General features: G+C 70.1%; 49 protein-coding genes and 2 pseudogenes (2 of these 51 only partly in view). 31 read left to right on the top strand and 20 right to left on the bottom strand.

Annotated elements, in window-relative coordinates:
• Both ABD357_RS43840 and rhaI read right to left on the bottom strand, forming a co-directional pair.
• Window positions 1–1,920 carry the 5' portion of a bifunctional aldolase/short-chain dehydrogenase gene (locus ABD357_RS43840; protein WP_344397390.1) on the bottom strand. The gene continues 120 nt to the left of window position 1, outside the view, so 1,920 of the gene's 2,040 nt are visible here — the first part of the coding sequence; it begins with the start codon at window positions 1,918–1,920; its stop codon lies off the left edge, out of view.
• A gap of 158 nt (window positions 1,921–2,078) precedes the next feature.
• A complete protein-coding gene (gene rhaI, locus ABD357_RS43835) occupies window positions 2,079–3,239 on the bottom strand; it encodes an L-rhamnose isomerase (RefSeq protein WP_344397388.1) in 1,161 nt (386 codons plus the stop codon).
• Between the two features lie 273 nt (window positions 3,240–3,512).
• Between rhaI and ABD357_RS43830 the strand changes: the two genes are divergently transcribed.
• From ABD357_RS43830 to ABD357_RS43790, 9 genes are all read left to right on the top strand, one after another.
• The gene (locus ABD357_RS43830; RefSeq protein ID WP_344397386.1) at window positions 3,513–5,030 is read left to right on the top strand and encodes a sugar ABC transporter ATP-binding protein; all 1,518 of its coding nucleotides are present in this window, start codon (window positions 3,513–3,515) and stop codon (window positions 5,028–5,030) included.
• Window positions 5,027–6,064 (top strand): ABC transporter permease, encoded by a 1,038-nt coding sequence (locus ABD357_RS43825; protein ID WP_344397384.1) that lies wholly within the window; start codon window positions 5,027–5,029, stop codon window positions 6,062–6,064. Before ABD357_RS43830 ends, ABD357_RS43825 begins: the two co-directional genes overlap by 4 nt.
• Complete coding sequence (locus ABD357_RS43820) at window positions 6,057–7,088, top strand: ABC transporter permease (RefSeq protein WP_344397382.1); 1,032 nt, start codon at window positions 6,057–6,059, stop codon at window positions 7,086–7,088. Before ABD357_RS43825 ends, ABD357_RS43820 begins: the two co-directional genes overlap by 8 nt.
• A 37-nt stretch (window positions 7,089–7,125) precedes the next feature.
• On the top strand, window positions 7,126–8,211 hold the full coding sequence (rhaS, locus tag ABD357_RS43815; RefSeq protein ID WP_344397380.1) for a rhamnose ABC transporter substrate-binding protein: 1,086 nt from the start codon (window positions 7,126–7,128) through the stop codon (window positions 8,209–8,211).
• Window positions 8,212–8,228: 17 nt separating this feature from the next.
• The gene (locus tag ABD357_RS43810) at window positions 8,229–8,549 is read left to right on the top strand and encodes an L-rhamnose mutarotase (protein ID WP_344397378.1); all 321 of its coding nucleotides are present in this window, start codon (window positions 8,229–8,231) and stop codon (window positions 8,547–8,549) included.
• A gap of 54 nt (window positions 8,550–8,603) precedes the next feature.
• A complete protein-coding gene (locus ABD357_RS43805; protein ID WP_344397376.1) occupies window positions 8,604–10,028 on the top strand; it encodes a BNR repeat-containing protein in 1,425 nt (474 codons plus the stop codon).
• A gap of 79 nt (window positions 10,029–10,107) precedes the next feature.
• A complete protein-coding gene (locus ABD357_RS43800) occupies window positions 10,108–11,133 on the top strand; it encodes a LacI family DNA-binding transcriptional regulator (RefSeq protein ID WP_344397374.1) in 1,026 nt (341 codons plus the stop codon).
• Window positions 11,134–11,186: 53 nt separating this feature from the next.
• Complete coding sequence (locus ABD357_RS43795; RefSeq protein ID WP_344397372.1) at window positions 11,187–12,488, top strand: alpha/beta fold hydrolase; 1,302 nt, start codon at window positions 11,187–11,189, stop codon at window positions 12,486–12,488.
• Between the two features lie 78 nt (window positions 12,489–12,566).
• Window positions 12,567–13,310: a PIG-L deacetylase family protein gene (locus ABD357_RS43790; protein WP_344397370.1), complete on the top strand. Its 744-nt coding sequence runs from the start codon at window positions 12,567–12,569 to the stop codon at window positions 13,308–13,310.
• A gap of 17 nt (window positions 13,311–13,327) precedes the next feature.
• Here the strand turns inward: ABD357_RS43790 and ABD357_RS43785 are convergent, their stop codons facing one another.
• A complete protein-coding gene (locus tag ABD357_RS43785; RefSeq protein WP_344397368.1) occupies window positions 13,328–13,528 on the bottom strand; it encodes a DUF5999 family protein in 201 nt (66 codons plus the stop codon).
• A 195-nt stretch (window positions 13,529–13,723) separates the two neighbouring features.
• On the opposite strand from ABD357_RS43785, the gene ABD357_RS43780 reads away from it, so the two are divergent.
• Both ABD357_RS43780 and ABD357_RS43775 read left to right on the top strand, forming a co-directional pair.
• The gene (locus ABD357_RS43780; protein ID WP_344397365.1) at window positions 13,724–14,563 is read left to right on the top strand and encodes a pentapeptide repeat-containing protein; all 840 of its coding nucleotides are present in this window, start codon (window positions 13,724–13,726) and stop codon (window positions 14,561–14,563) included.
• Between the two features lie 105 nt (window positions 14,564–14,668).
• On the top strand, window positions 14,669–15,394 hold the full coding sequence (locus ABD357_RS43775) for a DUF2470 domain-containing protein (RefSeq protein ID WP_344397363.1): 726 nt from the start codon (window positions 14,669–14,671) through the stop codon (window positions 15,392–15,394).
• On the opposite strand, the gene ABD357_RS43770 is transcribed toward ABD357_RS43775, so the two are convergent.
• The 3 genes from ABD357_RS43770 to ABD357_RS43760 form a co-directional block, all read right to left on the bottom strand.
• A complete protein-coding gene (locus tag ABD357_RS43770; RefSeq protein WP_344397361.1) occupies window positions 15,362–16,591 on the bottom strand; it encodes a lactonase family protein in 1,230 nt (409 codons plus the stop codon). The two genes, ABD357_RS43775 and ABD357_RS43770, sit on opposite strands and share 33 nt — an antisense overlap.
• Window positions 16,592–16,681: 90 nt before the next feature.
• The gene (locus ABD357_RS43765) at window positions 16,682–17,929 is read right to left on the bottom strand and encodes an aromatic acid exporter family protein (RefSeq protein ID WP_344397359.1); all 1,248 of its coding nucleotides are present in this window, start codon (window positions 17,927–17,929) and stop codon (window positions 16,682–16,684) included.
• Window positions 17,930–18,062: 133 nt separating this feature from the next.
• Window positions 18,063–18,557 carry an FBP domain-containing protein gene (locus ABD357_RS43760; RefSeq protein ID WP_344397357.1) on the bottom strand — a complete coding sequence of 165 codons (495 nt, stop codon included), beginning with the start codon at window positions 18,555–18,557 and terminating at the stop codon, window positions 18,063–18,065.
• Between the two features lie 177 nt (window positions 18,558–18,734).
• Here ABD357_RS43760 and ABD357_RS43755 point away from each other — a divergent pair, with 177 nt between their 5' ends.
• Window positions 18,735–19,712: a phosphotransferase family protein gene (locus tag ABD357_RS43755; RefSeq protein ID WP_344397355.1), complete on the top strand. Its 978-nt coding sequence runs from the start codon at window positions 18,735–18,737 to the stop codon at window positions 19,710–19,712.
• A gap of 133 nt (window positions 19,713–19,845) precedes the next feature.
• Here the strand turns inward: ABD357_RS43755 and ABD357_RS43750 are convergent, their stop codons facing one another.
• Together ABD357_RS43750 and ABD357_RS43745 are read right to left on the bottom strand one after the other, a co-directional pair.
• On the bottom strand, window positions 19,846–21,030 hold the full coding sequence (locus tag ABD357_RS43750; protein WP_425585247.1) for an FUSC family protein: 1,185 nt from the start codon (window positions 21,028–21,030) through the stop codon (window positions 19,846–19,848).
• 52 nt (window positions 21,031–21,082) lie between these two features.
• Window positions 21,083–22,117 (bottom strand): PHP domain-containing protein, encoded by a 1,035-nt coding sequence (locus ABD357_RS43745; RefSeq protein ID WP_344397353.1) that lies wholly within the window; start codon window positions 22,115–22,117, stop codon window positions 21,083–21,085.
• Window positions 22,118–22,295: 178 nt separating this feature from the next.
• Between ABD357_RS43745 and ABD357_RS43740 the strand changes: the two genes are divergently transcribed.
• Together ABD357_RS43740 and bla are read left to right on the top strand one after the other, a co-directional pair.
• Complete coding sequence (locus ABD357_RS43740; protein ID WP_344397351.1) at window positions 22,296–22,532, top strand: hypothetical protein; 237 nt, start codon at window positions 22,296–22,298, stop codon at window positions 22,530–22,532.
• A gap of 105 nt (window positions 22,533–22,637) precedes the next feature.
• The gene (bla, locus tag ABD357_RS43735; protein WP_344397349.1) at window positions 22,638–23,567 is read left to right on the top strand and encodes a class A beta-lactamase; all 930 of its coding nucleotides are present in this window, start codon (window positions 22,638–22,640) and stop codon (window positions 23,565–23,567) included.
• Between the two features lie 30 nt (window positions 23,568–23,597).
• Here the strand turns inward: bla and ABD357_RS43730 are convergent, their stop codons facing one another.
• On the bottom strand, window positions 23,598–24,221 hold the full coding sequence (locus ABD357_RS43730; RefSeq protein WP_344397347.1) for a VanZ family protein: 624 nt from the start codon (window positions 24,219–24,221) through the stop codon (window positions 23,598–23,600).
• A 192-nt stretch (window positions 24,222–24,413) separates the two neighbouring features.
• Between ABD357_RS43730 and ABD357_RS43725 the strand changes: the two are divergent.
• Window positions 24,414–25,309, top strand: a pseudogene (locus tag ABD357_RS43725) (proton-conducting transporter transmembrane domain-containing protein); the annotation flags it as partial.
• A gap of 69 nt (window positions 25,310–25,378) precedes the next feature.
• Here the strand turns inward: ABD357_RS43725 and ABD357_RS43720 are convergent.
• Window positions 25,379–26,029 carry a DUF4230 domain-containing protein gene (locus tag ABD357_RS43720; protein ID WP_344397640.1) on the bottom strand — a complete coding sequence of 217 codons (651 nt, stop codon included), beginning with the start codon at window positions 26,027–26,029 and terminating at the stop codon, window positions 25,379–25,381.
• A 295-nt stretch (window positions 26,030–26,324) separates the two neighbouring features.
• On the opposite strand from ABD357_RS43720, the gene ABD357_RS43715 reads away from it, so the two are divergent.
• A complete protein-coding gene (locus ABD357_RS43715) occupies window positions 26,325–27,518 on the top strand; it encodes a cytochrome P450 (protein WP_344397345.1) in 1,194 nt (397 codons plus the stop codon).
• A gap of 169 nt (window positions 27,519–27,687) precedes the next feature.
• A complete protein-coding gene (gene tuf, locus ABD357_RS43710; protein ID WP_328773376.1) occupies window positions 27,688–28,881 on the top strand; it encodes an elongation factor Tu in 1,194 nt (397 codons plus the stop codon).
• Between the two features lie 52 nt (window positions 28,882–28,933).
• Here tuf and ABD357_RS43705 read toward each other — a convergent pair whose 3' ends face one another.
• Both ABD357_RS43705 and ABD357_RS43700 read right to left on the bottom strand, forming a co-directional pair.
• Window positions 28,934–29,314, bottom strand: coding sequence for an anti-sigma factor antagonist (locus ABD357_RS43705; protein WP_344397342.1), 381 nt, complete (start codon window positions 29,312–29,314; stop codon window positions 28,934–28,936).
• A 181-nt stretch (window positions 29,315–29,495) separates the two neighbouring features.
• Window positions 29,496–29,936 (bottom strand): MarR family winged helix-turn-helix transcriptional regulator, encoded by a 441-nt coding sequence (locus tag ABD357_RS43700; RefSeq protein WP_344397340.1) that lies wholly within the window; start codon window positions 29,934–29,936, stop codon window positions 29,496–29,498.
• A 104-nt stretch (window positions 29,937–30,040) separates the two neighbouring features.
• Here ABD357_RS43700 and ABD357_RS43695 point away from each other — a divergent pair, with 104 nt between their 5' ends.
• Together ABD357_RS43695 and ABD357_RS43690 are read left to right on the top strand one after the other, a co-directional pair.
• Complete coding sequence (locus tag ABD357_RS43695) at window positions 30,041–31,495, top strand: aldehyde dehydrogenase family protein (protein WP_344397338.1); 1,455 nt, start codon at window positions 30,041–30,043, stop codon at window positions 31,493–31,495.
• Between the two features lie 35 nt (window positions 31,496–31,530).
• Window positions 31,531–32,637: an NAD(P)-dependent alcohol dehydrogenase gene (locus tag ABD357_RS43690; protein ID WP_344397336.1), complete on the top strand. Its 1,107-nt coding sequence runs from the start codon at window positions 31,531–31,533 to the stop codon at window positions 32,635–32,637.
• Between the two features lie 84 nt (window positions 32,638–32,721).
• On the opposite strand, the gene ABD357_RS43685 is transcribed toward ABD357_RS43690, so the two are convergent.
• The 3 genes from ABD357_RS43685 to ABD357_RS43675 all read right to left on the bottom strand — a co-directional run bounded on the left by ABD357_RS43685 (window position 32,722) and on the right by ABD357_RS43675 (window position 35,241).
• A complete protein-coding gene (locus ABD357_RS43685; protein WP_344397334.1) occupies window positions 32,722–33,279 on the bottom strand; it encodes a TetR/AcrR family transcriptional regulator in 558 nt (185 codons plus the stop codon).
• The gene (locus tag ABD357_RS43680; protein WP_344397333.1) at window positions 33,276–33,638 is read right to left on the bottom strand and encodes a DUF1304 domain-containing protein; all 363 of its coding nucleotides are present in this window, start codon (window positions 33,636–33,638) and stop codon (window positions 33,276–33,278) included. The genes ABD357_RS43685 and ABD357_RS43680 overlap by 4 nt, the downstream gene beginning before the upstream one ends.
• Window positions 33,639–33,744: 106 nt before the next feature.
• Complete coding sequence (locus tag ABD357_RS43675; RefSeq protein WP_344397332.1) at window positions 33,745–35,241, bottom strand: MFS transporter; 1,497 nt, start codon at window positions 35,239–35,241, stop codon at window positions 33,745–33,747.
• Between the two features lie 238 nt (window positions 35,242–35,479).
• Here ABD357_RS43675 and ABD357_RS43670 point away from each other — a divergent pair, with 238 nt between their 5' ends.
• From ABD357_RS43670 to ccrA, 4 genes are read left to right on the top strand one after another with little or no spacing between them, the layout of a single operon-like run.
• A complete protein-coding gene (locus ABD357_RS43670; RefSeq protein WP_344397638.1) occupies window positions 35,480–37,216 on the top strand; it encodes a fatty acyl-AMP ligase in 1,737 nt (578 codons plus the stop codon).
• Window positions 37,213–41,616, top strand: coding sequence for a beta-ketoacyl synthase N-terminal-like domain-containing protein (locus tag ABD357_RS43665; RefSeq protein ID WP_344397331.1), 4,404 nt, complete (start codon window positions 37,213–37,215; stop codon window positions 41,614–41,616). The genes ABD357_RS43670 and ABD357_RS43665 overlap by 4 nt, the downstream gene beginning before the upstream one ends.
• A 24-nt stretch (window positions 41,617–41,640) precedes the next feature.
• Window positions 41,641–42,645, top strand: a complete 1,005-nt coding sequence (locus ABD357_RS43660) for an alpha/beta hydrolase (protein WP_344397329.1) — start codon at window positions 41,641–41,643, stop codon at window positions 42,643–42,645.
• 28 nt (window positions 42,646–42,673) lie between these two features.
• On the top strand, window positions 42,674–43,978 hold the full coding sequence (gene ccrA, locus ABD357_RS43655; protein WP_344397327.1) for a crotonyl-CoA carboxylase/reductase: 1,305 nt from the start codon (window positions 42,674–42,676) through the stop codon (window positions 43,976–43,978).
• 28 nt (window positions 43,979–44,006) lie between these two features.
• Here ccrA and ABD357_RS43650 read toward each other — a convergent pair whose 3' ends face one another.
• Window positions 44,007–45,500 carry a cytochrome P450 gene (locus ABD357_RS43650; protein WP_344397325.1) on the bottom strand — a complete coding sequence of 498 codons (1,494 nt, stop codon included), beginning with the start codon at window positions 45,498–45,500 and terminating at the stop codon, window positions 44,007–44,009.
• A gap of 371 nt (window positions 45,501–45,871) precedes the next feature.
• Here ABD357_RS43650 and ABD357_RS43645 point away from each other — a divergent pair, with 371 nt between their 5' ends.
• The 5 genes from ABD357_RS43645 to ABD357_RS43625 are packed head-to-tail and all read left to right on the top strand — an operon-like array spanning window position 45,872 to window position 50,171.
• The gene (locus ABD357_RS43645; RefSeq protein WP_344397323.1) at window positions 45,872–47,530 is read left to right on the top strand and encodes a sensor histidine kinase; all 1,659 of its coding nucleotides are present in this window, start codon (window positions 45,872–45,874) and stop codon (window positions 47,528–47,530) included.
• Between the two features lie 5 nt (window positions 47,531–47,535).
• The gene (locus ABD357_RS43640; protein ID WP_344397321.1) at window positions 47,536–47,946 is read left to right on the top strand and encodes a roadblock/LC7 domain-containing protein; all 411 of its coding nucleotides are present in this window, start codon (window positions 47,536–47,538) and stop codon (window positions 47,944–47,946) included.
• The gene (locus ABD357_RS43635; protein ID WP_344397319.1) at window positions 47,943–48,314 is read left to right on the top strand and encodes a DUF742 domain-containing protein; all 372 of its coding nucleotides are present in this window, start codon (window positions 47,943–47,945) and stop codon (window positions 48,312–48,314) included. The genes ABD357_RS43640 and ABD357_RS43635 overlap by 4 nt, the downstream gene beginning before the upstream one ends.
• Complete coding sequence (locus tag ABD357_RS43630; RefSeq protein WP_344397317.1) at window positions 48,295–48,921, top strand: GTP-binding protein; 627 nt, start codon at window positions 48,295–48,297, stop codon at window positions 48,919–48,921. The genes ABD357_RS43635 and ABD357_RS43630 overlap by 20 nt, the downstream gene beginning before the upstream one ends.
• Window positions 48,918–50,171, top strand: a complete 1,254-nt coding sequence (locus ABD357_RS43625) for a cytochrome P450 (protein ID WP_344397316.1) — start codon at window positions 48,918–48,920, stop codon at window positions 50,169–50,171. The genes ABD357_RS43630 and ABD357_RS43625 overlap by 4 nt, the downstream gene beginning before the upstream one ends.
• Window positions 50,172–50,223: 52 nt before the next feature.
• Here the strand turns inward: ABD357_RS43625 and ABD357_RS43620 are convergent, their stop codons facing one another.
• The gene (locus ABD357_RS43620; RefSeq protein WP_344397315.1) at window positions 50,224–51,255 is read right to left on the bottom strand and encodes a 7-epi-alpha-eudesmol synthase; all 1,032 of its coding nucleotides are present in this window, start codon (window positions 51,253–51,255) and stop codon (window positions 50,224–50,226) included.
• A 428-nt stretch (window positions 51,256–51,683) separates the two neighbouring features.
• Between ABD357_RS43620 and ABD357_RS43615 the strand changes: the two are divergent.
• Window positions 51,684–51,939 (top strand): annotated as a pseudogene (locus ABD357_RS43615) (hypothetical protein); the annotation flags it as partial.
• A gap of 2 nt (window positions 51,940–51,941) precedes the next feature.
• Here ABD357_RS43615 and ABD357_RS43610 read toward each other — a convergent pair.
• The 3 genes from ABD357_RS43610 to ABD357_RS43600 all read right to left on the bottom strand — a co-directional run bounded on the left by ABD357_RS43610 (window position 51,942) and on the right by ABD357_RS43600 (window position 53,857).
• On the bottom strand, window positions 51,942–52,406 hold the full coding sequence (locus ABD357_RS43610; protein WP_344397314.1) for a peroxiredoxin: 465 nt from the start codon (window positions 52,404–52,406) through the stop codon (window positions 51,942–51,944).
• 63 nt (window positions 52,407–52,469) lie between these two features.
• Window positions 52,470–52,775, bottom strand: a complete 306-nt coding sequence (locus tag ABD357_RS43605; RefSeq protein ID WP_344397312.1) for a DUF4235 domain-containing protein — start codon at window positions 52,773–52,775, stop codon at window positions 52,470–52,472.
• Window positions 52,776–52,840: 65 nt separating this feature from the next.
• Window positions 52,841–53,857 carry a glutathione S-transferase family protein gene (locus ABD357_RS43600; RefSeq protein WP_344397310.1) on the bottom strand — a complete coding sequence of 339 codons (1,017 nt, stop codon included), beginning with the start codon at window positions 53,855–53,857 and terminating at the stop codon, window positions 52,841–52,843.
• Window positions 53,858–54,088: 231 nt separating this feature from the next.
• On the opposite strand from ABD357_RS43600, the gene ABD357_RS43595 reads away from it, so the two are divergent.
• Together ABD357_RS43595 and ABD357_RS43590 are read left to right on the top strand one after the other, a co-directional pair.
• Window positions 54,089–54,967 (top strand): cation diffusion facilitator family transporter, encoded by an 879-nt coding sequence (locus ABD357_RS43595; RefSeq protein ID WP_344397636.1) that lies wholly within the window; start codon window positions 54,089–54,091, stop codon window positions 54,965–54,967.
• Window positions 54,968–55,352: 385 nt separating this feature from the next.
• Window positions 55,353–56,215 carry the 5' portion of an IS110 family RNA-guided transposase gene (locus ABD357_RS43590; RefSeq protein WP_344397308.1) on the top strand. It continues 328 nt past the right edge of the window, so only the first 863 of its 1,191 coding nucleotides appear in the window; its start codon is at window positions 55,353–55,355; its stop codon lies off the right edge, out of view.

Here is a 56,215-nt window from a genome sequence, read left to right as displayed (position 1 = left end):
GCGCTTGAGGATGGTCCGCTGGGCGTAGAACTCGCCGAGCTTCTCCTCCTCGATCCCGTAGGTGGCGGCGCGCTGTGCACCCCAGCCGCCCGCGAAGATGCCCGATCCGCGCACCACACCGTCCGGGTTGACGCCGTTGACGCGGATCCCGTGCTCGCCCAACTCGGCTGCCAGCAGCCGGACTTGATGCGCCTGGTCGGCCTTGGTCGCCGAGTACGCGATGTTGTTCGGGCCCGCGAAGACGGCGTTCTTGGAGGCGATGTAGACGATGTCGCCGCCCAGGCCCTGCTGGGTCATCACCCGGGCCGCCTCGCGCGAGACGAGGAACGAACCGCGGGCCATGATGTCGTGCTGGAGATCCCAGTCCTTCGCCGTCGTCTCCAGCAGAGGCTTGGAGATGGAGATACCGGCGTTGTTGACGACGAGGTCGACCCCGCCGAAGGCGAGCACCGCCGCCTTGAAGGCCCGGGCGATCTGCTCCTCGGAGGTCACGTCGACCGTGACGGACACGGCCTTGTCGGGGCCGCCCAGCTCCTCGGCGACCTGCGCGGCCCCCTCGGCGTTCAGGTCCGCGACCACGACACACGCGCCCTCCGCCGCGAGCCGCTGCGCGATCGCCCTGCCGATTCCGCTGCCCGCACCCGTCACCAGCGCGACCCGCGTCGCGAGCGGCTTGGGCTTCGGCATCCGCTGGAGCTTGGCCTCTTCAAGGGCCCAGTACTCGATACGGAACTTCTCCGACTCCTCGATCGGCGCGTACGTGGAGACCGCCTCGGCCCCGCGCATCACGTTGATCGCGTTGACGTAGAACTCGCCGGCCACCCGCGCGGTCTGCTTGTCCTTGCCGAAGCTGAACATGCCGACACCGGGCACGAGCACGATCGCCGGGTCGGCGCCGCGCATCGCGGGGGAGTCGGGCTGGGCGTGCCGCTCGTAGTACGCGGCGTACTCCTCGCGGTACTCGGCGTGCAGCTCCTTGAGACGGGCGATCGACTCGTCGACGGAAGCGGTCGGCGGCAGGTCGAGGACGAGCGGCCTGACCTTGGTACGGAGGAAGTGGTCGGGGCAGGAGGTGCCGAGGGCCGCGAGACGCGGATGCTCGGCGCTCGCGAGGAAGTCGAGGACCACCTCGGAGTCGGTGAAGTGACCGACCTGCGGACGGTCCTGCGAGGCGATGCCACGGATGACCGGCGCCAGCGCAGCCGCCCGCTCCTTCCGCTCGGCGGCACCGAGAGCCGCGTAACCCTCGATCACCGGCCCGAACGGCTCATCCTTGCCGCGCTCGGCCAGGAACGCCTCGGCGGTTCGGATGATGTGCAGCGAGTTGCGCTCGCACTCCTCGGAGGTCGCGCCCCACGCCGTGATCCCGTGTCCACCGAGGACGCACCCGATGGCCTGGGGATTGGCCTCCTTGACGGCCGCGATGTCGAGCCCGAGCTGGAACCCGGGCCGCCGCCACGGCACCCACACCACCGTGTCCCCGAAGCACTCTGCGGTCAGTTTCTCCCCGTCGGCGGCACACGCGAGCGCGATACCGGAGTCCGGATGGAGATGATCGACATGCGCCGCGTCCACAAGCCCGTGCATGGCGGTGTCGATGGAGGGAGCCGCGCCGCCCTTCCCATGCAGGCAGTAGTCGAACGCGGCCACCATCTCGTCCTCGCGCTCCACACCGGGGTACACCACGGTGAGCGCCCGCAGCCGGTCGAGCCGGAGAACGGCCAGCCCCGACTCCTTCAGAGTCCCGAGATCGCCACCGGATCCCTTGACCCACATGAGCTCGACGTCACCGCCGGTCACGGGGTCGGTGCCGGTGCCCTTGGCGGAGGCGTTGCCGCCGGCGTAGTTGGTGTTACGGGGATCAGCGCCGAGCCGGTGCGAACGGGAGAGGAGGGCATCGGCTTCGGGGTGGGGCGCCATGGAGTGATCAGTCCTTCATGATGTGTGTGTACGTGTACTCGGGTCCCTGTGGAGCGTGGGGTGCCAGCGCCCCCTTTGGGGGCGCGGGGAACTGCGCGACCAGCCACATCCGGCCCGCAGCCTGCAACGGGCCGTACTCGGCAGACGAAACGCAGCGATCAGGCACCCCAGCCGGCCTGCTCCCCACCAACCCGCTCCTCGGCGATCTTCTGCGCCCAGCCGGAGCGGCGGTATGCCGCAACGGGGTCGGGGTTCAACCCCATCTCCTCGCGCACCTCACGAAGCAGCGGCCGCACGTCAGTGTTATACGCATCCATGAGCACGGCGTTCGCTTCAAGAACGTCACCGCCCCGCTGGGCGGAGCCCAACGCCTCGCCATCCACCAGCAGCGCCTTCGCCGTAGCTTCCTGCACATTCATCACCGACCGAATGATCGCCGGAATCTTCGCCTCGATGTTGTGACACTGATCGAGCATGAACGCGACGTCGGGCGTGAACCCACCACCCCGAATCACCTCGTACATGATCCGGAACAGCTGGAACGGATCCGCCGCCCCCACCATCAGGTCATCGTCGGCATAGAAGCGCGAGTTGAAGTCGAACCCACCGAGCTTCCCCTCGCGCAGCAGCGTCGCGACGATGAACTCGATGTTGGTGCCGGGCGCATGGTGCCCGGTGTCCACCACGACCTGCGCCTTCGGCCCGAGCTTGAGGCAGTGCGCGTACGCCGTACCCCAGTCCGGAACATCCGTCGTGTAGAAGGCGGGCTCGAAGAACTTGTACTCGAGGAGCATCCGCTGGTCGTCACCCAGCCGCTCGTACACGGCGGCCAGCGCCTGAGCGAGCCGGTCCTGGCGCTCGCGAATGTCGTCCTGGCCGGGATAGTTCGTGCCGTCCGCGAACCACAGCTTCAGGTCCTTGGACCCTGTGGCGTCCATGATGTCGACGCACTCGAGCAGATGATCAAGGGCCTTGCGCCGCACCGCCGCGTCGGCGTGGCAGACGCTGCCGAGCTTGTAGTCGTCGTCCTGGAAGGTGTTGGAGTTGATGGTGCCGAGCTTCACGCCACGGTCCTGCGCGTACTTGGCCAGCGCGGCGTAGTCGTCGACCTTGTCCCACGGGATGTGCAGCGCCACCGTCGGCGCGACCCCCGTATAAGCGTGCACCTGCGCCGCGTCGTCCAGCTTTTCGAAAGGATCGCGCGGCACTCCGGCCTGCGCGAACACCTTGAAGCGGGTCCCCGAATTCCCGTACGCCCATGACGGCGTCTCTACGGCCTGGGTCTTGAGAGCGGCCTTCACCGCGGCGAGCTCGGTCACTTCGGGACTCCTGTGACTTCGGGTCTGGAAGACGTCTTCTGAAGGGCATCGATCTGAAACGATTCAGAACGCGAAGCTATGAGGCGCCCGAAGGACTGTCAAGCCCTCCTGCAGGGACTTCGTACCGTGACTTGGTTGTGACCTCTGGCTATCGAAATTTTCGCCCGGTACCCATTGACGTGACCTGCGTGACCTGTCTAACGTCCCGGCAATCCAGTTGAAACCTTTCACGACGTCGTGAGGCCCCCGCCCCGCGTCGCTGAGGAGCCCCTCATGACCCACCCGTCCGACACGGGTCCGGCCCCCGTGCTGGCGCTGAAGGACATCTCGAAGTCCTTCGGCGCAGTACGCGCCCTGCGGGACGTGTCCCTGGAGCTGTTCCCCGGCGAGGTGCACGCCCTCGCCGGAGAGAACGGCGCGGGCAAGTCGACCCTCATCAAGGCGCTCGCCGGGGTGCACCGACCGGACGCCGGCCAGGTGCTGCTGGACGGCGAGCCCACCGTCTTCCACGGTCCGGCCGACGCCCGGGACGCGGGCATCGCCGTGATCTACCAGGAGCCCACGCTCTTCCCCGATCTGTCGATCGCCGAGAACATCTTCATGGGCCGCCAGCCCCGCCGCGCCCTCGGCCGTATCGACCACAAGGCCACGCACACCGCGACGCTGGCCCTGATGCAGCGCCTCGGTGTCGAACTCGACCCCGACCGCCCGGCACGCGGACTGTCCATCGCCGACCAGCAGATCGTAGAGATCGCCAAGGCGCTCTCCTTCGACGCCCGCGTCCTGATCATGGACGAACCGACCGCCGCCCTCACCGGCAGCGAGGTGGCCCGTCTCTTCGGAGTCGTCCGCACCCTGCGCGAGCAGGGCGCCGCGGTGCTGTTCATCTCGCACCGCCTGGAGGAGATCTTCCAGATCTGCCGGCGGGTCACGACCCTGCGCGACGGCGCCCTGATCTCCAGCGAGCTGCTGGACGGCATGACCGAGGACGATCTCGTACGCCGCATGGTCGGCCGCGATCTCGAAGAGCTGTACCCCAAGCAGGAGGTGCGGGCGGGCGAAGTTGCGCTCAGCGTCCGCCGGTTGACCCGTGAGGGAGTCTTCGCCGACGTCTCCTTCGACGTCCGGCGTGGCGAGATCGTCGGACTCGCCGGGCTCGTCGGAGCCGGTCGTACGGAGGTGGCGCGTGCCGTCTTCGGTGTCGACCGGTGGGACGCCGGCGAGGTCGAGATCGACGGCAAGGCGCTGACCAACGGCGCGCCGTCCACCGCCATGGCCGCCGGGCTCGCCCTCGTCCCCGAGGACCGGCGGGCCCAGGGCCTCGTGATGGACATGTCGATCGAGCGCAACATCGGGCTCACCGGGCTTCGTACGACCGTGAAGGCGGGCCTCATGGACCGCGGCGCCGAGCGCAGCCGGTCCCTCGACTGGGCCGTCAAGCTCCAGGTCAAGTACGCCCGCATCGCCGACACCGTCAACACGCTGTCCGGCGGCAACCAGCAGAAGGTCGTCCTCGCCAAGTGGCTCGCCACCGGCCCGAAGGTACTGATCGTCGACGAGCCGACGCGCGGCATCGACGTCGGTACGAAGGCCGAAGTGCACCGGCTGCTCAGCGAGTTGGCCGCCGACGGGGTCGCCGTCCTGATGATCTCCTCCGACCTGCCCGAGATCCTCGGCATGGCCGACCGCGTGCTGGTGATGCACGAGGGCCGGATCACCGCCGAGATCCCCCGAACCGAAGCCACCGAGGAAACCGTGATGGCCGCAGCAACGGGGAGGGCCGCCGCATGACGGTGACCGCACCCCCCGCGCCCCCCGCCGAAGTGGAGAAGTCGAGCGGTACGCGACTTGTCGACCGGGTCTTCAAGATGCGCGAACTCGCCATCCTGGTCGTCTTCCTGGTGATGATCGCCGTCACCCAGGCGGGCAACAGCGAGTTCCTGTCCGAACAGGGCATCAAGGACCTGCTGCTGAACGCGACCATCCTGATGCTGGTCGCCACCGGCCAGTCGCTGGTCGTGATCACCCGGAACGTCGACCTGTCGGTCGGTTCGACCCTCGGCATCAGCGCCTTCGCCGCCGGTACGTATCTCCAGGGCGGCGGCAACTCCGTCGTGGCGATAGTCCTCGCGGTCCTGCTGGGAGTCGGCATCGGGCTGCTGAACGGACTGCTCGTCAGCCTCGGCCAGGTGCCCGCCCTCGTCGTCACCCTCGGCACGCTCTACATCATCCGCGGCGTCGACTCGATCTGGGTCGGCTCACGGCAGATCACGGCGGCCGATCTCCCCGACGGATTCGCGGACTTCGGCTCCGGCGGAATCTGGGCGGTGCCCTATCTCGCTCTGATCGCGCTGGCCGTACTGATCGCCACCGCCTACTACCTCAAGCACTTCGGCAGCGGACGCGAGCTGTACGCGCTCGGCTCCAACCCCGAGGCCGCCCGGCTCGCCGGCATCCAGGTACGCAAGCGGATCCTGGTCGCGTACACCTTCTGCGGAGCCCTCACGGGTCTCGCCGGCGCGCTGTACCTGGCCCGGTTCGGCAACGTCGACTCCGGCACCGGCAACGGCTACGAACTCACCGTCGTCAGCGCGGTGGTGGTCGGCGGCGTCGTCTTCACCGGCGGCTCCGGCAGCGTCTACGGCGCCGCGCTCGGCGCCCTGCTGCTGACCTCCATCAACAGCGTGCTGCCTGCCCTCGGCGTCAGCTCGGTCTGGGTGCTCGCCATCAACGGCATCCTGCTCATCCTCGCCATCGCGGTCGACCGCATCGTCGCCCTGCGCGTGGCGTCCGCCCTGAAGAAGAGGAACGCCCGCCATGGCTGACTCGCCCCTCGCGCGCGCTGTCCGCTGGTCCTCCTTCAAAAGGTGGGATTCCGCCGTCGGCGCCCTCCTCATCGTCGTACTGCTGCTGTCCTTCACCACCGTCGACGGCTTCGGCAACGCCCTCAACCTGTCGTTCCTGATCGGCAACACCCTGCCGATCGCGCTGATCGCCCTGCCGATGACACTGCTCGTGGTGGCCGGCGAGATCGACCTCTCGGTCGCCTCCACGGCCGGACTGTCCGGTGCCGTGATGGGCGCGCTGTGGAACCAGGGCATGACCATCGAGACGATCATCCCGATCTGCCTGCTGCTCGGCGTGGTCTGCGGGCTGATCAACGGCCTGCTGGTGACCCGGCTCGGGCTGCCCTCCCTCGCCGTCACCATCGGCACCCTCGCCGCCTACCGGGGCATCGCACAGATCGTGCTCGGCTCGGACGCGGTGACCGACTTCCCCACCCAGTACCTGGACTTCGCGTCCGGACGCATCGGGGACACCTTCATCCCGTACGCCTTCTTCCCCTTCCTCGTGCTGCTCGCGATCGCCGTGGTCGCGCTGCACGCCACCCCGTTCGGGCGCTCGCTCTTCGCGATCGGCGCGAGCGAGGAGGCCGCACGCTTCGCCGGCCTCCGGGTGAAACGGCAGAAGCTGATCCTGTTCACCCTGACCGGCCTGATGGCCTCGCTCACCGGCATCTTCTGGGCGCTGCACTACGCCAGCGCCCGCTTCGACAACGCCACGGGCCTCGAACTCTCCGTCGTGGCCGCCGTGTTGCTCGGCGGGATCGACTTCGACGGAGGCAAGGGCACGCTCGGCGGCGCGATCGCGGGAGTCTTCCTGCTCGGCGCGCTGCAGAACGTGATGAGCATCCAGGACGTCTCCGCCCAGTCGCAGATCGTCGTCACCGGCGTACTGCTCGTCGTCTCCGTGCTCGGCCCCCGGGTCGCACGGCAGATCTCCACAGCGAGGGCGGGCCGCAGAGCCGCCTCGGCGCCAGTTTCCAAGGCCCCCACCCCGACCTCGTAACCCTTTCTCCGTTCACCCTCGTAAAAGGACCACCGACATGCGCAAGTCATCTCTCCGCCGCAGCGCCGTCGCGCTCGCCGCCGTCACCTCGCTTGCTCTCGCCGCCACCGCCTGCGGCGGCGGCACTACCAAGGAAGACGTCAGCAAGGAGGGCGGCGCCGCCGCCACCGCCGGCAAGGCCGACCCGAACGCCGAACTGAAGAAGGGCCTGACCGTCGGGTTCCTGCCCAAGCAGGTCAACAACCCGTACTTCACCACCGCCGACAAGGGCGGCGAGGCGGCCCTCAAGGAGCTGGGCTCCAAGTACAAGGAGGTCGGCCCGTCCAGCGCCACCGACACCGCCGGCCAGGTGAGTTACGTGAACACGCTCACCCAGCAGCAGGTCGACGCGATGGCCGTGTCCGCGCAGGACCCGGGTGCCCTGTGCACCGCGCTCAAGCAGGCCATGAGCAACGACATCAAGGTCGTCACCTACGACTCCGACACCAAGCCCGACTGCCGCAACGCCTTCGTCTCGCAGGCCAGCGCCGAGGACCTGGGCCGTACCGAGGTGCAGCTGCTCGCCGAACAGATCGGCTACAAGGGCGAGATCGCGGTCCTGTCCGCCGCGCAGACGGCGACGAACCAGAACGTCTGGATCGACTTCATGGAGGACGAGCTCAAGGATCCCAAGTACAAGGACATGAAGCTCGTCAAGGTCGCCTACGGTGACGACGACGCCCAGAAGTCCTTCCAGCAGACCCAGGGCCTGCTCCAGGAGTACCCGAACCTGAAGGGGATCATCTCCCCGACCACCGTCGGCATCAAGGCTGCCGCCCAGTACCTGTCCGGTTCCAAGTACAAGGGCAAGGTCAAGCTGACGGGCCTCGGCACCCCGAACGACATGCGCAAGTACGTCAAGAACGGCACCGTCGAGGCGTTCGAGCTGTGGAACCCGGCGGAGCTCGGCGAGCTGGCCGCGCGTACGGCCGTGGCGCTGGCCTCGGGCCAGATCACCGGCAAGCAGGGCGAGAAGTTCACCGCCGGCGACATGGGCGAGTACACCATCGGCAAGGACGGCGTGATCAACCTCGGCAAGCCGACCGTGTTCGACGCGAAGAACATCGACGACTTCAACTTCTAGGCCCCGGAGGGTCCTTGATGCAGCGCGTGTGCTTTCTGCTGAAGGTCCGCAAGGACCGGATCGCCGAGTACCGCGAGCGGCACGCCGCCGTGTGGCCGGAGATGCTCGAAGCTCTCTCGGCCACCGGCTGGCACAACTACTCGCTCTTCCTGCGCGAGGACGGCCTGCTCGTCGGCTATCTGGAGACCGAGGACTTCGAGGCTGCCGTGGCCGGCATGGAGGCCAGCGAGGTCAACGCCCGCTGGCAGGCGGAGATGGCGCCGTTCTTCGAGTCGCTGGACGGCGCCCGCCCCGACGAGGCCATGAAACCGCTCACCGAGGTGTTCCACCTCGCCTGACACAACCCGCCCCACGGAAGTGCTCGATCTCGCCCGACAAAGGAGTCCCCCGAGATGAGAAGACGTACGCTGCTGGCCGGCACCATCCTCAGTGCCGTGGCCGGCCCGGTCATCGGCGCCGGTGCCGCACGGGCCGCCGACCCCGGCCCTTCCGTCACCCGCATCGGAAGCAGCCGTCTCGACGCGCAGGCCATCTTCTTCGTGTCGTACGACGGCCTGGTCAACAACAACTCGTTCCAGAAGAACGGCCTGTTCACGTACAAGGGGTACCAGTACGCCGCCTGGTACACCGCTGACCGCAACGCCGTCGTCGGCCGCCGCGCCCTCGGCGCGAGCACCTGGTCCACCGTCAAGGTCGGCCACACCCTGCGCTACAACGACTCCCACAACGTGATCTCCATGGGCGTCTCGAAGACCGACGGCCGGCTGCACCTCAACATGGACTCGCACAGCGACGGCTTCACCTACGTCAAGTCGGTGGCCGGGCTCCTCGACAACCCCGCCGGGCTCAGCTGGACCACGAGCCGCTTCGGCGCACCGCAGTCCACCCTCGACGGGCTGGCACTCACCTCGCAGTTCACATACCCGCAGTTCATCTCCACTCCCGAGGGCCGACTGCAGCTCAGCTACCGCGTGGGGATCTCCGGCAACGGACGCAACGCGCTCGCCGAGTACGACGGCACCAGGTGGACCAACCTCGGCGAGTGGACGAGCTCCACCGGCACCTACACCAGTGAGCACGGCTCCAGCACGGCCCGCAACATGTACCTGCACGGCATCGACTACGACCGCAACGGGCGCCTGCACTCCATGTTCACCTGGCGGGAGCAGAACGGCGCCGTGATGTGCAACGGCGGCGGCATCACCAACCACGACACCGGCTACGTCTACTCGGACGACCGCGGACGCACCTGGCGCAACAACGCGGGCACCGTGGTCGGCACCACCGGAAGCGCCGACAGGGTTTCCGTCAACGACGCGGGCCTCGTCGTGGACCCGCTCAACCCCGACCACTCGCTGATGAACCAGGAAAGCCAGTTCACCGACTCGGCCGGCCGCCCGCACGCCATCATCAGCTACGTACCCGGCCGCTTCGGCCAGTGCACGACGAACTACGTCGCCGACCGCACCGCCAACGGACGTGCCTTCCTCGTCCGCAAGAGCTCCTCCGGCCCCTGGCAGAAAACCGAGATACCGGTCCCGCTGAACTCCAGTCAGCGCACCAAGCTGGTCATGGACAAGTACAACAACGCGTACGCGATCTTCCCCTTCGGCCGGATCGCCGGAGCCTCCGCGGCCTCCGGACACACCGACTGGAGGATCCTGTTCGACGGCGCCGGGCTCAATGCCTTCGGCGAGGTAGTGATCGACGAGATGCGCATCGCGCAGGACGGGGTCCTGTCGGTCATGTACCAGGAGAAGTCCAGCGGTACGACACCCTCGGCACTCCATGTCGTCGACTTCCGGCTGCCCGCGTGAGTGCTGCTCGTGGCGGTGGGCGCGCCGGTAATGTGAGGGTCTGCCTGCCGCCCCCCGTCACCTTGGAGGTCCCTGCCTGATGGCTCATTCGGTGGGTATAAAGGACGTCGCCCGCGTCGCCGGAGTCTCGGTGGGCACCGTGTCGAACGTGATCAACCGGCCGGACACGGTCGCCTCCGAGACCCGTGCCCGCGTGCTGTCCGCCATAGACCGGCTCGGCTATGTCCGCAGCGAGTCGGCGCGGCAGCTGCGGGCCGGACGCAGCCGGATCATGGGCCTGCTCGTCCTGGACATGGGCAACCCGTTCTTCGTGGACGTGGCACGCGGTGCCGAGCGCGCCGCTCGTGACGCCGGGCTCGGCGTGATGGTCTGCAACAGCGCGCAGAGCCCGGGCGAGGAGGCCGAGTACCTGTCGCTGTTCGCCGAACAGCGCGTACGGGGCGTGCTGTTGACGCCCGCCGACGCGACCGGGCGGAACATCGAGGCGTTCCGCCGTCACGGCATCCCGTTCGTGCTCGTCGACCGGGTCGCCGAGGGCGCCACCGAGTGCTCGGTCTCGGTCGACGACGTGGCGGGCGGCGCGCTGGCCGTACGGCATCTGATCGACGCCGGGCACCGCTCCATCGCGTATGTGAGCGGGCCGCCCGGACTGAACCAGGTCAGGGACCGGCGCACGGGCGCGCTGAACGCGCTGGCCGAGGCGGGGCTCGGCGCCGACCGCCTTCGTGAACTGCCCACCGAGCGGCTCGACGTGGCCGCGGGCCGCGACGCCGGCGCCCGGCTCCTCGGTCTCGCCGAGCGCCCGACCGCCGTCTTCTGCGCCAACGACCTGCTCGCGCTCGGCGTCCTGCAGGCCATGTTCGCGGCCGGCGTGTCCGTCCCCGACGACCTCGCGATCGTCGGCTACGACGACATCGAGTTCGCGGCCGCCGCCGCCGTCCCCCTCACCTCCGTACGGCAGCCCGCCGTGACCATGGGAGCGCTCGCCGCGGAACTCCTCCTGGAGGAGACCGAGTCCGAGACGGCACCGGTCCCGCACGAGCACCGAAGGGTCGTCCTCCAGCCGGAACTCGTCGTACGCCGCTCCAGCCTGCCCCCGCGCTGAGGACCATGTGCTGAACTGGCCCCGGAAGCGTCCGTACGTCCTCGGGAGCCGCAGTGAGCGTCAGTTACCGTCAGCCCGGCGTCGTCCTCACCGACCGCCGCTTCACGGTGCCCCTCGACCACGACGACCCGGACGGGGAGACGATCGAGCTGTACGCCCGTGAAGTCGTCGCCACCGACAAAGCTGAGCGTGACCTGCCCTGGATGGTCTACCTGCAAGGCGGCCCCGGCTTCGGTGCCAACCGCTTCATCGGCAAGCAGGCCTGGCTGGGCCGCGCCCTCAAGGAGTACCGGGTCCTGCTGCTCGACCAGCGCGGCACCGGCAACTCCACACCCGCCAACCGCCAGACGCTCCCGCTGCGCGGCGGCCCGCGTGAACAGGCCGGCTATCTCGCACACTTCCGCGCCGACTCCATCGTCCGCGACTGCGAGGCCATCCGGCCCACGGTCACCGGGGGCGAGCCGTGGACGGTTCTCGGCCAGAGCTTCGGCGGCTTCTGCACGGTGACCTATCTGTCGTACGCGCCCGAAGGCCTGCGCGCCGCCCTGATCACCGGCGGCCTGCCCTCCCTGGACGCGGGAGCGGACGACATCTACCGGGCCGCGTACCCGCGCATCGAGCGCAAGGTCGCCGCGCACTACGCCCGCTACCCGCAGGATGTCGAGCGGGCCCGGCGCATCGCCGAGCACCTGCTGGCCCATGAGGTCGTCCTGCCGAACGGCTACTGGCTCACCGTCGAGGCCTTCCAGTCCCTCGGCATCGTCCTCGGCAAGAGCGACGGCAGCCACCGCCTCCACTACCTCCTGGAGGACGCCTTCGTCCGCACCCCGCAGGGCCCGGCCCTCTCCGACGCCTTCCAGGAGGAGGCACAGGGGCTGCTGTCGTTCGCGGGCCACCCGCTGTACGCGCTGGTCCACGAGGCCTGCTACGGGCAGGACGCCGGGCCCACCGACTGGGCCGCGGAGCGGGTGCGTGCCGAGTTCCCGCAGTTCGACGCGGCCAAGACGCTCGCGGGCGACGGACCGCTGTTGTTCACGGGCGAGTCCGTGCACCCGTGGACCTTCGACTGCGACCCGGCGCTGCGCCCGCTGCGCGAGACCGCGAAGGACCTGGCCGAGCACAGGGGCTGGTTGCCGCTGTACGACCCCGCCCGCCTCGCCGCCAACGAGGCCCCCGTCGCCGCGGCCGTGTACCACGACGACATGTACGTCGACACCGAGCACTCGCTGGAGACGGCGCGGAGCATCCGGGGGCTGCGTGCGTGGGTGACGAACGAGTTCGAGCACGACGGGGTACGGGCGGGCGGCCCGCGCGTACTGGACCGGCTGATCGCCATGTCGCGGGACGAGCTCTGAACGGCTGTCGCGGGCCCGGTTATTGCTCGGCGCGTACGACCGGGCCCCACTAATCTGCCAACCATGACGGAGCCGAGCATGACGGAATCGACTGTCGACCAGCTCAAGCCCATGCCCGACGACTGGCAGCGCGCCCTTGCGGTGGTGGCCCACCCGGACGACCTCGAGTACGGCTGCTCGGCGGCGATCGCCGCGTGGACGGACGCGGGCCGGGAGGTCGCGTATGTGCTGGCGACCCGTGGTGAGGCGGGCATCGACACGCTGGACCCCGCCGAGTGCGGGCGGCTGCGGGAGCGGGAGCAGCGGGCCAGTGCGGCCGTCGTCGGGGTGAGCGAGGTGGAGTTCCTGGACCACCGGGACGGGGTCGTCGAGTACGGGATCGCGCTTCGGCGGGACATCGCGGCAGCGATCCGCAAGTACCGGCCCGAACTGGTCATCACCCTCAACCACCGCGACACCTGGGGCGGGGTCGGCTGGAACACCCCGGACCATGTCGCCGTGGGACGGGCCACGCTCGACGCCGCCGCCGACGCGGGGAACCGGTGGATCTTCCCCGAACTGGCCGACCAGGGACTCGAACCCTGGAACGGGGTCCGCTGGGTCGCCGTCGCCGGTTCGGCGCGCCCCACGCACGCGGTGGACGCGACGCCAGGGCTTGAGCGGGCTGTACGGTCTCTGCTCGAACACCGCACGTACATCGAGGTGTTGACGGAGGAGGACCCTGAGACGTACGTACGTGGCTTCCTGATCGGCTTCGCGGAGTCGATGGGCGAGCGCTTCGGCGGGAAGCCGGCCGTGGCCTTCGAGCTCTTCGGCCGGTAGCTGCTCGGCCGGAGGTCTCAGGCGGCCACGGTCAGGGTGCCGAGGGCACGGAGCGGGTTGACGACGCTGCCGTCCGGGAGGAGTTCGCCGGTGTCGTCGAAGACGATGGTTCCGTTGCACAGCCGGTACCAGCCCTGCTCGGGATGCGCGGACACGATCGCGGCGGCGTGGTGGTCGGGGCTCTCGGCGGTCGGGCACGGGGGCTGGTGGGTGCACATGACGCTCTCCTCGGTTTGTGTGGCTCGTACCTATGGGCTCGTATCTCTGTAGTAGCGGAGCTTGTTTTCTTCTGTATGTGGAGACCCCCACAGCGCCGGAAATTCATCGGTGAGGATTCGTTCGGTGGAGGGGAGTTGGATGGTCGAGATGGCGAGTTGGCCGGGCCGGACCGGGCCCGACGTAGGCTGACCGGCATGCACGACGAGCCCGTCAACCTCCCGGCCCTTCACGATCTGCGCGCGGACTGCACCCGCTGCTTCGGCCTTTGCTGTGTCGCGCTGCCCTTCTCGGCCTCGGCGGACTTCGCGGTCGACAAGGAGGCGGGAAAGCCCTGCTCCCACCTCGGCACCGACTCCCGTTGCGGCATCCACACCGAGCTGCGGCAGCGCGGTTTCACCGGCTGCACGGTCTACGACTGCTTCGGCGCCGGCCAGCAGGTCTCCCGGATCACCTTCGGAGGGGAGGACTGGCGGACGGGGACGCGGGAGCACGCCCGGCGGATGTTCGACATCTTTCCGGTCGTACGGCAACTCCATGAACTGCTCTGGTACCTGGCGGAGGCGCTGGCCCTGCCCGCCGCCCGCCCGGTCCATGCCGACCTCCGTGGACTGCTCCGCGAGACCGAGCGGCTCACCCGCCAAACCCCTGAGGAACTGGGCGAGTTGGACGTGGGTGCGCACCGGCAGAAGGTCGACGTGCTCCTGCTGCGGACGAGCGAGCTGGTGCGGTCGGGCACTCGTGGCCGCAAGAAGGACCGCCGGGGCGCCGACCTGATGGGCGCCCGCCTCAAGGGAGCCGACCTCAGGGGCGCCAACCTGCGCGGCGCCTACCTGATTGCCGCCGACCTCACCGGCGCCGATCTGCGGGGCGCGGACCTCATCGGCGCGGATCTCCGCGACGCCGACCTCACGGACGCGGACCTGACCGACGCCTTCTTCCTGACCCAGCCACAGCTCAACTCGGCCCGGGGCAACGGGAGTACGAAGTTGCCGAGGGCGGTCACCCGCCCCGTGCACTGGACCGCGCAGCTCTGAGGGCGAACGGCCGTCTGCTGAGGGCGACGGGCCTCCTTCCTGTGAAAAGGGCCTGACGTGGTTGGCGTCAGCCTCGATCTTCGGTAGGTTAGGCAAGGCTTTGGGATGGGTGACCGTCACACCTGGACCGCCGTGCCGGCAACGGCACAGCGGGCCCGCTCCGTGCTCGCCACGGCATGGTCCTGCGCGGTGACCGCCGAGGGCGGCCGCGAGGAGTTCATCGGCGTCCACACCGTCGCCGAGGACGGCCGCGTGCTGCTGCATCTGCCGGACGACAGCATGCTCACCACGGCCGCGATCTGCGCGCCACGCGGAGAGCCGTCCGCCGTCATCGAGTTCGCCGACGTGGCGCCCGTCCCCGTACGCAACCGCATCCGCGCCCGGCTCTGGATGGCCGGCTGGTTCGCGCCCGAGGAGGGACACCTGACGTTCAGCCCGACCCGCATCGTGCTGCGCGACTCCGGCGGAGCGGTCGTGGTCGACCGCGACGAGTACGCCCGCGCCGAACCCGACCCGCTGGCCACCGCCGAGGCCCGGCTGCTGACCCACCTCGCCGACGCCCACCCGGACGCCGTCGAGCGGCTCACCCGCCTCGTCGATCCCGACAGCCTGCACGGCGCGGTACGCGTCCAGCCGCTCGCCGTCGACCGGCACGCGCTGACCCTGCGCATCGAGCGCTCCCGCGGCCACGGCGACGTACGACTGCCCTTCCACCGGCCCGCCGACGACCTCGGCCAGCTGACGGAACGCATGCACATCCTCCTCGCTCAGGCCAGCGCCGGAACCTGCCCGCGCTCCCTACAGCGGCAGCGCACAGACGGCGACGGGTGACGCGAACGGCTCGCCCGCGGGCCGGAGTTCGCCGGACTTCCCGTCGACGTGGAAGACGCTGACCGTGCTCGACTTCTGGTTCGCGGCGAACAGCAGGTTCCCGTCCGGCGAGAAGGCGATGTGACGCGGGAAGTCGCCGCGCACCGGCACGGTGTCCAGCAGGCGCAGCCGGGCCCCGTCCGCCTCGACGGCGTACCGGGACAGGCTGTTGTGGCCACGGTTGGCGAGATACGCGTACGAGCCCTTCGGCGTCACGAGCAGCTGCGCCGGGTAACTCGTGCCCTCGCCCGTGCCCGTGGACTGCGGATCACCCGGCGTCAGCCGTCCCGTCGCCGGGTCGTAGGCACACACGGTGACCGTGTTGTCGAGCTCGTTCGCCAGATAGGCGTAGCGGCCCCCGGGGTGGAAGGTGAGATGGCGCGGACCCGCACCCGGGTGCGTGTGGGCCTGGGAGACCGGGCGGAGCGTGCCCGCGGATTCGTCCAGGCGGTATGTGTAGACCGTGTCCGTGCCCAGATCGACCGCGAGCACATGGCCGCCGTCCGGGCTGGTGATGAACTGGTGCGCGTGCGGCCCCTCCTGGCCGGGACCCGGCGGCGGGCTGGAGTGCGTCACCAGATCCGTCCGCCCGCCGAGCGCGCCCGAGGCCTCGATGGGGTGCACCGCCACGCTGCCGGACCCGTAGTTGGCGCTCAGCAGCCAGCGCCCGCCGGGGTGCACGGACAGATGAGCGGGAGCGGCACCCCCCGTAGGGCGCGTGCCAAGTACCTTGTGCCGCCCGCTCGTTGACAGCCGGACCGCCGTCACACCGCCGGCCTCACGCTCGTTGACGGCGTAGAGCGTACGGCCGTCCGGGTGCACCGCGAGATAGGACGGGTCGCCGATGCCGGTGAGGGTTCCCCTGCCGGTGATACGGCCCGTCGTGATGTCGTACGTCGCGAGTCCGATGCCGGTGCCGCCGCCCTCGGCCGAGGTGTACGTGCCGAGGAACAGGGGGCGGGGGCCGGTGGGGCGGGGCTTCGCGGAGGGCGAGGGGGACGCGGCGCGCGCCGGGGTGGAGGTGGTGCCGGCCCCGGGGCGGTCCTGCGTGTCCTGGGTGCCGCAGCCGGCCGGGGCGGTCACCGCGGCTGCCGCGAGCGCCCCGACGAAACGGCGCCTGCCCAGCGCGCCTCGCGCCGGTTCCGCACCCTTGCTCATGCCCGCACCTCTGGTCTCGATCGCCACGGCCGTGACAGCCACCTTGGCCGCTCGCGGCGGCGCGGGGCAAATGTGGCTCCGAGCGGCGGGTCAGGCAGCTCGGTCCGAGGCGGTACGAGGCTTCCGGCGGAGCCCCTGCATACGGCGGCGCAGGCGGGTCAGGCTGGGCATGCGTTCGCTCTGCTCGCGCGTGCAGCGGTCCAGTTCCTCCAGGAGCCGATCGGAGCGGCGCTCCATGTCGAGCTCGTCGAGGATCCGGGTGACCTCGGTGAGCACCGCGCCGTGCAGTTGCCACTGGCGCGCGTCCCGCTGGACCTCGTCGAGCATGAGCTGGGCCAGTTTGTCGCGGGTGGCGGTCGCCGAGGCGAGTTCGGTGGCGAGCCGGGCCTCCGCGGACTCCGCGCTGCGGCTGACATCGGTGGTCACCAGGACGGCGAAGCTGACCACGGCGTCACCGACCTCGGCCAGCAACTGCTCCACCGTCGCGCCGGTCTCGCGCTCGAACAGCGGCTCGGGCTCACGCAGCCTGGCCAGGTCGGTGAGGCTGCGGGCGAGTACCCGAAGGACCACCGTGCAGATCTCCAGCGTGTCGAGGCCGGTCCGCAGGACGACCCGGTGCAGCAGCCCTTCGCGTACCCGGGGATTGAGCTTCAGGCTGTCCTCGGCCTGCTTGAGGGCCGCGTCCACCTCGACGATGTCGTGGTCGAGGCGGCGGGCCTCGTACAGGCGTTCCGCCGCGTACGCCACGGGGGTGCGCCCGCCCGCCTCCTCGCCGACCAGCAGCATCAACTGCCGCATACGGCGCGCCAGATCCTCGATGGAGTCCCCGGCCGCGCCCACCCACACCGGGGGAGAGAAGAGCAGATTGCAGCCGAGTCCGACCACGGCGCCGATGACGGTCTCCAGCACCCGCGCCCAGGCAGTGTCGCCGACTCTGGTGACGCCGAGGACCAGCATCGCGCTGATCGCCACCTCGGGGACGAACTCGCTGACCCGCACCAGGTGGCCGACGGTCAGCGAGGCGAGGATCAGCAGGCCGAGGCTCCACCAGGTGAGTCCGACGATGGCACTGAAGGCGATGGCGAGGACAACGCCTGCCACCACGGAGTTCACCCGTCGTACGCCCGTGGTGAGCGTGGAGTAGAGGGTCACCTGGACGACGAGGAGTGCGGTCAGCGGAGCGGTGAGCGGTGCCACCTCCGGGCTGAACTGAAGCGCGACCACGTACGCGACCGTTGCGGCCGCGGCCGACCGCACCGTCTGGACGAAAACGGGCTCCTGGCGCCACTTCACGACCCGGGCCGCGGCGGCGGCCCATGCCTCACGTACATCCCGCATCTCTGGCAACTTCCCGTTTCCGTAGCCCCACCGAACGTGTCCGACGGCGCGGCCGACCCGGAATGACGGCGGGGACACTCGGGCCGAGCGGCCAGTCTGACACGGGGCCGTTCGGCGGGCCGGGCCAGCCCTTCTAGGCGTACAGCTTGTCCAGGAAGGCGGCGAGATTGCCGGTCGCCCGGGCGATCTGCTCCTCCACCGTGAGGCTCTCCTCGACACGGAGTACGGACTCCGGGACCTTCTTGCCGCGTACGTACAAGGAGCAGGCCAGATCGGCGCACATGTACAGGCCGACGGAGTTGCCCTCACGGCCCGCCGCGCCCGCTTTGCGCGCCGTCATCAGACGGACGCCGTCGCCCGGGTGGGTCGTCATGCACAGGGAGCACATGCTGCGGTGCAGGAAGCCACGCTGCGAGGACGGGAAGCGCAGGGTGACACCGACGAGCCGGTCCCCGCGTTCGGTGACGAGATAGCTGCGATCGGGCGCACCCGGATCTCGCCAGCCGAGGAAGTCGAGGTCGTTCCACGGGCGTTCGGCGAGGTCACGCGGTATCGCCAGGCGTTTGGCCTCTCCCTTGGAGCAGTTGATGAAGGAGTTGCGTATGTCCTGCTCGGTGAGTGGTCTCATCGTGCGGGTCCTCGTGGGGAGTCGGGGCTGCGGGCAAGCCGGTCGGACCGGTGGGGAAACCTAGGCTGCCTAGGTTTTGGCCTACGCTACATAGCCACATTGACGAGAGCCAATGAATTTCGGGGACCATACGCTGTACCGGAGCCGTACGTCGGATCATGAACGGGGAGGGGCAGTATGTCGAAGGAGCGGGCCCGGCAGGTTCTTGAGGCGGCCGGGTTGCCGGGAGAACGGCTTGCCCGGTGCCGGTCGTTGGACGGGGGGACGTACAACGCCGTCGAGGAGCTTCTGCTCGACGACGGCAGTCGTTACGTGCTGAAGGTTCCGCCCCCGCCCACCGACCCAGGTATGAGTCATGAGCGTGAACTGCTTGCCTCCGAGGCGGAGTTCTACCGTGCCGCCGCCACAGTCGACGTGACGGCACCACGCGTGGTGGGCGTCTGTCTCGACGGGGCAGCGTCCACCGGGCGTTATCTGCTGATGACGGCGTGCCCGGGCGAACCGTGGGGCGACTCCGTCACGGACGGCGAACAGGCCCTTCTTCGCGGGGAGTTGGGTCGCCAGGTGGCCCGACTCCACCGGGTGACCGGGCCCGGCTACGGATACCCGTCCGGTGCCCTCGGGCCCTTGGCCGACGACTGGCGTACGGCCTTCACCACGATGTACGACGCCGTTCTGGACGACGCCCGCCGCTATCGTGCGTGGCTGCCCCGGCCGGTGGACGAGATCGCCCGGACGGCCAAGGCCGCGTACGACGCGCTCGACGAGGTCTCGGAGCCGCGCCTCGTGCACTTCGACCTGTGGCGGGGGAACATTCTGGTCGAGCGTCCGGAGGGCGGCGCGGCACCCGTGATCGGCGGGCTGATCGACGGCGAGCGCATGTTCTGGGGAGATCCACTGGCGGACTTCGTCTCGCTGGCGCTGCTCGGCGACATCGAGCAGGACGAGGCTTTCCTGACGGGCTATCAAGAGGCGGGTGGCCACGCCGTGTTCACCCCGGCCGCCCGTCGACGCCTCGCCCTCTACCGAAGCTACCTCTACCTGATCATGCTCATCGAGACCGTTCCCCGAGGCTCGGACAACGAGCGCGGGTCCTGGGTCCGCGAGACCGTTGCCCCGGAACTGACCGCTGCCCTGGACGCACTCGATTCCTGAGTCTCCGGCCGGTGCCCGGAATGGAAAGGGGCCCCGACCGGACGGGGGAATCACGGTCGGGGCCCCACAACTCATTTAACGGCAAACTACCGGCGGGCGTTCCCAGGTACGTGCAGGTCAACCGTGATATGTGTCACGGGCGAGGCGCCGGGCTCGGCCGCTCCGTCTCAGCCCAGATGTTCTCGGCCTGGAGCAGCAGGGTGCCCAGGACGGCGGTGCGGGGCGCGCCCAGACCGGCGTGGTCCCGCAGGCTCGTCTGCAGCGCCTCGTGCAGTTCCCGCATCGTCGCCTCCGCCCGGCGGTCCGTACCGTAGTAGGCATCGGAACCGTCCCGGGGTCCGCCCGGCTCCAGCAACCTCCTGCCCTCGCAGTGGCAGGCCTCCCCGAGCAGGGCGAGCAGCCGGGCGTAACTGTGCAGGGCCGCTCCGTCCGGTGGGCCGGCGGTCCGTCCGCCGTTGACGGAGACCGCCAAGGCCCGGACCAGCGCCGCCGCATGCCCGGTGATCCTGCTCCACCGCTCGTCCTCGTCCGCCGCCGGAACATCCAGCGGCACGCGGTGGAACGCCTTCAGCCAGTCCCTTGTGAGCCGCAGGCTCTCCTGGCTCCAGCCCCTGGCCGCCCGCAGATCGTCGAGCCTGCGCGACAGACGGGCGGAGGCGCGCGACCAGTGCGCGGTGGTCGACGCGTCCCAGTCGCCCTGCCGCAGGTCCTCGGCGATATCGGTCAGTACGTCGCCCGTCTCCTGCGCGAGAGCTGCCAGGTTCTCGCGTACGTCGCGCAGGTGGACCGGTGGCAGGACCAGGGCGTTGACGGCGACCCCGATGACCGCCCCGAGCGCGGCCTGAGCGAGCCGATGGCTGATCGCGGAGGTCGTCACGGTGTCCGAGGCGAGGGTGAACAGGGCGGTGGTCGTGGCGTAGATGCCCTGGTCGCCGAAGCGAGGCCAGTTGGCGAGCAGCATCAGCACCGGGACGGACAGCGCGAGCGCGGCCAGGCTGTTGCCGGTGAGGACCTGTGCAGCCGAAGCCAGCAGCGTGCCGACGCAGATCGCCGCGAACTGCTGGGCCGCCTGCCGCAGCGAGCTGTAGACCGTGGCCTGCACCAGGACCACCGCCACCCACGGCGCCATCAGCGCCATCGGGTCGCCGAGCCATTCGTCCGCCACGGTCCACGCGAGCAGCGCCGCCGCGGCGGCCTTGAGCGACTGCACGACGAGATCGCGTTCCCTGCCCGGCCCGCGCGCCGCCCGCCGCGCGGCCGCGGCCACGGTCCGCATCTCGTTCCGCACCCGGTCCTTGGCCTCAGTCCCACGGATCATCCGGGCCGGGTAACCGGAGAAACGGGACGCGCACACATCCCGGCTCCCTCGGCTACCAGGTCACGCCACTCGGCACTTCCCGATGCCGCGCCCACGCCAGCAGCTCGTCCGCCGACCAGGTCGTGACCACGCGCTCGGCGGGCACCCCGCACTCCTCGGCCCGCGCGCACCCGTACCCCTGCCAGTCCAGCTGGCCGGGTGCGTGCGCGTCGGTGTCCACGGAGAACAGCACACCCGCGTCGACAGCCCGTCTCAGCAGCCGGCGCGGAGGGTCGAGCCGTTCGGGACGGCAATTGATCTCGAGAGCCGTTCCCGACTCGGCGCAGGCCGCGAAGACCGCGTCCGCGTCGAACTCCGACTCCGGCCGCCCGCGCCCGCCGACGAGCCGGCCGGTGCAGTGCCCGAGCACGTCGGAGCGCGGATCGCGTACGGCTGCGACCATACGGCGGGTCATCGCCGCCGCGTTCATCCGCAGCTTCGAGTGTACCGAGACCACCACGACGTCCAGCCGGTCCAGCAACTCCGGTTCCTGGTCCAGAGAACCGTCCTCGAGGATGTCGCACTCGATGCCGGTCAGCAGCCGGAACGGAGCCCAGCGCGCGTTGAGTTCCGCCACAACGCCGAGCTGCTCCCGCAGCCGCTGCGGGGACAGCCCGCGCGCGATCGTGAGGGTCGGCGAGTGGTCGGTGAGCACCGCCCACTCGTGCCCGAGCCCGGCCGCCGCCCGCCCCATCTCCTCGATCGGACTCCCTCCGTCCGACCAGTCCGAATGCATATGGCAGTCGCCTCGCAGCAACGCCCGCAACCGCTCGCCGCCCTGTGCCCGCGGATCCGGAGCCTCCTGCTCCAGCCGTTCCAGATACCCCGGCACCTGACCCGCCAGCGCCTCCCGCACCACCTGCGCGGTCTTTGGCCCGACGCCCTTCAGTGACTCCAGCGATCCGGTGGCCGCCCTCCGGACCACTTCTTCGGCGGGCAGCGCCGCGACCGCGTTCGCCGCCGTGCGGAACGCCCGTACGCGATAGGTGGGGGCCTGGGACCGTTCCAGCAGGAACGCGATGCGGTCCAGGGCCTCGGCAGGGTCCATGTCACCAGCGTCGCGCCACCCGGACGGCTCCGCACAGCGGCCACCGGAGCCTTGCTGTGCCACGATGAAGTGCGACCCTCTTTCGGCCGCCTGGCCATATCGGCGTAGCCGAGTGCCACGACTGACATCGCCGCCACGGCAGGCTTACCGGCGGCACGCGTGTGGAACCGGTGGGATCATGACTGAAATCTCAAGCCCCTACATTTCGCACCCGCGGATCATGGTGCTGGGCGTCCAGCCCGGGAACCCACCCTTCCGCATCGTGGAGATCGACGGCGCCGTCATCGGTGAGGCCAAGTCCTTCACCGACGTCCTGGTCGCCGCCGCGGCGTACGGCATCCCGGTGCACGACGCCGACGACCCGGAGGTTGTCCGCTGGGTGGGTGGCGACAAGCACACGTGGACGCGCCGCTGAGGGCTCGGTCGTAGGTGCGGTTGGACGCTGCGGTGGGAACCGCCGGGAGCCCACGGGGAGTCTGTCTCTGCGAACACTGATCATCGGTTCGAGGAGACAGCGAACGTGGAGTTCTTAGCAGTACGCCCCAGCCGTCGCGCGGCGCTCGCCCTCGGGGCCGGTACGGCCCTCGCCGCCGCCGTGTCCGCGAGCGGGCGGGCCCACGCGGCCACGCCGGGCGCGGCGGGCGACGACATCTCGCAGGCGCTGAACCAGCTCGAGCGGGAGCATTCCGCCCGGCTCGGGGTGTTCGGGTGCAACACCATGACCGGCCGGAGCGTGCTGTACCGCGCGGACGAGTCCTTTCCGATGTGCTCGGCGTTCAAGACGCTCGCTGCCGCCGCCGTCCTCAGGGACCTCGATCGGCACGGCGAGTTCCTCGCCCTGCGCATCAGGTACACCGAGCAGGACGTCGAGGACGCGGGCGGCGCCCCGGTCACCGGAACGGAGGAGAATCTCGCGAACGGCATGACCGTCGCCGAGCTCTGTGAGGCCGCCATCGCCTACAGCGACAACACCGCCGCGAACCTCCTGCTCCGCGAACTCGGCGGCCCCACGGTCATCACGCGCTTCTGCCGCTCGATCGAGGACAGGGCGACCCGGCTCGACCGCTGGGAGCCCGAGCTCAACTCGGCCGAACCTTGGCGCGTGACGGACACCTCGAGCCCGGCCGCCATCGGCCGCACATACGCGAAGCTCGCCCTCGGAGACGCCCTCACTCCCCGGGACCGGCGGCAGCTGACCGCGTGGCTGCTCGCCAACACCACCAGCACCAACCGATTCCGCGCAGGACTGCCCGAGGACTGGGCGCTCGGCGACAAGACGGGCACCGGCAAGTACGGCACCACCAACGACGTGGGCATCGCCTGGACACCGGACGGGACACCGGTTGTGCTCGCCGTCCTGTCCACGAAGCCCGACGCCGAACCCGGCACTCCGATGGACGAGCCACTCGTCGCCGAGACCGCCGCCCTCCTCGCGAAGGCGCTGGTCTAGCCGTCGCGAGGCGAGCGAACCCGACACGGTTCAGGCCGGGCCCTTGGGCTTGCGCGGGTGCACGGCCCGGCCCATTCGCCTGCCGAGGAGCAGGTAACCGACCATCGCCCCGGTGATGTTGAGCAGTACGTCGTCGACGTCGAAGGCGCGCCCGGTGACCAGCGCCCCCTGCACCAGCTCGACGAGCAGCATCACCGCCGCGGTCAGCGCGATCACCCGCAGGATTCCGCGGGCCCGGGGGAGTACCACGGGCAGCAGGATCCCGAAGGGGACGCCGAGGAGGAGGTTGCCGCCGATCTGCTTGGCGGCGTCGCGGAGTTCGGGCTGGTCCAGGTAGGCCCGCAGGGAGCGGCCGGGGTGCAGGTTGCTGTGCGTCAGCGCCTCGGAGGCGGGCGAGGGCTGGAGTGTGATCCGGGCCAGTGCGGCGGCGAACGCCACCATGGCGGTGACGGCGACCACCAGCACCAGCAGGCGTACGAGCAGTGGCAGGGGGCGTCGGCCGCTCGATGCGGGCGTCGGCTTGGTGCCCGACTTCGCCGTACGGGAGCGGAACTTCGCGACGCTTGGGCGAGCTTTGGCGGTGCTTGAGCGGGACTTCGGGGCGCTTGAGCCTGATTTGGGGGTGCTCGAACGTGACTTCGGGGCACTGGCCATGCAACCCTCCAGCGTTCAAGTGACGCTTCAATAAAGACAGTTACCCCCGAATCGTTCGACGATGCCGACCGGCCGGTCCGAACCAGCCCCGCGCGCCTGCCTCCGCGCTGCCAAGGCACCGTTTTGGCGCTGTTTCCCTCCGAGATGCCGGGGCACTGCGGGCACAAACGCGTCGCGCGCCGCCGCCGGACGCCGACCCCGGTGTGCACGCTGCTGTCCGGTGTGATGGTCGAGCTCGGCGTGTTCGGGGTCTGGCGGGTGTACGGAGACGTTTTCGCGGGCCCGGGAGGCATCCCGGCGGCGGACCTGCAACGCGTCCTGCTGGTGCTGGGCGTGCTGACGGGCGTGCTCGGTGCGGTGATGCGCTGGTACCAGCGGCACTTCTAACGCCTGCTCGCCTACTCGACGGTCGCCCACATAGGGCTGTTCCTCACCGGCGTCGGAATCCTCACCCCGGCGTCCGACGGCGGAGTCGCGCTCTACATCCTCGGCCACGCCGGAGTGAAGGCCGCCCTCTTCGCCTGCGCGGGCATCGTCCTGGGCCGGTACGGCAGCGTCGACGAGTACGCGCTGCACGGGGCGCCAGGGAACTGCGCGGCGTCGCAGTGCTCTTGCTGTACGTGGCCGTGCCGACGGTGACCGCGAGCGCGGTGCTGCGGGGCGCCGCGCGCGTGTTCCTCGGGCTCGGTCCGCAACCCGAGGAACACGCCTCGTACGAGACGACCGGCGCCGGCGAGCCGCCCGAGACCCGGCGGCGGCTCAGGCGCGTACCGGACACCATGACGACCGTCCCCGCCGCCTTGCTCGCCGCCGGCGTGGCGCCGGGCTTCGCCACCGTCGTGGACCACGCGGTTTACGAAGCGGGCGCCGCGGCAGCGTTCGCCTCGCCCCACTGGGCCCCGGCCGGAGTGCTGCTCGGCCTGACCTCGACCCTGCTGGCCGTGGGCCTCGCCGGGCTCGCCGTCACCCGGCGGACCTGGCTGCCGGGCGAGGCGTGGGCCGGACCGCTGCGCCGCCTGCAGTCCGGCCACATCGGGGACTACGTGGCCTGGCTGCTCGCGGGCGCGGCGCTGCTGGGCGGCCTGGCCTGCCTGGCATCCATACCGGTTGAGGACGGCACGGGGCACCGTTCGGGGACGGGTTCGGGGGCGGCGGGCTCACGCCCCGTAGGTCACGTTCACCTCCTTGAAGCCCAGGGAGCTCAACAGCCCCTTGAGCATGCCGGTGGTGTTCTCCTCGGCGCGGGCGGTGAGCCGGCTGTCCTTCGCCGCGTCACCGATGTGCCGGGCGGCGAGCCGCTGCACGGCGCGTTCGTCATTCGGGTTGTCCGAGAAGATGTCGCCGAGCCGGTCGAGGAGACCGCGCTGCTTGGACACGGCGTACGAATGGTCGGGGTCGAGGGCGGGCTTGCCCAGCGCGGCGTGTGGGAGTTTGAGCGTGGCGGACGTGCGGTCCTCGTTGACCGTCACGTCGTTCTCGCCGACCTTTCCGAGGTCCACATAGGCGTCCACGGTGCCGGCGCCCACGTACAGGGTGCGGGTGCCGCGGAGCGCGTCGGGCAGGAAACGGGCGTCCTTCTCCAGATCCACCACCACCTGGAAGTTGCCGGAGGCGGCGTCGTAACGGCTGATGTCCTGGATCGACTTGAGGAGCGTGGGCCCCGACCGGTCGTGGGTGTCCTCGCGGAACACATCGCCCAGGCCGGGCAGCAGACTCAGCCGCAGCCCGGCGAAGAGCACCACCAGTACCAGGAGTACCGCGCTCAGTAGCTTTGCCCATCCGGGCATGCGCTTCAGGGACGTCGTCATGTCGAACGACCTCCTTCCCGCTTGTTGAATACCCATCAAGTCCATTGCCGGACCGCTTCCTTGGCTCAATGCGACCGAGACGGGCGCATTGACGGCGCACCGAGCGCTCCGCTGGAAGTGCGGTTCGAAGCCGCGGGTGCGTCGTGGCTGGTCGCGCCCGCGGCGGAGCCGCACAGGTCACAGCCCCGCGCCCCTTACGGGGCGTGGACCGCTCCCTTGGCCGAATGCGACCGAGACGGGGCATTCACGGCGCACTAGCGTGGACGGTCTCCCACCGGCGCGCCAGGAGACCCGGATGACCTCACACAGCACCTCCCGGCCCCTCGTCCCCATGCACCGCATGCCCCTACCGGAGGCCGGGCCGCCCCGTCGCAGCACGCTCGCCACCGGCACACCCGTCTGGCTCGTCAGCAGGCATGCCGACGTACGCCAGGTGCTCATGGACCCGCGTTTCAACCGCAGTTCCCTGTACGGCGACGATCCGCCACGCCTGCTCGTCGTGCCGAACCTGCTCGACAGCCCGAACGGGCTGCTCAACCAGGACGGTCCTGGCCATCAGCGGCTGCGCCGGACCGTGCAGCGGGCGTTCACCCCGCGGGCGATCGCGCGCTGGCGGCCCTGGGTGGCCGGTACGGTCACCACGCTGCTCGACCGGTTCGCCGAGCAGCCCCAACCCGCCGACATCGTCGAGGGGTTCACCCGGCCGCTGCCCGTGTCGGTGATCTGCCGCCTCATGGGCCTCGAGCACCTGGACAGCGAGCGCATACGCCACTGGGCGGACCACGCGCTGTCCGGCGGCGCGCACACCGCGGAGGAAGTCGAGCGCGCGCTACTGGAGTTCGGCGCGTTCTCCGCGCAGCTCATCGCCGAGCGGCGGGCCGCGCCGGGGGAGGACCTGGTCAGCGAGCTGGTGGCGGCCGGGGATGCGACCCCCGGTGTCGACGACCTGCAACTGACTTCCCTGGTCTGCGGGTTGGTCGTCGCCGGACACGAGACGACCATGACCGCCCTCGGCAACGCGGTCGTCTATCTCCTCACCGACGGCCGCGCCGACTGGCTGGGCCTCGCGAAAGACGAGGAGGCGGCGGCCACCGCGGCGGAACAGCTCCTGCGCACCGTTCCGCTCTCCGAGGGACGCGTCCTGCCCGGACTGATCCGGCGGGCCGTCGAGGACGCGGAGGTCGGCGGAGTGACGATCCCGGCCGGCAGCGTGGTCGCCCTCCAGACGAACGTCGCCAACCGCGACCCCCAGGTCTACCCGCCGGGCATGCCGGACCTCTCGGCCCCGCTCCCGACCCCCAGCGTGGCTTTCGGCGCGGGCCCTCACCACTGCCTCGGCGCATGGCTCGCCCGCCTCGAACTCGAACTCGCCCTGCACCACCTCGCCGCCCGCTTCCCCCGGCTGACCGCCGCCTTCACCACGGAAACGATCACCTGGCGAGAGGGCCAGATGACCCGCAGCCCGCTGCGACTGCCGGTGAGCTGGTGACCGGGGCCCTGGTGCGATCCCCGCAGCCGCCGCTCGGTGCGGCCCGCCCTACCCGCGTACTCTGAAAACAGGACCGCATAGCAAACAGGACCGCACAACACTGAGAAACACGGCGACAGGACCAAGCCAAGCGCGCTCGGCGTCACCCAGGTGATCAGGAGGGCCTGCAGTGTCCAAGGCGAAGTTCGAGCGGACCAAACCGCATGTGAACATTGGGACCATCGGTCATATCGACCACGGTAAGACGACCCTTACGGCAGCCGTGACGAAGGTGCTGCACGACAGGTTCCCCGACCTGAACCCGTACACGCCGTTCGAACAGATCGACAAGGCGCCCGAGGAACGTCAGCGCGGCATCACGATCTCTATCGCGCATGTCGAATACCAGACGGAGAACCGGCACTACGCGCACGTCGACTGCCCGGGTCACGCGGACTACATCAAGAACATGATCACGGGCGCGGCGCAGATGGACGGGGCGATCCTCGTCGTCGCCGCCACGGACGGCCCGATGCCGCAGACCAAGGAGCACGTCCTGCTCGCGCGTCAGGTCGGCGTGCCGTACATCGTCGTCGCCCTGAACAAGGCCGACATGGTGGACGACGAGGAGATCCTCGAACTCGTCGAACTGGAGGTGCGCGAGCTGCTCACCGAGTACGAGTTCCCGGGCGACGACGTCCCGGTCGTCCGCGTCTCCGCGCTCAAGGCCCTCGAGGGCGACGAGCGGTGGGGCCAGTCGGTCCTCGAACTCCTCAGGGCCGTCGACGAGTTCATCCCCGAGCCGGTACGCGACATCGACCAGCCGTTCCTGATGCCGATCGAGGACGTCTTCACCATCACGGGCCGCGGTACGGTCGTCACCGGCCGTATCGAGCGCGGCGTCCTCAAGGTCAACGAGACCGTCGACATCATCGGCATCAAGCCGGAGAAGACCACCACCACGGTCACCGGCATCGAGATGTTCCGCAAGCTCCTCGACGAGGGCCGGGCAGGGGAGAACTGCGGCCTGCTGCTGCGCGGTGTGAAGCGCGAGGACGTGGAGCGCGGCCAGGTCATCATCAAGCCGGGCTCGGTGACTCCGCACACCGAGTTCGAGGCGCGGTCGTACATCCTGTCCAAGGACGAGGGAGGAAGGCACACGCCGTTCTTCAACAACTACCGTCCGCAGTTCTACTTCCGCACGACGGATGTGACCGGTGTGGTGACCCTGCCGCAGGGCACCGAGATGGTCATGCCCGGCGACAACACCACCATGAACGTCGAGCTGATCCAGCCTGTCGCCATGGAGGAGGGGCTGAAGTTCGCCATCCGTGAGGGCGGTAGGACCGTCGGCGCCGGTCAGGTAACCAAGATCGTGAAGTAGCCCCCGGGTGGCCTCCGGGGCCCGCGCGCCTCCGGGGCGGGTCAGTGGCAGGTCATACGGAGCCGGAGGTGGCGTCGGGCTGCTCCAGTGCCTCTTCCAGGGTCGACAGCGCGGGCAGGTGCGCCGCGAGCCCGGTCACCTGGAGGATGCGCAGGGTCAGCGGATGGGTGCAGACCAGCCGCAGCCGCCCGCCGCGGTCCAGGACCCGGAGCCGGGCCCGGTGGAGTAAGCGCAGTCCCGAGCAGTCGAAGAACTCGATGTGCCGCAGATCGAGCACGACCTGCGCTCCTGGACGCCCCGTCGCCGCGTCCAGGAACGGGACGGTCTCCAGCGCCGCGATGATGTCGATCTCGCCGTGGAACTCCAGCACGGTGTACCCGCGGTCCCGGTGGACGTGCAGATGCGGGGTGAGGGTCTCGGTTCCGTTGCGCATGCGGACATCACCTCACCGTTCCCCGCCCTGGAGCACCCTGAGCACTCTCTGGAATTCGACCCTGATGGCGTGATTCCAGCATGTTCGATTGACATATGTCTTGGATTTGCGGGGTTCGATGGCCAACGGTTACCGGCCCACTTCCGTACGGCCGTGCCGCCTCGCCGGATCGGCCGCGCCGCTACGACAGCGCCTGCCACGCCTTCGACAGTGTCAGCCGGAACTGGTCGGTCTGGTGCGCGGTGAGATCGCGGACCATGCGCTCCTCGAGTTCTCTCACGGGTTCGGCGTGCCGGGCGAGCAGATCGCGGCCAGACTCGGTGAGAAGGATGAGGAGTTCCCGGCGGTTGCGGGGGTTGCGCTCGCGGCGTACCAGGCCGCGGTTCTCCAGGGCCCGGACCACATCGGCCACGGACTGTGCGGTGACGAACGAGTCGCGCGCGAGCTGCGCCGCGGACAGACCGTCGTGCCGCTCCAGGACGGTGAGCGAGGTGTACTGCAACGCGGTGATACCCGCAGGTCGCAGCAGCTCGTCCAGATGGGAGCGCACCACGAGTTCCACCTGCTTGATCATGTACAGGAGCGACGGAGGTGCCTTGGTGGATGCCTTGGTGCCGACCATGGGGTCAGCGTAAGGCATTGACAGGAAACCTGTCTGTAATGAGACTGCGAACCAACAGGAATCCTGTTGATTGAAATCTTGGCGAACAAGGCTGGGGAGTGGCCATGACCACCTTCGAGAACGAGCCCGGGCAGCTGTTCATCGGCGGCCACTGGCGGGAGGCGTCCGGCGGGGCGCGTACGGATGTGATCGACCCGTCGACGGGCCGGGTGGTCACGACGGTCGCGGAGGCCGAGGCCTCCGACGTCGACGCGGCCGTACGGGCCGCACGCGACGCCTTCGAGAACAGCGGCTGGGCCAAGCTGAGCGGCCGTGAGCGGGGTCGTGTGCTGCACCGGGTCGCCGAGCTGATCCGGGAGAACGCGGACGAGATCGCGAACCTGGAGAGCCTCGACGTCGGCAAGCCGATCTCGCTGTGCCATGCCGTCGATGTGACGAACGCGGCCAACGACTACGAGTACTACGGCTCCCTCGCCTGGACCCTGGACGGCGCGACCCGGGACACCCCGCTCAACGCCCACGCCTACACCCGGCGCGGTCCGCTCGGGGTGGTCGCCGCGATCACGCCCTTCAACTTCCCGCTGATCCTTGCCGGTTCGAAGATCGCCCCGGCGCTCGCGGCCGGCAACACGGTGGTGCACAAGCCCGCCGACGAGACCCCGCTCAGCGCCCTCTACATGGCCGGTCTGCTGAAGAAGGCCGGCGTGCCGGACGGCGTCTACAACGTCGTCACCGGCAGCGGCCCGGTCGCCGGTGAGGCGCTGCTGCGCAACCCCGGCATCGACAAGGTGGCCTTCACCGGTTCCACCGCGGTCGGCCGGCACGCGGCGAGCGTCGCCGGTGAGGCCCTCAAGCCGGTCACGATGGAGCTCGGCGGCAACGCGGCCCACATCGTCTTCGAGGACGCCGACGTCGAGAAGGCCATCGGCGCCGTCATCAAGGGCTTCGTCTTCAACACGGGGCAGTTCTGCATGGGCGGCCCGCGCCTGCTGGTGGCCCGCCCGCTGTACGACACCGTGGTCGGCATCCTCGCCGACGCCGTGCCCGGCGTGCCCATCGGCGACCCCCGGCAGCCCGAGACCGTCATCGGCCCGATGGCGGGGGAGAAGCACCTGAAGAAGGTCGAGGAGTACGTCGAACTGGCCCGCAAGGAGGGCGCCCGCATCGTCTGCGGCGGTGAGCGCCTCGACCTGAACGGCGGCTTCTACTACAAGCCCACGGTCATCGCCGACCTCGCCAACGACTCCCGTGTCGTCCAGGAGGAGATCTTCGGCCCGGTCCTCACCGTGCAGCCCTTCGACTCCGAGGACGAGGCCGTCGAGATGGCCAACTCCACGCCGTACGGGCTGGCTTCGGGCCTCCAGACCAGCAACCTCGCCCGCGCACACCGGGTCGCCGACCGTCTCGAGGCCGGCATCGTCTGGGTCAACGAGTGGGCGATGCTCGACCCCAACGTCCCCTTCGGCGGGGTCAAGGCCTCCGGCTTCGGCCGGGAGTACGGGCCCGAGGCGCTCGCCGCGTACACCAAGGTCAAGTCCGTCGTCATCTCGCTCGACTGAGCGCTCCCGCTTCTCGTCATCGTAAGGAGTTGAGTATGTCCACCACTCGTGCAGCCGTGGTCGAGTCCGGGGGAGCGCCGTTCACGCTGTCCACCGTCGAGCTCGACGAACCGCGCCCGAACGAGGCGCTCGTCCGGATGGTCGCCGCCGGTCTGTGCCACACCGACCTCGGTGTGGCCGGCGGCGGTCTGCCCTTCCCGCTGCCCGGAGTCCTCGGGCACGAGGGCGCGGGCGTCGTCGAGGCCGTCGGCTCGGACGTCACCGGCATCGAGCCCGGCGACCACGTACTGATGTCCTTCACGTCCTGCGGCGGCTGCAAGAACTGCCGTGACGGACACCCGGCCTACTGCGCCACCTGGCTGCCGCTGAACCTGCTCGGCGGGCGCCGGCCCGACGGCACCAGCACCATCAGCCGCGACGGCGAGCCGCTCGGCGGCCACTTCTTCGGCCAGTCCTCGTTCGCCGAGCGGGCGTTGGTGGACCAGCGCAGCCTCGTCAAGGTCGACCGGGACGTACCGCTGGAGACCATCGCACCGCTGGGCTGCGGCGTGCAGACCGGCGTGGGCGCCGTATGGAACGTCCTTGCGCCCCGGACCGGAGACACGCTGGTGATCCTTGGGGCCGGCGCGGTCGGTCTGTCCGCGGTGATGGCCGCCGCCATGACACCCGCGACCACGGTGATCGCCGTCGACTTGGTGGCCGAACGGCTGGAACTGGCCCGCGAGTTGGGCGCCACGCACACCGTGAACGCCGGTGACGGGGACATCCTGGAGGCGATCCAGGTGATCACGGACGGCGCCGGGGCGGACGGGGTCGTGGAGACCACCGGCAGCGTCGCCGTCCTGCGCAAGGGCGTGGACGCACTCGCCGCGCGCGGCACGGCGGTCATCGTCGGCGCCCCGCCGTTCGGCTCGGAGGTCGCCCTGGACGTCAACGGAATGCTCGGCGGCAAGCGTGTGGTGGGTCTGACGCTCGGCGACCACGAGACCCAGACCGCGATACCCGCCCTGGTCAAGCTGGTCCGCGAGGGCCGCCTGCCGCTGGAGCGGCTGATCAGCAAGTACGCCTTCGAGGACATCGGGCAGGCCGTACAGGACATGGGCGCCGGCAAGGCGATCAAGCCGGTGATGACCTTCGCCTGACGTCGGCATCCGGCTTCGCAGGGGGCGCCCCGCGATGGGGCGCCCCTTCCGCCGTACCGGCGCCGGCGGTGAACGGCGCGGGCCCTACTGGCTGAGGTTCAGGGTGACGAGCAGGCGCCACACCCGGTGTGCGATCTCCTCCGGGGTGGCCTCGATGAGTCCATGCAGCCAGTCGGCGAGGACTCCGGCGAACGTCGCGGCCACGGCGGATGCGATGAGCGGTGCCTCGGGCGCACCCACGAGTTCGCGCTCGGCCTGGCTGCGGGCACGCAGATCGTGATGCAGTACGCGGCCCAGCGGGCCCCCGCCGCCCGGGCTCAACAGGGCGCGGTAGAGCGGAGCATGCGGGGGCAGGCCCTCGAAGAACGCCAGCAGCGCGGGCGGCGCGGTCCTAGGGTCGGGCCGGCCGCGCCAGGCGTGCAGGGCGTCCACGGCGTCGCGTACGACATCGGCGCAGGCGTCGACCGCGAGTGCCTCCAGGTCGGCGTAGTGCAGATAGAACGTGGCCCGCCCGACTCCGGCCCCACGCACCAGGGCCGCGACGGTGACCTCCGACAGCGGGCGCCGCGCGCACTCGTCGAGGAGCGTGCGGCGCAGCTTGGCCCGGGTGCGTTCGGCCCGGGGGTCGGAGGCGGGGGTCACCGGGCGACGAGGACGGCGATCAGGGCGAGGGTGCCGGGCAGTGCCTGCGCGAACAGGATGCGGCGGTTCGCGGTCACAGCTCCATAGACACCCGCGACGATCACGCACACCAGGAAGAACACCTGCGCGCGGAACCCCGTCGGATCCCCGGCGACCAGCCCCCACACGAGGCCCGCCGCGAGAAACCCGTTGTAGAGGCCCTGGTTGGCGGCCATCGCCGCGGTGGCCCGCGCCATCTCCGGCTCGAAACCGTGCAGCCCACGCCCCGGCTTCCGCTCCCACAGAAACATCTCCAGAACCAGGATGTAGGCGTGCAGGGCAGCCACGAGCCCGACCAACACGTTTGCGAGCGCTTGCATGACGGGGGGCTCCTCTGAGGGGGTCGAACCAGGAAGTCCTGGACAGGCGTCCATCATACATGGACAGCTGACCAGGAAGTGCCCGGGGCGGCTCCTCGCGATGTGATCACCTCCGGGGTGTCCCCGTGAGCGTCCCGGCGACCGGGAGAGTTCCGCCGCGCACCGGCTCCCGGCGTGGACGTACCCACCGTTGCCGTACTCGCCGATGCCGCCCCCGGCGGCGCAGCGTCGTCAGCGTGACGAACGCGCCTGCCAGCACACAGCACGCCGCGAGCCGCAGCCCGAGGTCGTAGCCCTCCAGGAACGCGCTGCGCGGATCGGTGCCCGACCGGAGTTCGGAGCGCTCGCGTCGGGTGAGGACGACGCCGACCAGTACCACCCCGAACACCCCGGAGACTTCGCGCGCCGCGCTCACCAGACCGGTCGCCATCCCCGTCCGCGCATCCGGGACCTGGGCGAGGCAGCGGACCGTCAGCGGAGTGGTGAGCGCCGACCCCGCGCCGATCATCAGCAGGCCCGGCTGGAGATCCCAGTAGCCGGCGTGTGCGCCTGTCCCCGAGACGTACAGCAGACCGGCCGCCACCACGCCGAGCCCCGCCGCGATCGACACATGGGCGCCCAGTACGCGAGCCGCCCGCTCGGCCAGCGGAGTGCAGAGCAGCAGCGCACCGGCCAGCGGCAGGAAGGCCAGCCCTGCCTTGGTCGGGGAGAAGCCGAGCACCTGCTGGAGGTAGAGGGCGGTGAAGAAGAAGACGCCGTTCACGCCGATGCCCCACAGCACCTGGGCGAGCACCCCGCCCGTGAGGAACCGGTCGCGCAGCAGCCCGAGTTCGAGGAGCGGCCGGCCGGTCCGGGTCTCCGCGAGGAGGAACGCGCAGGCGGCGACGGCTGAAACACCCAGGCACAGCGGTACGGGCGCGGTGCCGAACCCGTGCTCTGTGCCCCGCACCAGCCCGTACGTCAGCAGATAGAGCGCGAGGACGGAGAACAGCACACCCGGCAGATCGAGCCCGCCGCGCCGGGGCTCGGCCCCGGGCCGCCCTTTCGCCTTGGCGGGCACGGCGGGCACCAGCAGCAGGGCGATGATCCCGAAGGGTATGTTCAGCGCGAACACCCAGCCCCAGCTCCACTTCTGGGTGACGAAGCCGCCGACCACGGGCCCCAGCGCCAGCGCCACGGCCAGTGCCGCCGTCCACAGGCCGACAGCCATCGACTGCCGTCGCGCGGGCAGATCGGCGGCGACTACGGCAAGCGACGCCGGGATCACCAGCGCGGCCCCGACCCCCTGCACCGTACGGGCCGCGATCAGCGTGCCACCGCTGTCCGCGGCGGCCGCGGCCGCCGACGCCGCCGTGAAGACCACGACCCCGACCGTCAGCACGGAGCGGCGCCCGAACAGATCGGTCAGCCGCCCGCCGGGCAGCAGCAGCGCGCCGAAACTGAGCACGTAACTGCTGGCCACCCACTCCAAGTCCGTGACGCTCAACCCGAGTTCGTGCTGCACCGTCGGCAGGGCCACGTTGATGACCGTGTTGTCGAGCGTCGTGATGAACCCGGTCAGCGTGAGAAGGGCAAACAACGCGAACAGCCGTGTACGTCCCAAGGGTCGCTCCTTCCGCCGGCCAGGGCAGCCGTCGCCCGGATTCTCGGCGGAGCGGCCTCGCACTGGCTCTGGCCCACGGCATGGAATCGGCAGCCCGCTTTGTCAGCGAACTGACAGAACGCGGCAGACGAACTGTCAGTACGTCCCCTAACTCCTCAGCCCGAGGAGGCGGAATCTGGTGCACCGCCTCAACGTGCACCGCCTCAACTCGCGCCGCCCCCTCACAGTTGGAGTCGCCATGCAGCCCGCCCGGCCAACTGTCGAAGCCACCCTCATGACGGACCACCTGCGGCACTGGGCCAGGCACCGGCCGCAGCAACGCGCCTTCACTCACGTCGACTTCCCCGACAGCGCCCCCAGGGGACGGCACCGCACCCTCGGCTGGCGCGCCCTCGACGCCCGCGCCAGAGCCGTCGCCGACCACCTCGCCACGATCGCGTCCCCCGGCGAGCGAGCCGCCCTCGTACTGCCGCAAGGGCTCGACTACGCGGCCGGGTTCCTCGGCTGCCTGTACGCCCGCGTCATCGCCGTACCGCTCTTCGGCCCCGGGCTGCCGGGCCATGAAGGCAGACTCGCGGGCGTCCTCGCCGACTGCGAACCCGCCTGCCTGCTCACCGACTCGGCCACGGCACCCTCCGTACGCGCCTTCGTACGGGACCGGGAACTGCCGGACGTGCCGGTCGTCCCCGTCGATCAACTGCCGGTCCCCAGCACGGAATACGAGGCTACGGACGAACCGGAAGCGCGGCCCCAGCCCGACGACATCGCCTACCTCCAGTACACCTCTGGCTCCACCCGCAGCCCCGCCGGCGTGATGATCAGCCACGCCAATGTCGTCGCCAACGCCCGCCAGGCCATCGACGCGTTCGTCGCCGACCCGCGGACCACCACGACGGTCGGCTGGCTGCCGCTCTTCCACGACATGGGCCTGGTCCTCAGCGTCGCCGCCCCCGTGGTCGGCGGCTTCCCGTCCGTCCTCATGGACCCCGCCGACTTCCTCCAGGACCCCTCCCGCTGGCTGCGCCTCCTCGGCTCGTACGAGGGGACCGTCAGCGCCGCCCCGAACTTCGCGTACGACTACTGCGTGGCGCGCACGGATCCGACGCTGGCCGACGAACTGGACCTGGACCGCGTACGGGTGCTCATCAACGGCAGTGAGCCGGTGCGCGCGGAGACGGTGGACCGCTTCCGCACCAGGTTCGCGCCCGCCGGACTCGACCCCGCGGCGCACTGCCCGGCGTACGGACTGGCGGAGGCCACGGTCTTCGTGACCGCGGACGCGTCGGACGCGGCGCCCTCGGCCATGGTCTGCGACGCCGACGCCCTCGCGGAGGGACGCGTCGAGGAGGCGCCGGATGCGGCGACGGCCGCCGTGCTCGTCTCCTGCGGGACGCCCGTCGGGCAGGAGGTGCGGATCGCCGGCGCGGACGGTGCGGTACTCCCGGAAGGGCGGGTCGGCGAGATCCAGGTGCGCGGGCCGAACGTCGGGCTCGGCTACTGGAAGCGTGCCGAACTCTCCGCCGAGACGTTCGGCTTCGGCGCGACGGGCGACTGGCTGCGCACCGGCGATCTCGGCGCCCTGTATGAGGGGCGGCTCCTCGTCACCGGGCGGCACAAGGACGTGATCATCGTGGACGGGCGCAACCACTATCCCCAGGACATCGAGCAGACCGTACAGACGGCCGTCTCCCTGGTCCGCCGCGACCGCCTCGTCGCATTCGGCGTCACCCGGCCGGAAGGCACGGGCGAGGAACTCGTCGTGATCGCGGAACACCGCCGCGACACCGAACCGACGGCCGAGGACGCCCGCGCGGCCGAACGCACCGCACGCGCCACCGTCTCCACCCGCCACGGCCTGCGCCTGGGCACCCTGCTTCTCGTCCCGCCCGGCTCCGTGCCCCGCACCAGCAGCGGAAAGGTCTCCCGGACGGCGGCCCGGAGCCGGTTCCTGGAAGGAGGGTTCGGCACCCGATGACCGCCTCCCGTACGGCGATCCGCGCCCTGGTGACGGAACGGCTCCACACGTGGTACGGCCTCGCCCCCTCCGACCTCCCCGACGACCTGCCCCTCGCCGAAACCGGCCTCACCTCCCGCGACGCGGTAGCCCTGACAGCCGCCCTGAGCGAACTGTCCGGCCGCCGCCTCCCGAACACGTTCCTGTGGGACGCCCCGACGATCGACGCGGTGGTGACGCGACTGACGGAGGACGCGGGTCCGGTGGCCGGCGCCGGCGAGGCGCAGTCCGCGCCCCCGCCGGCGCAGGGCGGCCCGCAGCCAGGCGACGTGCCGCTTGCGCTTGTCGGCGGCTGGGCGGCGGACGCACCGGCAGCGGACGGCCGCGCGCAGGGCGTACCGGCCAACGGCCACGGGCCCGGCACGGCGGCTCACACCCCGCGCATCGCCGACGGCGCCCTGGCTCCGGCGGTCAGGGCACCGCTCGCGGAAGCGGACGGCCGGATGGCGGGCGTAGCGGCCGACGGTCATGCGGCAGGCGCGACGCCTGTCGGCAGCCCAGTGCCGAGCGGGGAAGCCGGCGGCCGCGCACCAGATGCCCCAATCGCCTGCCCCACGCCCGGTGTTGGCGCCCACGCCCCCCGTGTCGCGGACGGCCGCGGAGCCCCGTCCCCCGTCGCCGTCGTCGGCCTCGGCTGCCGGCTCCCCGGCGGGGTCCGCTCGCCGGAGGCGTACTGGCGGCTTCTCGCCGAGGGGCGGGATGCCGTGGGCACGGTTCCGTACGGACGGTGGGAGCCCTTCGTGCGCCACCCGGCACGGTTGCCGGACGACGTGAGTCCGCACGGGGCCTTTCTCGGTGGCATCGACGAGATCGCCGGGTTCGACGCCGAGTTCTTCGGGATCGCCGGTCACGAGGCCGTCGCCATGGACCCCCAGCACCGCATGCTCCTCGAAGTCGCTCGCGAGGCCCTGGACCACGCGGCCCTGCCTGCGCCCGCGCTCGCCGGCACCCGCACCGGCGTCTTCGTCGGCATCAGCGGCAACGAATACGCCCATCTCACCACCGCCGACCCCGGCGCCGTGGACGCCTGGACCGCCACCGGCGCCTCCCTGAGTATCGCCGCGGGCCGCCTGTCGTACGCCCTCGACCTGCGCGGGCCCAGCATGTCCGTCGACACCGCATGCTCGTCATCGCTGGTCGCGGTGCATCACGCGGTACGGAGCCTGGTCAGCGGCGAGACCGACACCGCGCTCGCCGCCGGGGTGAACCTGCTGCTGAGCCCCGCCGTGACCCTCGGCCTCCAGCGCGCGGGCGCCCTCGCCCCGGACGGCCGGTGCAAGGCGTTCGACGCGGAGGCCGACGGGATCGTACGCGGCGAGGGCTGCGGCGTGGTCGTACTGAAACGCCTCGCCGACGCCGAACGCGACGGCGACCGGGTCCTTGCGGTCATCCACGCGACAGCCGTCAACTCCGACGGCCGCTCCAACGGGCTGACCGCCCCCAACGCCGAAGCCCAACGCGCCCTCCTCGCCGAAGCCCACCAAGCGCACCGCGACCCCATGACCGTCGACTACGTCGAGGCGCACGGCACCGGCACCGCCCTCGGCGACCCCATCGAGGCGAGCGCCCTCGGTGCCGTACTCGGGCGGGGCCGTCCCGCGGACCAGCCGCTGCTGATCGGCTCCGCCAAGACGAACCTCGGACACCTGGAGGCCGCGGCGGGCATCGCGGGCCTGATCAAGACCGTGCTGGCGCTGCACCACGGCGAGATCCCCGGCCAGCTCCACTTCACCCGCCAGGGCCCGCACGCCGACCTCGACGCACTCGGCCTGCGCGTGGTCACCGCCCCGGAACCCTGGCCCCGCTACTCGGGCACGGCGACGGCGGGCGTCTCGGCCTTCGGCTTCGGCGGCACGAACGCCCATGTCGTCCTCGCCGAACCCGAACACAGACCGGCCCGTCGGGCGAGCAGCGCGCCGGAGCGTCCCCGGCTCCTGTTGCTCGACGGGCCCACCAAAGAAAGGGTGCGGTCGTACGCGGCTGAGCTCGCGGCCTGGCTGAACACCCCCGGCAGCCGACGCGTACGCGACGCCGACCTCGCCCGCACCCTCGCCGGCCGCATGGGACGCGGCCGGCACCGCGCGGCCCTCGTCACCCGCGACCGCCCGGAGACCGTCACCGCACTCACCCGCCTCGCCACCGGCGCCCCCTCCCCGCACCTGATCACCGGGGAGGGGACAGCGGCCGGCCCCGGACCGGTCTGGGTCTTCTCCGGCTACGGCTCCCAGTGGCGCGGCATGGGCAGCAAACTCCTTGCCACGGAAGGGCAGTTCGCCGCAACCGTCGACCGCCTGGAGCCACTGCTGCGCGACCATGCGGGTGTCTCCCTGCGCGCCGGGCTCCGCCCCGACGCCGACCTGTCGACCCCCGCCACCGTCATGCCCGTGCTCTACGGTATCCAGGTCGCCCTCGCCGAACTGTGGCGCTCGTACGGCCTCGAACCCGCCGCCGTCATCGGCCATTCCCTGGGCGAGATCGCCGCGGCCGTCGTCTCCGGAGCCCTCGACGAGGCCACCGGTGCCCGCATCATCGCCGTACGCTCCCGGCTGCTGGACCGGCTCACCGGCGGAGCCATGGCCGTCGTGGACCTCCCGGCTACCCAAATCCCCGTACTGGCAAGAGAGTTGCGCACACTCGATGTCGCCGTACACGCCTCGCCGGTGCAGTGTGTGGTCACCGGCTCGGCCGAGGACGTCGCCGCCCTGGTCGTCCGGGTGAACGGCGACGGCGGCTTCGCCCGCGCCCTGGGCGTGTCCGGAGCCGGTCACTCGCCCGAAGTGGAGCCGCTCCTGGGGGAGTTCACCCGCGAGCTGGGCGAGATTCCGCACTCCGCAGAAGCCTCCCGCTGCCGCCGCTACTCGACTGTGCTCGACGACCCGCGCGAGGCCGCGCCCGCCGACACGGCGTACTGGGCGGCCAATCTGCGCAACCCCGTCCGCTTCACCCAGGCCGTACGCGCGGCGGCCGAGGACGGACACCGCGTCTTCGTCGAAGTCGCCCCGCACGCAACGCAGTTGCACCCCCTGACGGAAACCCTGCGCGCGACGGGCGCCGAGGACTCCCTGGTCGTCCCCACCCTGCGCCGCGACACCGACGACGCGCTCACCTTCCGCACCTCACTCGCCACCCTCCTCGTGCACGGTGTACGGACAGCCCGGCCGCGCGAACGCCTGCACCCCGAGGGGCGCATCGTGGACGTACCGGCGCCGCGCTGGCGGCACCGCAGGTTCTGGGTGGGGGAGGAGACGGCGGTGGGCCCGGCCGAGCCCCAGGCCGGGTCCACCGACCGCGCCATGAGCCCCGTCGAACGGCTGCGGCTGTGCGTGGCCGGAGTGATGGGGTACAGCCCCGAACACATCGATCCCGACACGCCGCTGACCGACTTCGGCCTGGACTCGCTCACGGCCGTGCGCATCCGGGCCGTCGTGCAGCGGGAGTTCGATGTCGAGGTCGAGCCCGGAGTGCTGCTGAAACAGGGGACTCTGCGGAGGGTCGCCCAACTGTTCGGGGGCGACACGGACTTGGCGCACCCGGCCCTCCCGGTACGAGCGCGATCCGTCGCCTCCGATCACCTCCGTGCTTTCCCCGCCACGGGCCGGCAAACCCCCCTCTTCCTGGCCCACGCCGCCGGCGGATCCGCTGACGTCTACGCCCGGTTGGCCGCACGCCTCGACGGCGACCGCCCGGTCCACGGCTTCGACCGGCTGCCGGACCCCGACGACGTGCCGGGCCGGGCAGCGGAGTTCGCCCGGCGCGTACGCGAGGCGCGCCCCAACGGGCCCTGGGCGGTGGGCGGTTGGTCGTACGGCGGTCTCGTCGCCCAGGAGACAGCCCGGCTCCTGTCCCCGCACGGCACCGTCACCGCCCTCGTCCTGATCGACTCGGTACTGCCGCTGCCGACCCGGCTCACCGCCACCGAGCGGGCCCTGCGCCACTTCCAGGACTTCGCCGCGTACGTGGAACGCACCTACGGCACCCGCCTCGACCTCCCGTACGACGAACTCGCCGGACTCGACGACATGGACAGGATCGACCTCGTCCTCAAGGTGCTGAGCGACACCGTCGAGCTGCCGGACTCCGTACTGGAGCACCAGCGCACCTCGTATCTGGACCTGCGCAGCGGCGAACGCCACACACCCGGGCTCCACACCGGCCGCACCCTCCTCTACCGCGCGAGCGAGCCCGCCCCGCACACGGTTCGCGACCCCCGCTACGAACGCGACGACCAGGCGCTCGGCTGGGACGCCCACTGCACCGACCTCACCGTCGTCCCGCTGCCCGGCCACCACCTGTCACTGCTCGACCCACCGGTCGTCGACGTACTCGCCGGACTGCTGACACGCGATCTGCGGGACTTCTGAAGGACTCCTGAAGGGACTTCACCCATGCCGCGTCCGAAACCGCGTCTGCAGCGCCGCTGCGCCCTCGCCATAGCCCTCACAACATCCCTGATCGGCACGGGAGTTGCGCTAGCCCCGCAGTCGTCCGCGGCACCCACGGCGGCGACCGTGGCAGACGCGGACGGCGCCGCCATCGTGGGGGAGAACTGGCTGGACGCCCGCACCGTGGACCTCATGGTCGACTCCCCGGCGGTCGGCGCCACTGTGCCCGTACGCGTGATCCTTCCGACGCGTTACGCCGCGCAGCCGGACCGCACCTGGCCCGTCCTCTACCTCCTCCAGGGCGCCCACGACGACTACACCTCCTGGACCCGCGAGACGGACGTCGCCGACTTCATGGCGGACAAGGACGTCCTCACGGTGATGCCGGCCTCGGGCCCCACCGGTATCCCCACCGACTGGTGGAACTACGGCAGCGCCGACGCGCCGGACTACGAGACGTTCCAAGTCGACGAACTGATGGGGCTGTTGGCGCAGAGGTTCAGAGCCGGCACCAAGCGTGCCGTCGCCGGCGTCTCCACCGGCGGCTACGGCGCCCTCGCCTTCGCCGCACGGCACCCCGGCACCTTCGGGGCGGCAGCCTCGTACAGCGGGATCCTCGACACCACCGCCCTCGGCATGCCCACCGTCCTCAACGCGATCGTCGCCCGCGAACAGCTGCCGCCCCTGACCCTGTGGGGCAGCCCGCTGCTCCAGCGCGACAACTGGACCCGGCACAACCCCTACGCACAGGCACGCCACCTCAAGGGCACCAGGCTGTACGTCTCCCAGGGCAGCGGACTGCCCAGCAATGACTTCGGCAACCTCGAAGGTGCGGTGCTCGAAGGCGTCCTTTGGTCCCAAGCGCACCGATTCGCAAGGCAGTTGGAGGCTCTGAACATCCCGGCACAGGTGCACTTCTACAACGGCGGAGTGCACAACTGGCCGAACTGGCGGCAGGAGTTCAAGGCCTCGTGGCCGACGCTCGCAGCGGGCCTCGGCCTGAGCTGACCTCTCAAGGCCCCACCAAGGAGGAAACATGGACGCGCTGGCCCAGGCCGTGGTGGCGGGAGCCGCCCGTGCCGAACTGGAACAGCTTCCCCTGCCCGGTCACTACACCGCCGCCCATCTGCGGGCGGAGGACGTGGACAGCTTCACCGGAGTCGCGGACAAGGACGTCCGCAAGTCCATCCACATCGGCTCCGTACCGATGCCCGAACTCGCCCCGAACGAGGTGCTGGTGGCCGTCATGGCGAGCGGCATCAACTACAACACCGTCTGGTCGGCGATGTTCGAACCCATCCCGACCTTCACCTTCCTGAAGCACTTCGGCCGCCAGGACCGCTGGGCGGCCCGGCACGACCAGCCGTTCCACGTGATCGGCTCGGACGCGTCCGGGGTCGTCGTGCGCACCGGATCGGGCGTACGCCGCTGGCAGGTCGGCGACCGGGTCGTGGTGAGCCCCGTGTACGTGGACGAGGAGGATCCGGCGACCCACGCCGACGGCATGCTGGGCTCGGGCATGCTGGCGTGGGGCTTCGAGACCAACTACGGCGGGCTCGCCCACTACTGCGTGGCCCGCACCAGCCAACTCCTCCCCAAACCAGCCCACTTGAGCTGGGAAGAAGCGGCCTCGAATCCGCTGTGCGCGGGCACGGCGTACCGCATGCTGGTCAGTGACCGGGGCGCCCGGATGACGCAGGGCGATGTGGTGCTGATCTGGGGAGCGGCCGGCGGGCTCGGGGCGTATGCCGTCCAACTCGTCCGTAACGGCGGCGGGATTGCCGTCGGCGTCGTCAGCAGTGAGCGGAAGGCGGAGTACGCCCGCCGGCTGGGCTGTCATGTGGTGATCAACCGGGAGGAGATCGGGCTCACCAGCAGCGAGGCACCGGCCGATCCCACCGTGGTCGGCAAGCGGCTCGGGAAGCTGATCCGGGCCGCGACGGGCGAGGATCCGCATATCGTCTTCGAGCACGTCGGCCGGGCCACCTTCGGTGTCTCCGTCTTCGTCGTACGGCGTGGTGGCGCGGTCGTGACCTGCGGGTCCAGCACCGGCTATCAGCACGAGTTCGACAACCGCTACCTCTGGATGCGGCTCAAGCGCGTCATCGGCAGCCACGGCTCCAACCTGCAGGAACAGGCCGCGGTCGGCCGCCTCCTGGACCTCGGCCACCTCACCCCCGCGCTCACCGAGACCTACCCCCTCACCGCCACGGCGGAGGCCGCCCGCCTCGTTCAGAGCAACGACCACCTGGGCAAGGTCGGCGTCCTCTCCCTGGCGCCCGCCCCCGGCCTCGGAGTCGGTGACCCCGAGCGCCGGGAGCGCCTCATGAGAGGGGCGTAAGCACGCTGTATACGCGCTACACGCGCCGTCAGACGGGTTGCTCCGCCTTCTCCTCCGTCGTCCTCGGCACCCTCGGCTGCGGTGTCATCGAGAGCTTGTCCGGCTTGACTGTGACGATGGCCTGCGGGCGTGGGGGAGCCGATGTCAGGGTCAGGCGCCAGCGCTGGACGACGGTGGCCAGGACGATGAGGAGTTCGGTCCAGGCGAACTCCTCGCCGATGCACTTACGGCGGCCGTCGCCGAAGGCGAGGAACGAGGCGCGGTTGATGCTCTTGGCGCGCTCCGGCTCCCAGCGGTCCGGGTCGAAGGCCTTGGGGGCGGCGTAGACGTCGGGGTCGTGCTGGTGGACGTACGGGCTGTAGACGACATCCGCACCCTCGGGGATCGGGTGTCCGTCGAGGACGACCTGACGTGTGGTGGTGCGTGTGACGAGCCAGGCGGGGCCGTACATGCGCATGGCTTCCTTGAGGACGCTGCGCATGTACGGCAGTGAGCTCAGGTCCTCCTGGCGCAGTGGCCGGTCGCCGCACACGGTGTCGAGCTCGTCGTGCAGCCGCCGCTCGATCTCCGCGTTCCGGCTGATCTCGTACAGGGTCCAGGCGAGTGTCGTCCCCGTGGTCTCGATGGCCCCGGTGAGGAGTGTGATCGCCTCGTCCTGGAGCTGCTGGCGTGAGAGGGGGCCCGTCTCGGGGTCGTCGGCGGTGAGGAGGGTGGAGAAGAGGCCGCCTTCGGGCGAGTTGCCCGTCGAGCTGCCTGTTGAGCCGCCTGCCGGGCTGTCCGTCGAGCCGCCCGCGTGTGCGGGACAGCCGGCGGCTGGCCCGGCCGACGTGTCCGGCTCCGCGGCCAGTTGGGCGCGGTGATGGTCGATGGCCTGGTCGATGAGCGCCCGCAGGCGCGCGACCCGCCGCTCGTGCGCGCGGTTCGCGGGCAGCGGCAGCTTCGTCACCCAGCCCGGCAGGATGGTCTGCCGGATCGTGCCGCGCATGATCGCCGGCATGAGGCTCTGGAACTCCGCCTCGACGTGACCCGGCAGTCCCGAACCGAAGAGTGCCACGAGGAAGGTCGACAGCGTCAGATCGTTCATGTCCTCGTACGTGTCCCGCGCGACCCCCTCCGCCCACGCATCGGTCGCGGCCCGTACGTGCCCGATCATGACGTCGCCCCGGGTGGCGATGTGTGCCTTGTTGAACATGGGCTGCATCAGCCGCCGGTGCTTCAGGTGCAGGTCGCCGTCGGCGATCGTGGCGAGCCCGTCGCCGAAGAACACCCGCAGCGCGTCGATGATCTTGCCGCCCTTGGCGAACGCGTCGACCTCCGTCACCAGCACCCGGCGGGTGACGGCCGGATCGGTGACCACATAGGCAGCGGTAGGTCCTATCAGGATCTTGACGACGCTGCCCTGACTGCGCAGCGAGTCCATGAACTCCAGGGGACGTCTGGCCAGTTGGTGTCCGTGCCCGATCAAGGGCAGGCGACCGGGCGCGGTGGGAGCCGCCGCGGAAGTACCTGACATTCCGCTCATCGGTACATCTCCTCAAGGTCAACCAGGGGGCTTGGGGGCGATCATGAAATGCATGCCCATGTGTCCCATGGCGTATCCGCGCGCTCGTGTCACACCGTCGAGAGGGGGGCGGAGTGGCGAGTAAAGGGATTTGTCGACTCGAACGTCCCAGGTCGGAGCATGGTGAAAGCCTTATGGATGTGGGTCGTGAGGTTGATCCTCATCAGATCAGACCCGATAAGGTTCCTTGTGGCGCGGCGAGTTGGCGCGGCAGCACTCCGTTGTCGCTCGCTGTCCACGCATGCCCGTTGCGCGGTTGACCGCCGCACGACGAGTGCGTCCCCGAGCTTCTCCCGCCCCCCTGTTCGACCATGTTGCTTCGAAGGATGCAGATGGAACTTGCCACTCCGCCACCGGCGGCGCGGGCTCCGGTCTCCTGGTACAGCTGGTGGCTGCTGCCTCTGGCCCTGTGCGCCGGGACCGTGGCCGCCGCCGTCGCGGGAACCGATCAGAACCGAATACCCGCGATCGTCGCCGGGGCGCTGGCGACGACGGCAAGTGCCTTCTGCGTACGTTTACTTGTCCGCTCACAGCGGCGACTGCGCAGCAGTGCGGGTGAGTTCAGGAACGCGCAGGCCGAGCACTCCCAGCAGTGGCAGCAGCATGTGGTCGGCCTGGAGCGGAAGTACGCCGCCGAGCGCTCGGCCCACGACGCGCAGCTGGCCGAGCAGGCCCGGGTGTACGAGGCGCGGATCGCCGAGCAGGCCCAGGCCTGGCAGGTGCAGCTGGACCGGCAGCAGGCCGCCGTAGCTCTGCTCGCGGACACCCAGCTGCCGGACGCGCTGAAGCGGCTGCGCAGCGGTGAGGCCATCGACGACGTGCTGCCCACCGTCAACCAGTGCGCGGAGGTCAGCCCCGACCTGCGGGCCGAGTTGCGCAAGGTGCTCAGGACCGCGCTGATCGGCGTGGAGGAGGAGTTCAACCGCTCCACCGCGGCCGAGCACGCGGTCATCAGCATCGGCAGCCGTATCCACGTGCTCACCAGCAAGCTGCGCGGACGTCTGCACGAGTTGCAGGGCGAGCACGGCAGGCTGCCCGCCGTGGCCCAGGGCCTGATGGAGCTCGACCAGGAGATCGGCCCCGCCGACTGTCTGGCCGCGAGCATCGGCGTACTCGGCGGCTCGGACCGGCCCGGCCGGCAGTGGCAGGAACCGCAGCGGCTGCTCAGCGTGGTCCGCGGCGGCATCGGCCGGATCAAGGACTTCGACCGTATCCAGGTCCGGCATCTGCCCGAACTCGGCGTCGACGGCGGCCTGGTGGACCACCTCACGCTGGTCTTCGCCCACCTCCTGGACAACGCGGCGCGCTACTCGCCGCCCACCGAGCCCGTGGTCGTCTCCGGCAAGGAGGTGCCGAACGGCGTCGGCATCGAGATCCAGGACTCGGGCAAGGGGCTGAACGAGGAAAAGAAGCGGGAGGCGCTCCAGGCGCTGGAGGGCGAAGCCGCCGGCCCCGGTCTCGGCGGTGTGTCCGAGGACGCCCATCTCGGCCTCCGCGTGGTGGGGGCCCTGGCCCGCCGCTACGGCATCAGGGTCACGTTCGCGGACTCGCCCTGGCTCGGCACCTCGGTCGTACTGGTGGTACCCCACAAGTACTTCAGCCCGTTGCCTGCCGCCGTCACGGCTCCGGCTCCGGCCGCTCAGGTCGCCGCCCCGGCCGAGATGAGCACCGAGGTGGCCGCGCCCGAGTCCGCTCCGGACTCCGCCGAAGAAGCCGGGGACACCACACCCGGCGGTCTGCCCCGGCGCCGCAAGCGAGCGGAGTCCACCCGGCCGAAGCCGGTCGAGCCCGAGGAAGACGGGGCTGCGACGTCAGAGAACTCTGCGAACACGGCCTCGCACGCCGTGCCGCCGGACGCGTCCTTCACCGGCCTGGCCGCTTTCGCCACCGCCGGGCGCGAGCCGACCGCCGGAGACGACGAGCCGACCGCCGGACTCGAGTCCACCGCGGGACGCGAGTCCACCGAGCACCGCACTGAAGAGAGCGACTAGTCCACATGACGCAACAGGGAACCGACGTGAGCTGGGCGCTGCGCGATCTGGTCGAGAGCATCAAGGAGATCCGCTTCGCCCTGGTGGCCTCCAGCGACGGAAAGGCCATCACCTCCTACGGCGCCGACGACCCCGACGACGTGGACCGTTTCGCCGCCGTGGTGGCGGGACTGCAGGCGCTGGCACAGCCGGTGGCCGGGCAGTTCCCCCAGTACGCCGGGCAGTTGCGCCTGGCGATGATCGAGGTCGACGGTGGCCATCTCTTCGTGGTGCGGGCCGGCGTGGAGACGTACCTCGGAGTCCTCACCAGGGAAGGCCTCGACCAGGGCCTGCTCGGACATCAGATGAGGGATCTCGCCCGCAGGATGGGTGAGCTCCTCGGCACCACTCCGCGCCTGGAGGAGCACTCTGGATGAGTGGTCCCAGCCGACCCCTGAACCCGTCCGGTCTGGAGCGCTACTACGTCCTCACAGGCGGCCGCAGCGGACCGGGCGGTTCGGCGTCGAGCCTCGACGTGGCGACCCTCATCATCTCCCGTGCCGCCACCGTCCCCGGTATGCAGCACGAACACGAGGAGATCCTCCGGCGCTGCCGCGATCCGCTGTCGGTCGCCGAACTCGGCGCCCACCTCGGATTGCCGTTCAACATTCTCGCGGTGCTCCTGGCCGATCTGCTGGACGCAGGCCGTATCGAAGCCCGTGATCCCATCCCGGCGTCCGGCGCCGGTCGCGGGCCCGACCTCGCGCTCCTTGAGGAGGTACTCAGTGGACTTGAAAGGCTTTGACCATCCCGGCCGACAGGCGGCCGGGGGCACCCTGCCGGCCGGCGCCCGCTCGGTGAAGGTGATGATCGCCGGCGGATTCGGCACCGGAAAGACCACCATGGTCCGCTCGGTCAGCGACATCAAGCCGCTCACCACCGAGGAGACGCTGACTCAGGCCAGCGCCGACGTCGACAACCTGATCGGGGTGGCGGACAAGCAGGAGACCACCGTCAGCCTCGACTTCGGCAAGATCGGCATCAACGAGCAGCTGGTGCTGTACCTGTTCGGGACGCCTGGGCAGGAGCGGTTCTGGTTCCTGTGGAACGGCCTGTTCAAGGGCGCGCTCGGCGCCGTCGTCCTGGTCGACACCCGTCGGCTGGCCTCCAGCTTCCGGGCCATCGAGGAGATGGAGCGGCAGAACGTCCCCTTCGTCATCGCCCTCAACGTCTTCCCCGACTCCAAGGACCACCCGTTCGAGGAGATCCGGGACGCCCTGGATATCTCCCCGCACACCCCGATCGTGGCCTGCGACGCCCGCGACCGGGGATCAAGCCGTGACGTACTCATCGCCCTGATACGTCATCTCAAGGAACGCTCTGCTTCTGCCGTCGCTCTGGAGACTCGATGACCGATCAGCCCTCGAACGGTCCGGACGCCCCGCGCGGCTGCCCGGTCGCGCACGGCGGGGGAGAGGAATCCACCCGCCTCTACGGGCCCGAGGCGGCGGGCGACCCGCACGGCATCTACGCCAGGCTGCGCAAGGAACACGGGCCGGTCGCGCCGGTACTCCTCGAAGGTGACATCCCCGCCTGGCTGGTGCTCGGCTACCGGGAGAACCGACGGGTGCTCGACAACCCCCGTCAGTTCAGCCGCGACGCGCGGATCTGGCGGGACTGGAAGGAGGGCCGCGTCGAGAGCACCTCACCGCTGATCCCGATGCTCGGCTGGCGCCCGGACTGCGTGTCCCAGGACGGCGAACCGCACCGCAGGCTGCGCGGCGCCGTCACCGACAATCTGCAGGCGGTGGCGAGCCGGGGGATCCGTCGCCATGTCACGCACTTCGCGAACAAGCAGATCGACGCCTTCGCGGGCGCGGGCAGCGCCGACCTCGTGGCCGAGTACGCCGAGTACCTGCCGATGCTCGTACTCACCAGGATCTACGGACTCGCGGAGGGAGAGGGGCGGCGGCTGGCCGAATCCTCCGCGCAGGTGCTCAAGGGCGGTGAGGACGCCGTTCTGCACAACGACCGCATCATGCAGATCCTCGGAGAACTCGCGGAACGCAAGCGAGTGGAGCCCGGCTCCGACTTCACCACCGGGCTCATGGAACACCACGCCGGACTCGACGACGACGAGATCCTCAGCCACCTGCGGCTGGTGCTGATCGCCGCGCACACCACCACCAGCAATCTGCTGGCCCGGGTGCTGCAACTGATCCTCACCGACACCACCCGGCTCGCCGGCCTGGTCAGCGGCCAGCTGAACATCTCCGCGGTCGTCGAGGAGGTGATGTGGAACACCCCGCCGCTGGCCGTCCTGCCGGGCCGGTTCGCCGCCGCCGATCTCGAACTCGGCGGACACCGGCTCCAGGAGGGCGACCTGCTGGTGCTCGGACTGACCGCGGGCAACGTCGACCCGGAGATCCGGCCCGACGTCGGCATCTCCGTGCACGGCAACCAGTCGCATCTCGCCTTCAGCGGCGGCCCGCACGAGTGCCCGGGGCAGAACATCGGCCAGGCAATCATCGAAACGGCCGTCGACGTCCTCCTGCACCGCCTGCCGGGTCTGCGCCTCGCGGTCGCACCGAAAGAGCTCACCTCGACGGCCTCCACGTGGGAGGCACGACTGGACCGCCTGCCGGTCGAGTTCGCCGTATAGGAACGCGTTCGGCCGGCCACCTGTGGGGTGGCCGGCCGAACGGTTGCCCGCGTCAGACCGTGAGCAGGTCGTCCACCGACCCCCGGCCCGCCAACTCCGCGGCAGCCGCCGGGGTTTCCTTGTCCGCGGTGTAGCGGCCCGAGGTCAGCGCCCATTCGTAGTTGCCGTTGATCCAGTGCTGGATGGCCTCGACGCCCATCCGTACCTGGTCCCGCTGTTCCTCCTCCAGCCCCAGCTCGTCGCACATCTGCGGTACCTGGGCCTCCAGTTCGACGTACCGGTCGAGACAGTCCGTGGTCATCCGGAACGCCTCGTCGGCCGCCTCCTGCCAGGTGCACCGGCGCTCCCGGTGCAGGACGGCTATGAGGTTGTGTCCGTCTCCTCTGCGCTTCTCGCGCTCGAAGGAGTGGATGTCGTTCATGAAGCCGATGGTGTCCGCGGCCAGATCCCGCATCCGGATCATCAGCGGATGGGCCTGCACCTGTGCCGGAACCTCGAAGCCGCGGCTGCGCTCACCGGCGTCGATGCTGTGGTGAATGCCGACCGTACGGCGGCGGAACTCGGCGTACTCCTCAAGACCGAGGGTGCCTTCCAGGCCACGGGCCGCCAGGTCGACCTCCTCGGTGTGCGCCACGAGAAACCGGCCCCAGGAGGCCGCGAACCGCGTACGCCACGTCAGCGACATGCCCTCGGAAAGGTGCGCCCAGACCTCCGCCCAGGCCACCGTGATCGGGCAGTCCACCCGGGGCGTGCTCCCCGCGGGACGCAGCGGCGTGACGATGAGCTCACGTGCGACGTCCGCTATGCGGTCGGCGCGGTCCGGCCTGGCGGCGTCGAACTGGTCGTCGAAAAGGAAGGCCAGCGAGAACCAGTTCATGAGGACGACCATGTCCTCGGCCGAGGCGTGCGGATACGTACGGGCAGCGGCCTGGGGCAGATCCCAGGACCGGTACTCCTCGAAACCTTCTTTGCTGCGGACCAGACGACGGTCCCAGACCCAGCGCAGATGACGCGCCCGGGCGTACTCGAGATGTTCGCTGATGGGGGTGGTGAAGGGGAGGTCGAATTTGACGTCCTGCGGCATTCGTATCCTCTCTTGGAGACGATTCACAGGGCCCCCCACCCTGCGAGCGAGCGATCGGAACCGATCCCCGCCGACTCGAACTGCGCTTCCCGAGACGAAAGTTGACTCGAATTCGCTACGAGGCTGCCCTGATCGTAAATGATCTATGCCGTGACCTCCGTGACTTCTCCGTGACCTTCGTTACTCTTCCGGCGGCCTTGGCGAAATGCCCATGCCGGGCGGCCCGTTGGTCCTGGACGGCTGAATCCGGAGTGCGGGGTACCCGTGGACGACGGGGCGGCGTGCCTGGCGGTGCGGAGCACCGCCGCTTCACTCCGTAACGCACCTGGTACGTTCAGTTCATCGTCGGGGGCGATAACCAAGTCCCCAACAAGCCGAGCGAGTCCCGTACTTGCTCCTGCGGCCGGAAGGGTCGTCGCTGGACAGGCATGACCTGTCACACTCCCCGGAGCGATCCAGGGGAGAGTCTCCCGGTTTCATCCGGGAGAGAACTTCAAAAGGCGTTGCTGGAGGCCGACCAGAGGGACGCGACCGCGAACCGCCTGGAGATCAAGGCCGCCGACGGGACCTGCATGGCGTTCCGTCGGCGCGACGGCCACTCCGCCGAGCCGGCCGCGCCCCGAGAACTCCCTCCAGGTCCACCTGGACTTCCATGTGGAGGACCTCGAAGAGACGCAGCGACGCAGTCAGGCTGAACGCAGGACCGCCAGGGCGCGGTCCGCGTGTGCGCTCATCCTGAACTCGCTGCGCACCACCTCGAGTACCTTCCGGTCCTCGGAGATGACGAAGGTGACCCGTTTCGTGGGCGCCATGGAGAAACCGCGCTTCACACCGAACCGCTCCCGGATTGCCCCGTCGGGATCCGACAGCAGCGGAAACCCGAGCGTGTGCTTCCCCGCGAACTCCTGCTGCCGGTCCACCGGATCGCCGCTGATTCCCACCGGCCGCGCCCCGGCGGCGGCGAACTCGGCGGCCAGATCGCGGAAGTGGCACGCCTCGGCAGTGCAGCCCGGCGTGAGGGCGGCCGGGTAGAAGAAGAGAACGACGGGACCCTCGGCCAGGAGCTCGGAGAGCTTCCGGGACGTGCCGGTCTCGTCGGACAGCGCGAAGTCCTCGACAATGTCGCCCACTTCTGGCTGGCTGGTGCTCACAGCTCGCTCTCCTGCCTTCCGGCCGCCGTTCCGGAAGCCAACCTTACGCGACCGTAAGGGAGTTCAGTCCCGCCCTCCCTCTTCGCCGGACGGCCACACTCCGGTCTTGCGCTCGACGAACGCGGCACCCGAACGGTCCACGGCGCTGCGGACGACGGCGAAGATGGCCCCCTGGACGGCCGCGGCCAGCAGGATCTCGCCCCAACTGCGGTCCTTGTCCAGTGCGTCGGGCGCGTCGTCCTCGTGCCGGATTGCCTTCCACGTCCTCTGGAAGACCAGGCTGGCGAGGGTTCCGCTGGTCCAGCCGAGCAGAAAGCCGAGGGGCTTGTAGGCGAGGGGCAGCTTCATCTTCTTCTGCTTCTTCGGCATCGCTGACTCCTTATGTCCTTATGCCTTTGTCTATTTGTCGTTGTCGGTGTTCCTGTACGCGCGGGTCAGGGCCGCCCCGCTGCCGGGACCCGCTCACCCTCGGGCACCGGCCCCGGCGGCGTCCCGTCGCCGAACGGGCGGCCACCGAGCTCCTCACGGCGGTGCGGCGTCAGCCAGCCGGACAGGTCGGGGCCCAGCGGCACGATGCGGGTCGGGTTGATGCCCGTGTGGACCTTGTAGTAGTGGCGCTTGATGTGGTCGAAGTCGACGGTGTCGCCGAAGCCGGGCGTCTGGTAGAGATCGCGGACGTACGCCCACAGCACCTCATCCTCCGTCAACTTCCAGCGGTTGCACTTGAAGTGGCCGTGGCAGACGGCGTCGAACCGGACCAGCGTGGTGAACAGCCGGATGTCCGCCTCCGTGATCGTGTCGCCGACCAGATAGCGCCGGTCGGCGAGCCGTGCCGACAGCAGCTCCAGTCGCCGGAAGAGCCGTTCACAGGCCGTCTCGTACTCCTCCTGGCAGGTGGCGAAGCCGGCCCGGTACACCCCGTTGTTGACGTCCTCGTACACCTCCTCCATGATCTCGTCGATCTCGTCGCGCAGCCGGGCCGGATAGAGGTCCGGCGCCCCGTCCCGGTGCAGGGCCGTCCACTCGGTGGCCAGGTCCAGGGTGATCTGCTGGTAATCGTTGGTGACCAGGCGGCCACTGGGTACGTCCACGATCGCGGGGACGCTGACGCCGCCCGGGTAGTCCGTCTCGCGTGCGTCGTACGCCTCGCTGAGGAAGCGGATGCCGAGTACGGGGTCGCGGCCGTCCGGGTCCAGCGTGAAGCGCCAGCTGCGGTCGTCCTGGATGGGGTCGGCGATGGCCAGCGGCAGGGCGTCCTCCAGACCCAGCAGCCGCCGCGAGATCACCGCGCGGCTCGCCCAGGGGCAGGCCCGGCTGGCGACCAGCCGGTACCGTCCGGCCTCGACCGGCCAGCCGTCCCGGCCGTCCGCCGTGATGCGGTCCGTGAAGTGGCTCTTGGACCGCTTGAACGACTTCCTGCCGTACTCGGTGTTGCCGTCTGTGTCGCTCATGGCTCCCGTCTCCTGATCCTGCCCGTCCTGCCTGTCCTGCCCGTTCTGTTCTGTCCGTTCTGTCTGAGGGGCGCCCGGACCCGCCCTGGTGACAGGAGTTCCCCGATTTCGCCGCTCACCTCGTGTGAGTGCGCGCGACTGGGGCAATCGGCCGAAGTGAGCCGTAAGCCCTTGACCGTGTCGGACCGCAGAACCCGTGTCACCGTGCTGGTGGCGCTGGCTGCGAATGTCATGATCGCCGTGGCCAAGACGGTCGGCGGCCTGATCGCGGGCTCACCCGCGCTGCTCTCGGAGGCGGCGCACTCCGTGGCCGACAGCGTGAACGAGGTGTTCCTCCTCGCTGCCCTGCGCCGCAGCCGGCGTCCCGCCGACAGCCGCCATCCCTTCGGCTACGGCAAGGAACGCTTCTTCTGGTCGCTTCTGGCAGCCGTCGGCATCTTCGTGATGGGCGGCTGCTTCTCCTTCTTCCAGGCTTTCGAGGCGCTGCGCGGGAGAGCGGCGGAGTCGTACGACGGCTATGTGGCGGGGCTCGTCGTCCTCGGGGTCGCCCTCGTCTCCGAGGGGATCTCCCTGTTGCGGGCCCTGCACCAGGTGCGCATCCAGGGCGGTGTCGCCGGGGCCCGTGATCCGGCGCTGCGGACGGTCGTCGCCGAGGACGGGACCGCCGTGCTCGGCGTGACCCTCGCGATCGCCGGAATGGCGCTCCACATGGCCACCGGCCAGGTCGTCTGGGAAGCACTGGCCTCGTGCGCCATCGGGGCGCTGCTCGTGTACGTGGCGTACCGCCTGGGCCGCGACGCCCGCGACCAGCTGATCGGCCGGGCCGCGGACCCCGAGCAGAGCCGCCGTATCCGTTACCTGCTTCAGGCGCAGCCGGAGATCGACTCCGTGGAGTCCCTGCTGACGATGAAGCTGGGCCTGGACTCGACTCTGGTGGCCGCCCGGATCGACCTGACTCCCGGTCTGGACAGCGAAGAGGTCGAGCTGGTCGCCGAACGCATCAAGCGCACCGTGTCCTACGCGATCCCGGAAGCCGACCAGATCTTCCTCGACATCACGGACGCACTGACCGCGAAACGAACCGCCCGCCGCCAGCCACACGGCAGCTGACCTGCGGGGTTGCCCCCGCCCAGACAGGGGGCGACCCCGCCGCGACGGGGGAGCGCGGCGGGGCCTGAGACTCGTCTGCCCGGCGCACGCCGCTTCATGCCTACCGGATTCGGAGGAACCGGCCGGGCCTGCCGAGCACCGTGGCTACGGGATCAGTGGTCCCTACCTTGTTGATCGGGATGAGCGAGCCATTCGTAGGGTTGGCTCACCCAGGGGTGTCGGGTGTGGCTTTCAGTGGTCTGCCGTCCGTGGCTTCCTACGATTCGCCGCCCGACACCCCCCGACGACTCGGCTGCTGATTAGGAATTGCGATCCGATCGCTGAGTAGGGACTCGCCAGCGAGGTCGTCTGTGGTGCAGGTAAGCAAGCGACCCGTGGAGAGCGCGTGACAGCGATCTGGGCCGGCATCGATGCCGGCAGGACCCATCACCACTGCGTGGTGATCGACGACACCGGCAAGCGGCTGCTGTCGCGGCGAGTGGCCAACGACGAGACGGAGTTGCTGAAGCTCCTGGCCGACGTCCTCGCCCTGGGCGATGAGGTCACCTGGGGCATCGACCTGGCCGACGGCGGCGCCGCCCTGATGATCGATCTGCTGCTCAACCACGGACAGCACACGCTTTACATCCCCGGCCGAGCCGTCAGCCGCGCCTCCGAGGGCTACCGGGGCGAAGGCAAGACCGACGCCAAGGATGCCGCGATCATCGCCGACCAGGCCCGGATCCGCCGGGACCTGCAGCCCTTGCGGCCCGGTGACGAACTGGTCGCCGAGATCAAGGTCCACACCGGCCATCGCCGCGACCTCGCCGACGACCGCACCCGCGTGATCAACCGGCTCCACAATCACCTCACCAGCATCTTTCCCGCTCTGGACCGGGCTCTGGACCTCACGAATACCGGCCCGCTGATCCTGCTGACCGGCTACCAGACCCCAGCCGCCATCCGCAGGACCGGGGCTCGGAGGCTGGAGACCTGGCTGCGCAACCGCAAGGTCCGCGGTGCTGCCCAACTCGCCGAGAAGGCCCTGGCGGCCGCCGAGAGCCAGCACACCAGCGTGACCGGGGAGAAGCCGACGGCCCAGCTCGTGCACACGCTCGCCAAGGAGGTGATGCGCCTCAACGAGCAGATCGCCGAGACCGACAAGCTCATCGAGGCCCGGTTTCGCGAGCACAAACACGCCGAGGTGATCGCGAGCATGCCCGGCATCGGCCCCCTGCTCGGCGCCGAGTTCCTCGCCGCCACCGGCGG

Origin of the sequence: Streptomyces vastus, from assembly GCF_039532825.1 — a bacterium.
Taxonomy (GTDB): Bacteria; Actinomycetota; Actinomycetes; order Streptomycetales; family Streptomycetaceae; genus Streptomyces; species Streptomyces vastus.
Note: the sequence above shows the minus strand (reverse complement) of the source record. Positions and strands in the feature narration are given on the sequence as shown.

Bases quoted from the DNA above. Each gene is read 5' to 3' on its own strand.
- ABD357_RS43830 (WP_344397386.1), top strand. From the start codon at position 3,513: ATGACCCACCCGTCCGACACGGGTCCGGCCCCCGTGCTGGCGCTGAAG.
- ABD357_RS43825 (WP_344397384.1), top strand. From the start codon at position 5,027: ATGACGGTGACCGCACCCCCCGCGCCCCCCGCCGAAGTGGAGAAGTCG.
- ABD357_RS43820 (WP_344397382.1), top strand. From the start codon at position 6,057: ATGGCTGACTCGCCCCTCGCGCGCGCTGTCCGCTGGTCCTCCTTCAAA.
- rhaS (WP_344397380.1), top strand. From the start codon at position 7,126: ATGCGCAAGTCATCTCTCCGCCGCAGCGCCGTCGCGCTCGCCGCCGTC.
- ABD357_RS43810 (WP_344397378.1), top strand. From the start codon at position 8,229: ATGCAGCGCGTGTGCTTTCTGCTGAAGGTCCGCAAGGACCGGATCGCC.
- ABD357_RS43805 (WP_344397376.1), top strand. From the start codon at position 8,604: ATGAGAAGACGTACGCTGCTGGCCGGCACCATCCTCAGTGCCGTGGCC.
- ABD357_RS43800 (WP_344397374.1), top strand. From the start codon at position 10,108: ATGGCTCATTCGGTGGGTATAAAGGACGTCGCCCGCGTCGCCGGAGTC.
- ABD357_RS43790 (WP_344397370.1), top strand. From the start codon at position 12,567: ATGACGGAATCGACTGTCGACCAGCTCAAGCCCATGCCCGACGACTGG.
- ABD357_RS43785 (WP_344397368.1), bottom strand. From the start codon at position 13,528: ATGTGCACCCACCAGCCCCCGTGCCCGACCGCCGAGAGCCCCGACCAC.
- ABD357_RS43780 (WP_344397365.1), top strand. From the start codon at position 13,724: ATGCACGACGAGCCCGTCAACCTCCCGGCCCTTCACGATCTGCGCGCG.
- ABD357_RS43775 (WP_344397363.1), top strand. From the start codon at position 14,669: ATGGGTGACCGTCACACCTGGACCGCCGTGCCGGCAACGGCACAGCGG.
- ABD357_RS43770 (WP_344397361.1), bottom strand. From the start codon at position 16,591: ATGAGCAAGGGTGCGGAACCGGCGCGAGGCGCGCTGGGCAGGCGCCGT.
- ABD357_RS43765 (WP_344397359.1), bottom strand. From the start codon at position 17,929: ATGCGGGATGTACGTGAGGCATGGGCCGCCGCCGCGGCCCGGGTCGTG.
- ABD357_RS43760 (WP_344397357.1), bottom strand. From the start codon at position 18,557: ATGAGACCACTCACCGAGCAGGACATACGCAACTCCTTCATCAACTGC.
- ABD357_RS43755 (WP_344397355.1), top strand. From the start codon at position 18,735: ATGTCGAAGGAGCGGGCCCGGCAGGTTCTTGAGGCGGCCGGGTTGCCG.
- ABD357_RS43750 (WP_425585247.1), bottom strand. From the start codon at position 21,030: ATGATCCGTGGGACTGAGGCCAAGGACCGGGTGCGGAACGAGATGCGG.
- ABD357_RS43745 (WP_344397353.1), bottom strand. From the start codon at position 22,117: ATGGACCCTGCCGAGGCCCTGGACCGCATCGCGTTCCTGCTGGAACGG.
- ABD357_RS43740 (WP_344397351.1), top strand. From the start codon at position 22,296: ATGACTGAAATCTCAAGCCCCTACATTTCGCACCCGCGGATCATGGTG.
- ABD357_RS43730 (WP_344397347.1), bottom strand. From the start codon at position 24,221: ATGGCCAGTGCCCCGAAGTCACGTTCGAGCACCCCCAAATCAGGCTCA.
- ABD357_RS43720 (WP_344397640.1), bottom strand. From the start codon at position 26,029: ATGACGACGTCCCTGAAGCGCATGCCCGGATGGGCAAAGCTACTGAGC.
- ABD357_RS43715 (WP_344397345.1), top strand. From the start codon at position 26,325: ATGACCTCACACAGCACCTCCCGGCCCCTCGTCCCCATGCACCGCATG.
- ABD357_RS43705 (WP_344397342.1), bottom strand. From the start codon at position 29,314: ATGCGCAACGGAACCGAGACCCTCACCCCGCATCTGCACGTCCACCGG.
- ABD357_RS43700 (WP_344397340.1), bottom strand. From the start codon at position 29,936: ATGGTCGGCACCAAGGCATCCACCAAGGCACCTCCGTCGCTCCTGTAC.
- ABD357_RS43695 (WP_344397338.1), top strand. From the start codon at position 30,041: ATGACCACCTTCGAGAACGAGCCCGGGCAGCTGTTCATCGGCGGCCAC.
- ABD357_RS43690 (WP_344397336.1), top strand. From the start codon at position 31,531: ATGTCCACCACTCGTGCAGCCGTGGTCGAGTCCGGGGGAGCGCCGTTC.
- ABD357_RS43680 (WP_344397333.1), bottom strand. From the start codon at position 33,638: ATGCAAGCGCTCGCAAACGTGTTGGTCGGGCTCGTGGCTGCCCTGCAC.
- ABD357_RS43670 (WP_344397638.1), top strand. From the start codon at position 35,480: ATGCAGCCCGCCCGGCCAACTGTCGAAGCCACCCTCATGACGGACCAC.
- ABD357_RS43665 (WP_344397331.1), top strand. From the start codon at position 37,213: ATGACCGCCTCCCGTACGGCGATCCGCGCCCTGGTGACGGAACGGCTC.
- ABD357_RS43660 (WP_344397329.1), top strand. From the start codon at position 41,641: ATGCCGCGTCCGAAACCGCGTCTGCAGCGCCGCTGCGCCCTCGCCATA.
- ccrA (WP_344397327.1), top strand. From the start codon at position 42,674: ATGGACGCGCTGGCCCAGGCCGTGGTGGCGGGAGCCGCCCGTGCCGAA.
- ABD357_RS43650 (WP_344397325.1), bottom strand. From the start codon at position 45,500: ATGAGCGGAATGTCAGGTACTTCCGCGGCGGCTCCCACCGCGCCCGGT.
- ABD357_RS43645 (WP_344397323.1), top strand. From the start codon at position 45,872: ATGGAACTTGCCACTCCGCCACCGGCGGCGCGGGCTCCGGTCTCCTGG.
- ABD357_RS43640 (WP_344397321.1), top strand. From the start codon at position 47,536: ATGACGCAACAGGGAACCGACGTGAGCTGGGCGCTGCGCGATCTGGTC.
- ABD357_RS43635 (WP_344397319.1), top strand. From the start codon at position 47,943: ATGAGTGGTCCCAGCCGACCCCTGAACCCGTCCGGTCTGGAGCGCTAC.
- ABD357_RS43625 (WP_344397316.1), top strand. From the start codon at position 48,918: ATGACCGATCAGCCCTCGAACGGTCCGGACGCCCCGCGCGGCTGCCCG.
- ABD357_RS43620 (WP_344397315.1), bottom strand. From the start codon at position 51,255: ATGCCGCAGGACGTCAAATTCGACCTCCCCTTCACCACCCCCATCAGC.
- ABD357_RS43605 (WP_344397312.1), bottom strand. From the start codon at position 52,775: ATGCCGAAGAAGCAGAAGAAGATGAAGCTGCCCCTCGCCTACAAGCCC.
- ABD357_RS43600 (WP_344397310.1), bottom strand. From the start codon at position 53,857: ATGAGCGACACAGACGGCAACACCGAGTACGGCAGGAAGTCGTTCAAG.
- ABD357_RS43595 (WP_344397636.1), top strand. From the start codon at position 54,089: ATGATCGCCGTGGCCAAGACGGTCGGCGGCCTGATCGCGGGCTCACCC.